General features: G+C 43.0%; 41 protein-coding genes, 1 pseudogene and 1 riboswitch (2 of these 43 cut by a window edge). Of the genes and pseudogenes, 13 read left to right on the top strand and 29 right to left on the bottom strand.

Features of this window, described 5'->3' with window-relative positions; translation table 11 throughout:
• The 3 genes from F9Y84_RS01715 to F9Y84_RS01705 all read left to right on the top strand — a co-directional run.
• Positions 1 to 112, top strand: partial view of a S9 family peptidase gene (locus F9Y84_RS01715; protein WP_147390368.1) — the 3' portion only. Its footprint begins 2,120 nt before the window's first position; the window shows 112 of its 2,232 coding nt (coding positions 2,121-2,232); the start codon falls outside the window, past its left edge; it ends in the stop codon at positions 110 to 112.
• Between the two features lie 415 nt (positions 113 to 527).
• Positions 528 to 2,168: a methyl-accepting chemotaxis protein gene (locus F9Y84_RS01710; protein WP_147390369.1), complete on the top strand. Its 1,641-nt coding sequence runs from the start codon at positions 528 to 530 to the stop codon at positions 2,166 to 2,168.
• A 310-nt stretch (positions 2,169 to 2,478) separates the two neighbouring features.
• Positions 2,479 to 3,264 carry a hypothetical protein gene (locus F9Y84_RS01705; RefSeq protein WP_147390370.1) on the top strand — a complete coding sequence of 262 codons (786 nt, stop codon included), beginning with the start codon at positions 2,479 to 2,481 and terminating at the stop codon, positions 3,262 to 3,264.
• Positions 3,265 to 3,360: 96 nt separating this feature from the next.
• Here F9Y84_RS01705 and F9Y84_RS01700 read toward each other — a convergent pair whose 3' ends face one another.
• Entirely contained in the window at positions 3,361 to 3,639 is a 279-nt protein-coding gene (locus F9Y84_RS01700; protein ID WP_125250915.1) for a hypothetical protein, read from the bottom strand.
• Positions 3,636 to 4,412, bottom strand: a complete 777-nt coding sequence (gene yaaA, locus F9Y84_RS01695) for a peroxide stress protein YaaA (RefSeq protein WP_125250916.1) — start codon at positions 4,410 to 4,412, stop codon at positions 3,636 to 3,638. Before yaaA ends, F9Y84_RS01700 begins: the two co-directional genes overlap by 4 nt.
• A gap of 262 nt (positions 4,413 to 4,674) precedes the next feature.
• Here yaaA and tal point away from each other — a divergent pair, with 262 nt between their 5' ends.
• Positions 4,675 to 5,625: a transaldolase gene (tal, locus tag F9Y84_RS01690; RefSeq protein WP_125250917.1), complete on the top strand. Its 951-nt coding sequence runs from the start codon at positions 4,675 to 4,677 to the stop codon at positions 5,623 to 5,625.
• A gap of 139 nt (positions 5,626 to 5,764) precedes the next feature.
• On the opposite strand, the gene F9Y84_RS01685 is transcribed toward tal, so the two are convergent.
• Complete coding sequence (locus tag F9Y84_RS01685; RefSeq protein ID WP_147390371.1) at positions 5,765 to 6,562, bottom strand: formyltransferase family protein; 798 nt, start codon at positions 6,560 to 6,562, stop codon at positions 5,765 to 5,767.
• On the bottom strand, positions 6,559 to 7,896 hold the full coding sequence (locus F9Y84_RS01680; RefSeq protein WP_147390372.1) for a DUF4910 domain-containing protein: 1,338 nt from the start codon (positions 7,894 to 7,896) through the stop codon (positions 6,559 to 6,561). The genes F9Y84_RS01685 and F9Y84_RS01680 overlap by 4 nt, the downstream gene beginning before the upstream one ends.
• Positions 7,897 to 8,402: 506 nt before the next feature.
• On the opposite strand from F9Y84_RS01680, the gene F9Y84_RS01675 reads away from it, so the two are divergent.
• Positions 8,403 to 8,594 carry a DUF3545 family protein gene (locus F9Y84_RS01675; RefSeq protein ID WP_125250918.1) on the top strand — a complete coding sequence of 64 codons (192 nt, stop codon included), beginning with the start codon at positions 8,403 to 8,405 and terminating at the stop codon, positions 8,592 to 8,594.
• 39 nt (positions 8,595 to 8,633) lie between these two features.
• On the opposite strand, the gene ung is transcribed toward F9Y84_RS01675, so the two are convergent.
• From ung to F9Y84_RS01565, 22 genes and pseudogenes are all read right to left on the bottom strand, one after another.
• A complete protein-coding gene (gene ung / locus F9Y84_RS01670) occupies positions 8,634 to 9,302 on the bottom strand; it encodes a uracil-DNA glycosylase (RefSeq protein ID WP_147390373.1) in 669 nt (222 codons plus the stop codon).
• Positions 9,286 to 10,146: a cobalamin-binding protein gene (locus F9Y84_RS01665; protein WP_147390374.1), complete on the bottom strand. Its 861-nt coding sequence runs from the start codon at positions 10,144 to 10,146 to the stop codon at positions 9,286 to 9,288. The genes ung and F9Y84_RS01665 overlap by 17 nt, the downstream gene beginning before the upstream one ends.
• A complete protein-coding gene (cobO, locus tag F9Y84_RS01660) occupies positions 10,146 to 10,742 on the bottom strand; it encodes a cob(I)yrinic acid a,c-diamide adenosyltransferase (RefSeq protein WP_147390375.1) in 597 nt (198 codons plus the stop codon). Before cobO ends, F9Y84_RS01665 begins: the two co-directional genes overlap by 1 nt.
• A gap of 1 nt (position 10,743) precedes the next feature.
• Entirely contained in the window at positions 10,744 to 12,216 is a 1,473-nt protein-coding gene (locus F9Y84_RS01655) for a cobyric acid synthase (RefSeq protein WP_147390376.1), read from the bottom strand.
• On the bottom strand, positions 12,213 to 12,440 hold the full coding sequence (locus F9Y84_RS01650) for a hypothetical protein (protein WP_147390377.1): 228 nt from the start codon (positions 12,438 to 12,440) through the stop codon (positions 12,213 to 12,215). The genes F9Y84_RS01655 and F9Y84_RS01650 overlap by 4 nt, the downstream gene beginning before the upstream one ends.
• Positions 12,433 to 13,458: a FecCD family ABC transporter permease gene (locus F9Y84_RS01645; RefSeq protein WP_147390378.1), complete on the bottom strand. Its 1,026-nt coding sequence runs from the start codon at positions 13,456 to 13,458 to the stop codon at positions 12,433 to 12,435. Before F9Y84_RS01645 ends, F9Y84_RS01650 begins: the two co-directional genes overlap by 8 nt.
• Positions 13,455 to 14,252, bottom strand: a complete 798-nt coding sequence (locus F9Y84_RS01640; protein WP_147390380.1) for an ABC transporter ATP-binding protein — start codon at positions 14,250 to 14,252, stop codon at positions 13,455 to 13,457. The genes F9Y84_RS01645 and F9Y84_RS01640 overlap by 4 nt, the downstream gene beginning before the upstream one ends.
• 120 nt (positions 14,253 to 14,372) lie before the next feature.
• Positions 14,373 to 14,508: riboswitch (cobalamin riboswitch) on the bottom strand.
• 381 nt (positions 14,509 to 14,889) lie between these two features.
• Positions 14,890 to 15,102, bottom strand: coding sequence for a (Na+)-NQR maturation NqrM (nqrM, locus tag F9Y84_RS01635; RefSeq protein WP_010372193.1), 213 nt, complete (start codon positions 15,100 to 15,102; stop codon positions 14,890 to 14,892).
• Between the two features lie 177 nt (positions 15,103 to 15,279).
• Positions 15,280 to 15,390: pseudogene (locus tag F9Y84_RS22605) on the bottom strand (DUF1496 domain-containing protein); the annotation flags it as partial.
• Between the two features lie 468 nt (positions 15,391 to 15,858).
• Positions 15,859 to 16,890, bottom strand: coding sequence for an FAD:protein FMN transferase (locus F9Y84_RS01625; protein WP_168756738.1), 1,032 nt, complete (start codon positions 16,888 to 16,890; stop codon positions 15,859 to 15,861).
• A gap of 96 nt (positions 16,891 to 16,986) precedes the next feature.
• Positions 16,987 to 18,213: an NADH:ubiquinone reductase (Na(+)-transporting) subunit F gene (gene nqrF / locus F9Y84_RS01620; protein WP_128729715.1), complete on the bottom strand. Its 1,227-nt coding sequence runs from the start codon at positions 18,211 to 18,213 to the stop codon at positions 16,987 to 16,989.
• A gap of 21 nt (positions 18,214 to 18,234) precedes the next feature.
• The gene (gene nqrE, locus F9Y84_RS01615) at positions 18,235 to 18,843 is read right to left on the bottom strand and encodes an NADH:ubiquinone reductase (Na(+)-transporting) subunit E (protein ID WP_088529916.1); all 609 of its coding nucleotides are present in this window, start codon (positions 18,841 to 18,843) and stop codon (positions 18,235 to 18,237) included.
• 10 nt (positions 18,844 to 18,853) lie between these two features.
• Positions 18,854 to 19,486 carry an NADH:ubiquinone reductase (Na(+)-transporting) subunit D gene (locus F9Y84_RS01610; RefSeq protein ID WP_125250928.1) on the bottom strand — a complete coding sequence of 211 codons (633 nt, stop codon included), beginning with the start codon at positions 19,484 to 19,486 and terminating at the stop codon, positions 18,854 to 18,856.
• Positions 19,486 to 20,235, bottom strand: a complete 750-nt coding sequence (locus F9Y84_RS01605; RefSeq protein WP_125250929.1) for a Na(+)-translocating NADH-quinone reductase subunit C — start codon at positions 20,233 to 20,235, stop codon at positions 19,486 to 19,488. The genes F9Y84_RS01610 and F9Y84_RS01605 overlap by 1 nt, the downstream gene beginning before the upstream one ends.
• Entirely contained in the window at positions 20,225 to 21,427 is a 1,203-nt protein-coding gene (locus F9Y84_RS01600; RefSeq protein ID WP_125250930.1) for an NADH:ubiquinone reductase (Na(+)-transporting) subunit B, read from the bottom strand. Before F9Y84_RS01600 ends, F9Y84_RS01605 begins: the two co-directional genes overlap by 11 nt.
• A gap of 2 nt (positions 21,428 to 21,429) precedes the next feature.
• Positions 21,430 to 22,773 carry a Na(+)-translocating NADH-quinone reductase subunit A gene (locus F9Y84_RS01595; RefSeq protein ID WP_147388991.1) on the bottom strand — a complete coding sequence of 448 codons (1,344 nt, stop codon included), beginning with the start codon at positions 22,771 to 22,773 and terminating at the stop codon, positions 21,430 to 21,432.
• A gap of 494 nt (positions 22,774 to 23,267) precedes the next feature.
• The gene (locus F9Y84_RS01590) at positions 23,268 to 24,275 is read right to left on the bottom strand and encodes a fatty acid desaturase family protein (protein WP_128729717.1); all 1,008 of its coding nucleotides are present in this window, start codon (positions 24,273 to 24,275) and stop codon (positions 23,268 to 23,270) included.
• Between the two features lie 93 nt (positions 24,276 to 24,368).
• Positions 24,369 to 28,505 carry a non-ribosomal peptide synthetase gene (locus F9Y84_RS01585; protein ID WP_147388992.1) on the bottom strand — a complete coding sequence of 1,379 codons (4,137 nt, stop codon included), beginning with the start codon at positions 28,503 to 28,505 and terminating at the stop codon, positions 24,369 to 24,371.
• Positions 28,505 to 32,809, bottom strand: coding sequence for a type I polyketide synthase (locus F9Y84_RS01580; RefSeq protein WP_167508213.1), 4,305 nt, complete (start codon positions 32,807 to 32,809; stop codon positions 28,505 to 28,507). Before F9Y84_RS01580 ends, F9Y84_RS01585 begins: the two co-directional genes overlap by 1 nt.
• Positions 32,810 to 32,818: 9 nt before the next feature.
• Entirely contained in the window at positions 32,819 to 38,278 is a 5,460-nt protein-coding gene (locus F9Y84_RS01575; protein WP_147388994.1) for a type I polyketide synthase, read from the bottom strand.
• 2 nt (positions 38,279 to 38,280) lie between these two features.
• Positions 38,281 to 42,732 (bottom strand): type I polyketide synthase, encoded by a 4,452-nt coding sequence (locus F9Y84_RS01570; protein WP_147388995.1) that lies wholly within the window; start codon positions 42,730 to 42,732, stop codon positions 38,281 to 38,283.
• Between the two features lie 59 nt (positions 42,733 to 42,791).
• On the bottom strand, positions 42,792 to 46,559 hold the full coding sequence (locus tag F9Y84_RS01565; RefSeq protein WP_147388996.1) for an AMP-binding protein: 3,768 nt from the start codon (positions 46,557 to 46,559) through the stop codon (positions 42,792 to 42,794).
• A 591-nt stretch (positions 46,560 to 47,150) separates the two neighbouring features.
• Between F9Y84_RS01565 and F9Y84_RS01560 the strand changes: the two genes are divergently transcribed.
• The 6 genes from F9Y84_RS01560 to leuD all read left to right on the top strand — a co-directional run bounded on the left by F9Y84_RS01560 (position 47,151) and on the right by leuD (position 54,097).
• Positions 47,151 to 48,692, top strand: coding sequence for a 2-isopropylmalate synthase (locus tag F9Y84_RS01560; RefSeq protein WP_125250938.1), 1,542 nt, complete (start codon positions 47,151 to 47,153; stop codon positions 48,690 to 48,692).
• 68 nt (positions 48,693 to 48,760) lie between these two features.
• Positions 48,761 to 50,170 (top strand): 3-isopropylmalate dehydratase large subunit, encoded by a 1,410-nt coding sequence (leuC, locus tag F9Y84_RS01555; protein ID WP_147388997.1) that lies wholly within the window; start codon positions 48,761 to 48,763, stop codon positions 50,168 to 50,170.
• 28 nt (positions 50,171 to 50,198) lie between these two features.
• Positions 50,199 to 50,831, top strand: coding sequence for a 2OG-Fe dioxygenase family protein (locus F9Y84_RS01550; protein ID WP_125250940.1), 633 nt, complete (start codon positions 50,199 to 50,201; stop codon positions 50,829 to 50,831).
• Positions 50,832 to 50,967: 136 nt separating this feature from the next.
• On the top strand, positions 50,968 to 52,068 hold the full coding sequence (gene leuB, locus F9Y84_RS01545) for a 3-isopropylmalate dehydrogenase (protein ID WP_128729725.1): 1,101 nt from the start codon (positions 50,968 to 50,970) through the stop codon (positions 52,066 to 52,068).
• A gap of 2 nt (positions 52,069 to 52,070) precedes the next feature.
• Positions 52,071 to 53,474, top strand: coding sequence for a 3-isopropylmalate dehydratase large subunit (leuC, locus tag F9Y84_RS01540; protein WP_147388998.1), 1,404 nt, complete (start codon positions 52,071 to 52,073; stop codon positions 53,472 to 53,474).
• A 2-nt stretch (positions 53,475 to 53,476) separates the two neighbouring features.
• The gene (gene leuD, locus F9Y84_RS01535; protein WP_147388999.1) at positions 53,477 to 54,097 is read left to right on the top strand and encodes a 3-isopropylmalate dehydratase small subunit; all 621 of its coding nucleotides are present in this window, start codon (positions 53,477 to 53,479) and stop codon (positions 54,095 to 54,097) included.
• Positions 54,098 to 54,163: 66 nt separating this feature from the next.
• Here leuD and fabV read toward each other — a convergent pair whose 3' ends face one another.
• The 3 genes from fabV to F9Y84_RS01520 all read right to left on the bottom strand — a co-directional run bounded on the left by fabV (position 54,164) and on the right by F9Y84_RS01520 (position 56,415).
• Positions 54,164 to 55,354 carry an enoyl-ACP reductase FabV gene (gene fabV / locus F9Y84_RS01530; RefSeq protein ID WP_147389000.1) on the bottom strand — a complete coding sequence of 397 codons (1,191 nt, stop codon included), beginning with the start codon at positions 55,352 to 55,354 and terminating at the stop codon, positions 54,164 to 54,166.
• Positions 55,355 to 55,461: 107 nt separating this feature from the next.
• Positions 55,462 to 55,776, bottom strand: a complete 315-nt coding sequence (locus tag F9Y84_RS01525) for a BolA family protein (RefSeq protein ID WP_125250945.1) — start codon at positions 55,774 to 55,776, stop codon at positions 55,462 to 55,464.
• Positions 55,777 to 55,821: 45 nt separating this feature from the next.
• Positions 55,822 to 56,415, bottom strand: coding sequence for an alpha-ketoglutarate-dependent dioxygenase AlkB family protein (locus tag F9Y84_RS01520; protein ID WP_147389001.1), 594 nt, complete (start codon positions 56,413 to 56,415; stop codon positions 55,822 to 55,824).
• Positions 56,416 to 56,453: 38 nt separating this feature from the next.
• Between F9Y84_RS01520 and F9Y84_RS01515 the strand changes: the two genes are divergently transcribed.
• Positions 56,454 to 57,584: a methyltransferase gene (locus F9Y84_RS01515; RefSeq protein WP_147389002.1), complete on the top strand. Its 1,131-nt coding sequence runs from the start codon at positions 56,454 to 56,456 to the stop codon at positions 57,582 to 57,584.
• 4 nt (positions 57,585 to 57,588) lie between these two features.
• A protein-coding gene (locus tag F9Y84_RS01510; protein ID WP_125250948.1) for a YajG family lipoprotein crosses the window boundary here: on the top strand, positions 57,589 to 57,671 show its 5' end (the start). It continues 475 nt past the right edge of the window; only the first 83 of its 558 coding nucleotides appear in the window; the start codon lies at positions 57,589 to 57,591; its stop codon lies beyond the right edge, outside the window.

The raw sequence follows: 57,671 nt of genomic DNA, 5'->3' as shown, positions 1-57,671 counted from the left end.
GATGACTTACCCGGGCTCTAAACACAGTTTACGAGGCAAAAAAGTACAAACCCACTTACACCAAACCATTACTGACTTCTTCAACCGTCACTTTGACGTTGACCCTAAGTAAACACTTAATCACGCCCAGCCTCGCTGGCTGGCTGGGCGTGATGACACTCTCAAAGTAATTTGTCTCTACTCCTTTAGTCTAATTGTTTATTCTTATGGACTAAGAAAAACTACAATTATTATGCAAGCGCGATTTACGCCAGTTAGCTTGCTTATTGCCTGTGCAACCAAAGCCTAGACAAGGAATGACTAGCCAACTTTTTAGGCTACTTTTACATTATTCTTTTATCTAGTTACAAGCCATTGGGATATCCAGGCTAAGCAATTTTACTGTTTTGAAGTAAGTAACTTTTAACATAGCGAGCATCAGGTTTGCACTCTTGGAGTATTTGAGCTGTAAGCCCCACGCACGTTTTGTTACTTACGTATTCGCGCCTAGATTCTTTCGACAATAAGAACGACATAAGGATCACATTATGTCCAAGCAGTTTTTAAGACATCTCACCATTTTTCAGCGGCTCGCATTATTAATCATTGTGGTTATTATCGGTGTTATTTTGCAAAGTGTTGTCAGTTTAACCCAGCAGTATGAAGCGTTGGAAAAACAACAATATAACAAAACCCAAAGTCTCGTAGAAAACGCGTACAGCTTAGTTGCTTACTTTCATCAACAGTACGCTTCAGGTGCGATAACCGAAACGCAGGCTAAACTAAATGCACTGGATGCCGTTGCAGCATTGCGCTATGAGGGAGACAACTATTTTTGGATTAATGATTACCAACCCAAAATGGTGATGCACCCGTTTAAACCCGAGCTTAATGGCAAAGACTTAAGCCAATCTAAAGACCCTAATGGTAAGCGTCTTTTTGTTGAAATGGTGAATGTTGCAAAAGCCAGTGGTTCAGGATTTGTGCCTTATTTATGGCCAAAACCAGGCAAACAAGCTCCGGTAGAAAAGATCTCGTATGTTAAAGCATTTACACCATGGGGGTGGATCGTAGGCTCCGGCGTATACCTTGATACCATAGATGCAGAGTTTGCAAATATTCGAAATCTCCTGTTAATTGAGTTAGCGCTCCTCATCATTTTATTATTCCCTTTCAGCGCCATAATTAGCAAAAGTATTATTGACCCTATCAATCAAGCAAAGGACATGATGAAAGATATCGCTCAAGGAGAGGGAGACCTTACCCGAACATTAAATGAAAGTGGTAAGGATGAAATAACCGCTTTGGCAAAATATTTTAACCTTTATACCGAAAAAATGCGCCACTCCATTGCCACAGTAGCGCACAATGCAAAAGAAGTAGAAACACTTGCCAACCAAGTAAAGTCAGCAGGTGAAGAAAACTTAGCGTTCATTGAGTCACAAAATGACAACAGCCGACAAGTTGCTACCGCTGCTGAGCAAATGACCATGCAAGTACGAGAAATTAGTAACAATGCAGACACAGCTGAGCACTCAGCAACCGATGCCCGCAATTATAGTCAAAAAGGTAAGCATACAATTTCTCAAACCATTGCCGCCATTAAAAAACTATCAGAGCAGATCCAATCCGTTAGTATGACAACCTCTAGCTTAGATCAAGAAAGTCAGCATATTGGCTCTGTACTGGATGTGATCCGAGGCATTGCCGAGCAAACCAATTTACTTGCATTAAATGCTGCAATAGAAGCCGCACGAGCTGGCGAACAAGGGCGCGGATTTGCTGTTGTCGCTGATGAAGTACGCACGCTGGCCAGTCGTACAGGACAGAGCACGGATGAGATCCACAACATGATTGAACGTCTGCAAAAAGAAGCACAGCAAGCCGTTGCAGCGGTAAAAATTAGTCAGCAGATCTCAGAGCAAACCGTAGAGCAAGTGCAATTAGCCGATACCGCCTTAACGGAAATTGAAAAACTTATTGATGATATTTCTGATATGAATACGCATATTGCCAAAGCCACTGATGAACAAAGCCTTGCAGCACAAGAGGTCAATGAGCGAATTGCACAACTTTCAGACTCAACTCATCACTCTCTTGATACCACTCATTCGTTGAATAAAACCAGTGAGCAATTAACCCGTGCCAGTCATGAGCTCAGTGACATCGTTGAGCGCTTTAAAGTATAAGGCCAAGCAGGCAGAGCATCATCAGCACGCTCTGCCTCATACCATCTATAGATGATTAATACTATTTATCTTGTCGATAAAAATAATCCGTGCGTCGGATAATTAACGCCTTTCTAACTACCAGGTTTAGTACTAACTGCGCGGAATTCTCTTCCAATAGCCAGCTATTGGAAGAGAATTCGCCTTATTATCACCAAAATACTCCAAAGAACAAAAGCTAGACCACAAAGGTTAACAGACCTTAGTTTGTAGTAAATGGTTTCATTATGGTTATACTTGTATTATCTGTAATAACCATAAAGGCGTTCTCTTGGATCAACAGGATATTGAGATACTCACCGATACATTAGCAAATTTAAGACTTCAAGCAGACATTAATCTGGCACCTAAATTTCCCCATTTTGCTGGTAAACCTTATCCACTAGGGCGTTGCCTAGAGATCCGCGATGAAATGTTTACACTCATTACAGCTGAGTTTAAGTCAAACACTCAACGTTTAGCCATACTCAAAAATTATATGCGCACAAAACGTACTGAACTAAAAAAAGTGTGGGGGTCATTACGCGATGAATATTTCCAAAATGCCATACTAGTTGGTGATTGGTATATTGACACTGCAAATGATACTGTAAATGCCAATAAGCCAAGGGTAGAAATTAAGCCAATTTCTCAGTCAGGTTTTACTGCCATCTCGCACTTTGAACAGTTTGTAAAAATTGCCAGGTCTTACTGGCAAGTTGATATATATAGAAACACTGCTTTTCCTGCTATTGCCCCATATTTACCGCTGATTTGTGTAAATGAACAAGGTGCTACATGGTTAGCAGCTGCCAATGATGACATGATAAAGGTCGCAACCGAGAGCCAGTTTTTGTTATCTGAAGATATTCTTAAGCAGCTACCAGAGCCCACTGAATCCATAGTCTCTCGCTGGCAAAACACCCTACTCACGCTGCATGAACCCGACGAGTTGCTATTAAAAACGGGAAGTCCGCAAGCATACTGCAAAAAGTACAGAGATACCGAGAAAGCAGCGGATATTGTTTTTAGAGATAAGGTTGTTCGCGCTTACATGAGCTTACCAAAAGGGGCATAATTAGCCTTGCTCTATTCTAGTCAAACTGACGTTAACTAGGTTAAGCGCTTTGAGGGTCACCCTGAATGTCAGGGGGACTCTCATACGATAGGACTTTTAGAATGACACTGGATAAGTAGGGTTTTCGCTCGAAATCTCCCATGTATCCTCATTAGGCCTATCAACATTGCACTGGTTTTGTTGTACAAAACAACGATCTTGGCAGGCTTGGACTTGCATAGGATCAGAGTAGTCTTGATGACAACGTTGGGCGCACGAACGTGAGTCACTGTCGCAATCAACAGGGACATTACTCACTTTGGTTGTAAAATTGCCACTGCATCCACTAATAAAAACCGCAGTAAACACGGTTGCTAACATCATTTTTATTGTCATTGTTCAGCCCTCAAAAATACCGGCTCTTGTACTTTTTGCGTCGCTTCTTCGCTAAAATAGTACCCTGCATGATTAAACGCTTTTAAGCTGTCCAAGTCCGACACCTTATTTTCAATCATGTACCTAGCCATCATGCCTCGTGCTTTCTTCGCATAAAAACTAATGACTTTGTATTGACCATTTTTACAGTCTTTAAAGACAGGAGTAATAATCTCTCCATTAAAGGCTTTTTTATCAACTGCTTTAAAGTACTCATTAGAAGCTAAGTTCACCAAGTAGCGTGTTTGTGCTGATGCCAATACCTCATTTAACTGCTCAGCAATAACACTACCCCAAAATTCATAGAGATTTTTGCCACGAGAATTACTTAACTTTGTCCCCATTTCTAAACGATAAGCTTGCATCAAGTCAAGTGGTTTTAAAATGCCGTATAACCCCGACAAAATACGTAAATGACTTTGCGCGTAATCTAAATCGGCTTCATTTAAGCTTTGTGCTTCTAAACCAACGTACACATCACCATTAAAGGCAAAGATAGCTTGCTTAGCATTACTCTCATTAAAAGGAGGTGACCACTCGGCAAACCTCGCTGCATTTAGTCCCGCTAGCTTATCACTGATTTTCATCAAGCTTGAGATCTGCTGCGGTGTCAGGTCACGACAAACATCGATTAATAGTTCACTATGCGCTAGCAACTCTGGCTGCGTATATGTGTTAATTGGAGCGGGAGTTTCGTAGTCAAGGTTTTTCGCTGGAGAGATAACGGTGATCATAGTTTGCCTATTGACTTAGCTATTAATTAATGTCAATTTCAACACTATCCCTACGTAACTTCAAGTGTTTGTCCACTTTGTACGAGGGCTTAAGCTATTCGTGGCTTCGCTTTACAACTCGACCTTATATAACAATAACCTTAAATCATAAGAGTGATATGTCACCTAATACGGACATATGACCTATCCAGCTATTTAATGGTGTTGCAACATAAGGCGTCTAATATCACTTCGCTGTTATCAAAATTGGAATGAGGAACACATGACTTCAGCATTAGATAGGCTAAAACAACATTCATCAATCGTCGCTGACACCGGTGACATTGAAGCTATCCGCAAGCTACAGCCTGAGGATGCAACAACAAACCCTTCTCTTTTACTTAAAGCGGCTGAGACGCCTGCTTATCAGCCTTATCTAACAGAAGCTTGGGATTATGCCAAAGCCAATGAAAGTGATGCTGACAAGCAGCTAGAGCTTGCTTGTGACTATTTTGCTGTGGTGATTGGTAAAGAAATCGCCAACTCTGTGCCAGGCTATATCTCAACCGAAGTAGACGCACGTTTATCTTTTGATACCGAAGCGACTATCGCAAAAGCCAAAACACTACTAAGCCTGTATGAAGCACAAGGCGTGAGCAAAGACAAAATCTTGATCAAAATAGCGTCAACTTGGGAAGGCATCAAAGCTGCTGAAGCCCTTGAAAAAGAAGGGATTAAGTGCAACTTGACACTATTATTTAGTGAAGCACAAGCGCGTGCATGTGCCGATGCTAATGTGTTCTTAATCTCACCATTTGTCGGTCGCATTTTGGATTGGCACGTTGCCAATGGCCTAGAAAAGCCAACAGACCCACTACAAGATCCTGGCGTACAATCTGTTCGTAGTATTTTTGAGTTTTATAAGCAACATGGTTATAAAACCGTAGTTATGGGCGCAAGCTTCAGAAATACTGGAGAAATCTTAGCCCTAACGGGTTGTGATAAGTTAACGATTAGCCCAGCTTTACTAGAAGAGCTTGCTGCAATGCCGGCAAACGACGAGTACTTGCTTGCAGCTGACTTTGAACCACAGGAAAAACCAGCCGCACTGACAGAAAATGAATTCCGCTGGTTGCATAATCAAGATGCAATGGCGACTGAAAAGCTCGCTGAAGGCATTCGCTCATTTGCAGATGCGCAAGAAACCCTTGTAGCTCGCTTTAAGGCTCTATAACGCATTTAGCAAACTAAATTCAGCACCAAAACGCCGCATCATGCGGCGTTTTTTATTGACCCAAAAATATAGGCACAATTTTACTTAACAGCCGGGCGACACTTATTGCTCGAAAGTAATTAGCGTAGCCGGATATTAATTAGAACTGACGATGTAATTTGGGTTCACTTTTTCCAAGTTTGCCATCTAAATAGTAATCCACTACTCGGTTTTCATAAAATTGATAGATGACTCTTAGGTGCTCTGGTCGCCATTGACTACCTAGCCATAACTTACCTGTAGTAGTATGGGCAACCTTTGTTATTTTATCAGCCCCTTGTTGATATAAAAGCTGCAGCAAATCAGGCAGCTCTTTACCTAATTTATGCACTGCTCTTGCTGCTACATGGTGGACTCCATCACCTCTTACCATCGGAGCTACACACTGATGCACAACATCACCAGCATCTAATTGCTGCGTTAATTCATGCACTGTCATCCCCGTTTTCTGAGGTTCTAACATATAACTTGGCCAGAAATGTGTAATCGCTCCACGATACCAAGGCGATAAACCACCATGTATATTCCACTTTTCTCCACTAGCGCATGCTAGTGTACTGCGATTTAGCATATGGCAACCATATGTAAGTAGTAAATCTGGGTTTGATGCCCGAATATGCTCTTGTACTTCTGCACCGTTGAGGCCTTCAACATCTGTGGTTATAATCTCTATATCTGGCCAATGAGCTGGTCCAAAGAATTCTAGTTCAACCTCACTGCGTTGTGTAAAGTGTTGCCGAAAAAGATCTTTTAATTCGGGTTCAAGGTCTGCGGGGGGTTCTGGTATATGCCCTTCCCTTTGCTCAATGATCAGCTTTTTTAATTTTCCAGTTTCAGCCAAACAGCGGGCAATAAACGCATGTCGAGGATGATTACCAGTGATAAAAACGACACTCACAAAACTTCTCCTGTATTAAACTTAATAAGCCCATGTTGTTCTAATTCTTTAATAATGGGTACCATTTGAAATAAGGTTAGATTTAGCGACTCAGCTATTTGTACCATTGACTTAGTGCCATCTGAGTCACTTAGTATGGTTAATATTGCATTCAATTTAGTCCTGCCATCAACTAAATTGTCGCTTGACTTGTTGGTGTGCTCGAGAGTGTTCATATTCGGGTAAAGACCGCGCTTTCCTAGCTGAGGTTCACCGAAAGGACTTTGATTCACCGCAACCCCAGCAACCTCGCCCAGCTGCAGAAGTTTTTCAAGTTCATCGATTGATTGAATAATACGTGCCATATTCATTGACTCTTTATTGTCTAACGAAGTGTGATAAGGCACCTTAGCAATATTAAGTGACCGACTTACCTGCGCAACGGGTAAATTAAAACCAGGAGCACAATATTGGCGCTCATCAGAGCCATGTAGAGGGGTAAAATCAACATAACGAAGTTGCTTATGTGATGCCAAATGATTAGCTAGTTGATCATAAGTAGTGTTACCTTTTCGACTAGCTTTATAACGTAGCGTATCAACATCCCCTCCCAAGCAAGTCAAGATTAGTCCTGCCTCTAAGTTATCAGACAATGATTGATAATTCTTATACAAAAAGCACAGCGACCCAATGGTTTCAGGGTTAAGTAAAAAGCGATAACTGTAATGTCTTGTAGGCCATTTACTTAATCGATTATATAATCCTAATAATACCAAAGGACCACTCAATTCATTGTTTGCTAATGATGGGTGGCAAAGATAACTGCTTAATAAAATCTCTTTAGAATTCTCACCTTCAAGAGTGGTTTGAGCGAACGGAACCCCCCCTTCTGGATCGAACTCCGATTCAATTAGAACCCGATAACGTCCAGGTTGTAACATTTGTTTATCTGAATGTTTAAGACAAAACCCCCATGTTCTTTTGTAATAACTAGTAACATAGGGGATTGCCTCAGGCATATCTGGCAAACTATGTAAATGTGGCAGTAGCTCATCTAAAGTTAAAAATTGATCTACAGGCTCAGAGTAGCTCACAACGTGTAAGTTATTTATATTTGTATCACAAACTACATTTCCATTGGGATCCCAAAGGCGAGCTCGGCAAAAGTTCCACTGCGGTGGCACTTGCCAATCAAACACTTGAGTTCCACTTTTTACTCTATCAAATTGCAATGGCATATATCTGCTGATTATCTCCATAGATGCTTCAATTCCATAACCTGTAATTGAGCGGCAAAGTGGAAATAATTCATCAAATAGGCTATCCAAAAGCTTGTATTCGTTCTCCCGATCCATTGTAATCCTTAATATAAAGTTTTAACTTTCTGATTATAAGTAATATAACATTAATAAAATATCATTTTGAATGACTCCCCTAAAAGTTGGCCCGATATATAATTGAAACAGCTTATGTAAAAAGTAACGATGTTTTCGCCCAACAACACCGTAATTTTCGTCTCAGTTGTTTTACTCTCTAAATCAAACTAATACGCCTTTTTGACTTTCATCAAACTGTCACTTGCTTTTAACCCAAAAGACACAATTGTGTTTTATTTTTGTTCCGACTGTGGTATATCAATATCACTTGAAGTGAAAATTGATACCGCTACATTCTGGTTTTGGTATAAAAAGCGAGCAACATGGGGTTGCTTGTAGCGTACTTTAACTATCAGACTTTTAACGGTTCCTCCTCTGAGGCTTACCATATAGTGTGAAAAATCAACGGTGTCATTGCAGTTGTCGTGCTCATCGAAGCCAAAACAAGTGCCACTTTAGGTTGTTTTTATCAATAGGAGATTTTCATGGATACCCTAGACGAGTTATTAGAATTATTAGAAAGTCCAGAGGCTAAGAAAAAAACTTCATCTAAGGGCAAAAAACGAAAATGGCGCGAGATTGAAGCGCTTAAAGATAAACAGCGACTACGCAAAGAACTACAGGAACTAGATATTTTCGCAGACAGTGTTGATTTAGACGAATTTGATTTAAGCTAAAAAGAGCGCCCTTCATGGCGCTCTTTTTGGTTTTTATTATTATAGTTCAGCCAGTCGCCAATCGATTGGCTGCTTCCCCATTTGTGTCAGCAGTTGATTTGTTTTACTGAAGTGGCCACAGCCAAAAAAACCACGATGTGCAGAGAGCGGTGAGGGATGAGGTGCGTGTAAAACATGGTGACGATTTTTGTCTATGTTTTTACCTTTTTTTTGTGCATGTGAGCCCCAAAGTAAAAAAATGATCCCTTCACTGTTAGCATTGAGTTTCTCGATCACTACATCAGTAAAGCGCTCCCACCCGAGGTTTTTGTGCGAGTGAGCTTGTCCTTGCTCTACTGTCAAAACCGTATTTAACAGCAGTACCCCCTGTTTCGCCCAGTCAATTAGATAACCATGATTGGGGACGGTAAAACCCTCAATATCTTGCAGCAACTCTTTATACATATTATTTAATGACGGTGGTGGCTTGATACCCGGCAGTACAGAAAAACATAAACCGTGAGCTTGGTTGGGGCCATGGTAAGGATCTTGCCCAAGAATTACCACTTTAACTTGGTCAAATGGAGTGACTTTAAACGCCTCAAATACTTGCTCTTGTGGCGGAAATACGTTGACACCTTGTGCCCGACGCTCTGCCACGTACTCCATGGTTTGTTTAAAGTAATCTTGTTGTTTTTCTTGACCTAGTACGTCACTCCACGTTGTCATGTTCTACCTTCATCGTTTTATAATGCGCTCGAGAGACGTTAAGTTTACCACATAAATCCGATATTCCCTCGAGCATACGATAGCTATAACGATGGAGCAGATCAGCATCAACAGATATGTATTGCTTGTGCTTTACCGCAGGGACAGAAGGCCATTGCTGCCATTTAATCGACTCTCTGTCTTGCTCACTCTTTTCCTCAGAGATCACAATCACTTGTGGTGATTTCAACAAAACGTTCTCAATGCTAATTTGCGGATAGTCTGTGGTGGCGTCGGCAAAAACATTTTTCACATTACACACGTTAAAGACTTGCTGTAACCAACTTTCCCCCCCCACGGTCATCAGCGGTGATGGCCACAATTGATAAAATACAGCTAAGCTAGCGCTTTGTTCATACTGAGCTTTTAGTTCATCTAAACGCTTAGTAAACAAATCAGCCTGTTGTTGTGCTTGAGATCCAAGCCCTGTAATTTTACCAAGGCGTAGCAACTCATCGGGTAATTTATCTAAATATTTTGCTTCACTATAGATCACATCAACGCCAAAACTCTCGAGCTTTTCAAGCATGGGAGCGTGACTTGCGTTTTTCCATGCAATGATAAGATCAGGCTTAAGTGCCAAAATTTTTTCAACCGAAATGCCCTGATAATCGCCTATCTGAGGCAGTTGCTTGGCTGCTTCTGGATAATCCGCATAGGCGACCGTGCCTACAATCCGCTCCCCAGCGCCTATTGCATAAAGATTTTCGACAATATGAGGGGCAAGGGCGATGATCCGCTCTGCAGGCTTAGCGCTAACACTAAAGGCAAAAGCTAAAACAATAGAAAAAGTGAGCTTTAGCATCAGTAGTCAAACCCCTTTTGCGCTTTAATACCTGCGTCAAAGGCATGCTTCACGTTGCGCACTTCACTCACAGTATCTGCAAGCTCGGTCAGACGTCGATGTGCTCCGCGTCCAGTTACAATCACTGACTGCATAGTTGGGCGATTTTCTAGCACCGTTATGACTTCATCCAAATCTAGATAGTCATAGCTCAACATATAGGTAATTTCATCGAGCAATACCAAGTCGATGCTTTCATCTTGTAGCCATACTTTTGCTTGCTGCCATGTCGCCTGCGCGGCAGCAGTATCGGTTTCACGGTTTTGCGTTTCCCATGTGAAGCCCGTTTTCATGACCGCAAATGGCACACCGACTTTTTCGAGCAAGTTGCGCTCTCCACACTCCCAAGTTCCTTTGATAAACTGCACAACCGCAGCATTCATACCATGACCGACACAACGCGCAACGGTGCCAAAACCAGATGTTGACTTACCTTTACCGTTACCTGTGATCACTTGCAAAATGCCCTGCTCTTGCTGGGCAGCAGCGATTTTTTCATCGACTTGTTGTTTTACTTTTTGCTGTCGTTGCTGATGCTTATCTTGTTGTCCGCTCATGTTATTCCTCAATTATTTTCATCAATTTTTGCCAATCTAAATGTGCTTCACAGCTGTCGGCAAGACGCGTAATTTGCAGTTCTCTGTGCTTCGCTAAATCAATCGCGGCAGTACCTGCTTGCTTACTACCTACCCAAGACAAGATAGCCTGTGTCGCGGCAACCGTATCAAATAAACCATGTAAATAGGTGCCTGCAATTTGATTATCTCGAGAGATAAAACCATCTTTCACACTGTTATTTGGATGTGTGTTAAATAGTAGGAATGGCATCTCTAGCGCCGCTCCAGAAGAAATCCCGGCATGGATCTCGTAACCACACATTTCAGCACTTTGCTCATCTAATTGGCAAATGCCAGACACTTGCGTCAGTACTTTTTGCTCTGAGAGTGTAGTCTCAAAGTCAGCCAGACCAAGCCCAGCGACTTCACCAAGTGTAGATTCCACCGCATTTGGATCTCTAATGAACTTACCTAACATTTGCAAACCGCCGCACACACCTAGTACCTTACCACCGTACCTCAGGTGCCGTTTGATTTCTTCCGCCCAACCTTGTTTGCGTAAGAAAGCTAAATCACTCAACACATTTTTACTACCAGGCAGTATGATTAAATCACAAGGGCCGATAGATTCTTGATAGCGCACATAACGCAAATCCACTTCAGGGTTTAAGCGCAAGGTGTCAAAGTCGGTGTGATTGCTAATATGAGGAAATAGTAAAACCCTAACGCTTAACGATCCCCGTTCACAGATATTGTCTACCGTCACCGCATCTTCTGCATCGAGCGCTAAGCCATGCAAATAGGGCAATACCCCAAGTACAGGCTTACCCGTTTTTTGCTCAAGCCAGTCAAGTCCTGATTGCAATAACGCAATATCACCACGGAAGCGATTGATCACAAACCCTTTAACCAAGCTTTGTTCATAGTCACTTAATAGCGCAAGTGTGCCAACCAAATGTGCGAATACCCCGCCTTTGTCGATATCAGCGATAATGATCACGGGGCACGCCACCTCACAGGCAAACCCCATATTGGCAATGTCATTTTCACGCAGATTGATCTCAGCAGGGCTCCCCGCCCCTTCCACTATGCACAGCTCAAATTGGTCGCTGAGGCGCTGATGTGAGGAAAGTACAGCCTCCATCGCTACCTTTTTGTAATCATGATAAGCAGCTGCTTCCATATTACTAATGGCTTTCCCGTGAATAATAACTTGTGCACCAGTGTCTGAATTTGGCTTAAGTAAAATAGGATTAAAGTCTGTGGATAGTGGGACTTTTGCAGCCTCAGCTTGGAGTGCTTGTGCCCGACCAATTTCACCGCCGCAAGGTGTGACAGCACTATTTAGTGCCATATTTTGCGGCTTAAAAGGCGTAACCGATAACCCCTTACGCTGTAGCACACGGCAAAGTCCTGCAACCAGTGTACTTTTACCCGCATCCGACGTAGTGCCCTGCACCATTAAGGTCTTCATGCTCCTTCACCTCTTAAGCATTGTGATACGCCTGCAATAATAAACAGAGCTGGGAGTGTTATCGCTAAGTGCGTCAACTGTAACTGGGTTTGCCTTTGTGACAGGATCTGCACTAGCTGCACAGTCAAGGATTTAAGTTTACCAAAGGCGCCTAACGGTTTGGCTTTTAAGTCAATAAGCTTTTGAATATGCACATTTTTAAGAGTGGCTAACGGTTTAACCACGACTTCCTCCTATTCCAGCAGAGCGGCGATTTTTGACAATAAGCAATGCTAAAAAGAACACGCTGCCAATGGCTGCGGTGATCACTCCAACGGGAAGTTCCTGATTGTCAATAAGTGTGCGTGACAACACGTCCACCCAGAGCATTAAAAGTGCGCCACAAAGCGCGGTGGCAACCACTCCACTGACCTTTGCCTGCGAGATAAAAAAGCGCACGATGTGTGGGATCATTAAACCAACAAATCCGACTCCGCCACACGCAGCGACAAGTACTGCGGTGAGCAAAGAACTTAACAACAACATACCTATTCGTACTCGTCCTACGTTCACACCAAGCGTAGTGGCACTCTCATCTCCGAGTAACAGCGCATTGAGCGGGCGGCGCATGATTAAAAGCGTAATAAAACTCAGTATTACCACCAAGCACACAAACCAGAGCCATTGCCAGCTAGCCCTTGCAAACGAGCCAAGATTCCAAAATAAGATTGCACTAATCGCTTGTGGGTCACTCCAATAAAGCAGTAAACTGGTAAATGCACTGAATAGAAAAGAAAGTGCAACGCCGGCTAACAACATGGTTTCCACTTGCTGCAGTGCATTACGCTTTGCCACGAATAACAGCAACAAAATTGATAGCACGCTTCCAATAAATGCAGCCCCAGACATTGCGAAGCCAGACTGCGCACCGAACAACGTGATAAGTACCACTACACCAAACGATGCACCTGAAGAAATCCCAAATAAATAAGGATCGGCAAGTGGATTGCGCGTTACGGTTTGCAATATAAGCCCAGCGATTGCCAATCCCGCTCCCGCACTCATTGCCAAAAGCGTTCTTGGTAAGCGAAGTTCAACCACTACACGCTGTTGAATTACATTGGGATCAAAATTAATAATCGCTTGAATAACAAGATGCCAAGATAAATCAATTGCACCTATCTTTAGTGCCATCAGCATACTGAAGCAACACAAACTCAACAGTAACAGTGAGCTCAACCAGACTCGCTTTGCTGCTATCATAGCTGATACCCATAATGAAAGCGTATATGCGGGATCTCACTATTATTTGGCGGGTGGCGGACAGTAGAAACCTCCGCACACACTCCAAAAACTTGGCTTAATAGCGCTTCATTAATGACTTCAAGTGGCGCACCATCTGCAACAAGCTCGCCATTGCTCAATATTAATAACCGATCACACAAGGCGCTGGCTAAATTTAAATCATGAAAAGACGCGATGATAGTTACACCAAGCTGTTTAGCTAGCTCCATAATTTGAATTTGATATTTAATATCCAAATGGCTAGTAGGTTCATCCATTATCAATACTTGCGGCGCCTGAACCATAGCACGAGCGATCATCGCCCTTTGCTTCTCCCCACCTGATAACGAACTGTAACATTGCTCACACTTGTGACTTAATCCAACCTGCTCTATGGCCCGGAATATAGTTTGCTTTTCAGCAGCAGTGATGGTTGCTAGCAATGATTTGTTAGGGGTTAATCCCATCAACACCATATCAAATAGTGGTAGATTAAACTCAACGGGAATATCTTGTAGCACCACCGCGACATTTCTTGCGTAGGCCTTGCGCCCATAGCCGTCAAGAGGATTGCCATTGAAGAGTAACTGCCCTGAGCTTGGCGATATGTATTGATATAATGTGCGCAGCAAGGTCGACTTTCCAGCTCCATTCGGCCCGAGCAAACCAATAAATTCGCCTGGATTAATCGTGAAGCTAAGCGCTTTCAAGATAGCTTTGCCACCAAGCTGTACGCTAAGTTTATCAACTTGAAACTGCGGTGTGACTGCCATAGCACCTCTGATTGGGCATGGCAAAGCAGTCGCTTGTAGCATAGGCGACTGCTTTGACTTAAGTCTGCCCGCTTAAGTAAACAACCTGAACTTTGGATAATCTTGCTCTTATCCAACCCTCAGATTAAATAAATAGACCTTGGTATCTGACTTATGCAAGAGATACACTCCAGCACTTACAGTTGCGGGGACAGTTGAGGACTCACACCTCATTCCCAATATCTGCCTATTACGAAATGTGCATTATTATGAAGTCTAGACGTCTAAAATACAACTTTTGCCCGAGCGCTTTAATTGATGTTGTAAAATACATCGACTTTAATGACACCTACATAAGGAACACCTATCCTCGACTGATACTTATTACCTTAATTAAGTGGTCTATGTTGAGGCGAGAAAATATTATCGATAACACCGCTCCCGCGTGGTGCTCACGCCGACGTATCAGCACCCTTTAGGCAAGGCGAATTTACGCTCCTATAGCTGGCTATTGGAAATGAATGCAACGCAGTTAGCGTCAGATTTACTCCTTCAAATTGAGCAAGTATTAAGGCTAATTGGTATTAAAATGAATCTGTTGCCCAAAATGCAAAAACGCAAGCTAGGCCTGCGTTTTTAGTGAATATCATTCTGTGGCTCAAAGGATCTGGTTTTCTTTCCACATTTCTTCTTTTGCCAACCGCTTTTTGCGTTTATCACATGGATCGTCGCAATCACAGATTTTGTCAATGCCCATTGAACCTAAACCACCACAGCTACTAGCCATTGATTTTTTTTGTACGATAACGCCTACTGCCATCGCAACAGCGATAAGCATGAGTAAACCGAAAGTAAGGAGGAATAAAGACATTATCTAGCCCCTTTTTATTGCTACATGATATGAGTGACGACGCGCAAATTATACGCTTTCACGACGCCACTAACAATTAAATTATGGATATTAGGGCAAGTTTATAGCTATCGCTTTTACATCAAAGCAGGTATTCAGGCACTAAAAAGCCGCTTGCGCGGCTTTTACTTTTATCAATTATTGATCTATCCAAATCAAATTGCCTTCAGGGCCAACTGCACACACTTTCATGGTCGAGTCTTGTTCCATAACCGCACCTTTCGAATATTCTAAGTCAGCATAATAGCAGTATTGTTTACTATCATAAGTTTTTAAGACATCTTTTTGCTGCTGTCTGGATCAACATGTGTACCTTCATTTGCCAACGCGAAACTTGGCATGGCAATCAGTGTAGCCCCCAGTAATACTATTTTCATCACTGCAATGTACCTCCTTGATACAGTGTAAAGTTTTAAAGGGTGTTCGATAATTATACTACACCCTTTTTATCGATTTAACACCTGAAGTTAACCCTTTCATATAAAGCAGTAAATCACCCCAGAATAATTATTATACCAATTTCATTAAGTGGTCTATTTTGAGGCGAGAAAATCTTGTCGATAACACCGCTTCCGCGTCCTGCTATCGCCAAGGTACCTACATCCGTGTAGGCAAGGCAAAAATTTTGCTATTTAGTTGTTCTAAATAAAAAATTTTAAAAGCTGTTAGCGTCAGATTTACTCCTTCAAATTGAGCAAGTATTAAGTCAAATTGGTATTAGTTCAGGTAAGGTTTGAACTCGTCACTTGCATACGTCTTTATCCCCTCTGCACTCTTATACATAAGATAAACAGGCAACTGATGTTGCTGAGCATAAGCTTTCGCACGCTCAGTTCCCATCACCGTTAACGCTGTCGCGAGACCATCAGCAACCATTGCAGAAGGATGTAGCACTGTCACCGATACCAGCTCATGCTTTACAGGGCGACCATTCATAGGATCAATTAAGTGAGTGAAAGTTTCGCCATCCATTTCATAAAAAATACGATAATCTCCCGAGGTCGCAATACCATTTTTGCCAGGTTCGATTACACGATGAATTTGACGTTGACCAACAGGCGCATCTGGCTTTTCTATCGCAATACGCCAATTACCGTCCGGCTTCTTACCTGATACACGCAGCTCTCCACCAATTTCCACCATATAATCGTGAATATCGTGACTTTCAATGACTGTCGCGACTTTATCAATGCCATAACCCTTAGCCGTGGCAGAAAAAGATAGTTCTAGTCCAGGGATAGTCTTTGCTAACCCAGCATCGGTAAGGGCAAGCTTATCTATACCGATGCGTGAGCGCATATCATCAAGTGCCAGCTGTGATGGACGTTTAGTTGGCCTTTTATCGGGCCCAAATCCCCATAAGTCAATCAAGGGCCCCATAGTTACATCTAATGTTTCCGTGGATTGTCCTAACCGAATTGATTCTTCGATCACAGTGCGGAAGTCTTCGCTAATTGGCATCACAGTATTAGCTGGTAACGCATTAAATTGATTTATCTCGGAGTCAGGAATATAAGTCGACATAGACTGATTTACCGCTTTTAGCGCTTGCTCTACTTCATCGTGCAGCTGTGCTTGAGAAAGGCTGTTTTGGCCCGGAAATACCTTGATATTATAGGTAGTTCCCATTGTTTTACCCGATAACACGATTTCAGTTGGCGGTTGCTGTTTTTCTTGGCAGGCGCTTAGAAAAAAGAAAAAAAACGAAACTATAAAAATTTTAGAGATTAAATTACCACTTATCTTCATCACAATTCCCTGAGTTTAATAAAAAAGCCCTCAAACAAAATAGGTTGTTTGAGGGCTTATATTTTATCTTAAGTTCATTATCAGACTAAAACCTAATTAACCACCGAAGTCATCAAGTAGGATGTTCTCGTCTTCAACACCTAAGTCTTTAAGCATGTTGATAACCGCCGCATTCATCATCGGAGGACCACACATATAGAACTCACAATCTTCTGGTGCTTCATGATCTTTCAAGTAGTTTTCAAGAAGTACATTGTGGATGAAGCCTGTATAGCCGTCCCAGTTATCTTCTGGTTGAGGATCTGAAAGTGCTACATGCCATTCAAAGTTGTCGTTGTCAGCAGCTAAGCCGTCAAAGTCTTCTACGTAGAACATTTCACGCTTAGAACGCGCACCGTACCAGAAAGAAATCTTACGCTTAGAGTTGATACGCTTAAGCTGGTCGAAGATATGTGAACGCATTGGCGCCATACCAGCACCACCACCTACGAATACCATTTCTGCATCAGTTTCTTTTGCAAAGAACTCACCGAATGGGCCAGAAATCATAACCTTATCACCTTCTTTAAGTGACCAAATGTACGAAGACATTTTACCACATGGTAGCGTAAGGTTATTTGGTGGCGGAGTAGCGATACGCACGTTAAGCATAATAATACCAAACTCTTCTGGGTAGTTTGCCATTGAGTATGCACGGATCGTTTCTTCGTCAACTTTAGATTCTAGATTGAAAAAGCCAAAACGCTCCCAATCTGAACGGTATTCTTCTGGAATATCGTAGTCTGCATATTTAACGTGGTGAGCAGGGGCTTCAATTTGGATATAACCGCCCGCACGGAAAGGTACAACTTCACCTTCAGGAATAGCTAGCTTTAGCTCCTTGATGAAAGTTGCTTTGTTATCATTAGAGATAACAGTACATTCCCACTTTTTAACACCGAAGATTGAGTCTTCAACTTCGATTTCCATGTCAGTTTTAACATTAACCTGACACGCTAATCGGCAACCTTCACGCGCTTCACCTTTAGAAATATGGTCAAGCTCGGTAGGTAGGATATCGCCACCACCTTCTTTAATGTGTACTCGACATTGGCCACATGAGCCACCGCCACCACATGCAGATGATACGAAAATCCCCGCGTTTGCAAGCGCACCTAGAAGCTTACCGCCCGCTGGGGTTTTAATCGCTTTTTCAGGATCGCCGTTTATATCAATTGTCACGTCACCGCTTGCTACAAGCTTAGACTTCGCTGCAATGATGATAAGCACCAACATCACAACGATAGCGATGAACATGCTTACGCCTAATACAATAGTTTCCATCGTATAGTTTCCTCGCTACCCTTACAGTGAAATACCAGAGAATGACATGAAGCCAAAGCCCATCAGACCTACAGTAACAAAGGTAATACCTAAGCCACGTAAACCATCTGGTACATCTGCGTATTTCATTTTCTCACGAATACCCGCTAACAACACGATAGCAAGCGCCCAACCCACACCAGAACCTAGACCATAAACTACTGATTCACCAAAGTTTAGGTTACGTTCAACCATGAATGATACTGCACCGAAAATCGCGCAGTTTACTGTGATCAATGGTAAGAAAATACCAAGCGCGTTGTATAGTGCAGGGAAAAACTTGTCCAGAGTCATTTCTAGAATTTGAACAAGTGCTGCGATAACACCGATGAACGTCAAGAAGCGTAAGAAGCTTAGGTCTACCTCAGGGAAGCCTAACCATTCAAGAGCGCCTGGTGCTAGTACAGCGTGATAAACTAAGTTGTTCACTGGTACTGAAATACCAAGTACAACGATTACCGCGATGCCTAAGCCTAGTGACGTCGTTACTTTCTTAGATACCGCCAAGAAAGTACACATACCTAAGAAGAAAGATAAAGCTAAGTTTTCAATGAAAACCGCTTTTATGAATAAGTTGATATATTGTTCCATCTCTCTCCCCTTATGCCTTTGCTTCTACTTGCTCTTTCTTCCAAGTACGTAGTGCCCAAATGAAAGCACCTACGATGAAGAATGAGCTGAATGGCATAACTAGTAGACCCATAGGCTGGTACCAACCACCTTCAGAGATAAGTGGTAGGATTTCTACACCGAATAACGTACCAGAACCAAATAGTTCACGAATGAAGCCTACAGTTAATAGTACAACAGAGTAGCCTAAACCATTACCGATACCGTCAAGGAATGACATAGCCGGAGGTGACTTCATTGCATAAGCTTCTGCACGACCCATTACGATACAGTTAGTAATGATAAGGCCGATGAAGGTCGATAGCTCTTTTGCTGTGGTATACACAACCGCTTGTAGTACTTGGTCTACTACAATTACTAGCGATGCAATGATCGTCATTTGTACAATGATACGCACACTCGAAGGAATGTGATTACGGATCATCGAGATGAATAAACTTGAGAATGCACAAACTAATGTCAATGCAATTGACATGATAAGCGCATTTTTAAGGCTTGATGTAACTGCTAGTGCAGAACAAATACCCAAAACTTGCAGAGCAATCGGGTTGTTTGCAAAAACAGGACCAAACAAGACTTCCTTCATTTCTTTTGCATTAGCCATTAGTTCAATGCTCCATTACGTACTTTCGCAAGGAATGGACCAAACGCTTTGTCGCTCGTCCAAAAATCAACAGTATTATCAACACCGTTCGACGTTAGTGTCGCACCAGATAAACCATCTATCTTGTGCTCATTACCGCCAGCACTACCTTTCACTACATCGATAGGAAGCTCTTTATCATCCCAAAGTGCTGTCCACTTAGGATTTTGGATTTCCGCACCTAGGCCTGGAGTTTCCATATGCTTGTAGAAGTTAATAGACTTGATTGTCTCGCCATTCGGTTCTAAAGCTAAGAAACCATACATAATCCCCCACAGACCGTAGCCTTGGATTGGAAGAATAATAGTAGATAGCTGACCTTGGTCGTCTTTTGCAAAGTAAACTGGTGAGTTATAGGTAATACGCTGAATACCTGCAACGTCTTCTTCTTTAGACAGCTTGTAGCTACGCTTAGCGTCAAACTTGGTCGCTTCAAAGTCGAAAGACTCAGGTTGTACGTCTTCAACAAACTCACCGCTTTCAAGGTTAACAACACGTGCTTCGATGTTCTGATTAAATACTTCAGAAACATCTTTCACTTTGTCAAAACCTGCAACAGCAAGTATGTTGCGCTGAATATCTTCGTTTTTGTTAGCTTGCTGCATAGGGCGAAGCTGTACAGAAGCAAAAGATACAACGATTGCACACACTAGACATAAGCCAACAACTACGCCGAGCGTTTTGCCCATTGATTCATTATTAGTTGACACGTGCCAATCTCCTCTTCACATTAGATTGAACTACGAAGTGGTCGAACAGAGGCGCAAATAAGTTAGCGAATAGAATAGCTAACATCATGCCTTCTGGGTATGCAGGGTTAACAACACGGATAAGTACAACCATTACACCAATAAGTGCACCGTATAACCACTTACCTTTGTCTGTAAATGACGCAGATACTGGGTCTGTTGCCATAAAGAACATACCAAATGCAAAACCACCAAGTACAAGGTGCCAATGCCAAGGCATTGCAAATGCAGCGTTAGTTTCAGAACCAATTGCATTAAGAAGGAATGACATCACAACCATACCGATGAATGTGCCCAGAACGATACGCCATGACGCGATACGAACATAGATCAAGAACAAACCACCGATCATAATTGCAAGTGTAGATGTCTCACCCATTGAACCTTGAATGAAGCCATAAAACGCATTCCACCAAAGTTCCATGTTACTGTAATCTAGCGAACCTGCTACTGCTTGACCTAAGTATGTTGCGCCAGAGAACGAGTCAACTGCTGTCCATACAGTGTCACCTGAAATGTCTGCTGGATATGCAAAGAACAAGAAAGCACGACCTGCAAGCGCTGGGTTTAAGAAGTTACGACCCGTGCCACCAAAGATTTCTTTTGCAACTACAACACCAAATGTAATACCTAGTGCAGCTTGCCACAACGGAATCGTAGCTGGCAGGATGAGTGCAAATAAAACAGATGTAACGAAGAAACCTTCGTTAACTTCGTGCTTACGAACCGATGCAAATAGGATCTCCCAAAAAGCACCGACAGCAAAGACAGTACCATATATGGGTAAGAAGAAACATGCACCATAAAACATCTTGGCACCCCAACCTGCATCAGCAGTGAGTACACCGCCAAGTGATTGGAAAATAGTAACCTGCCATGTATTTGCAAGTTCAAAACCGTTACCTAGCGCTACTGCTGCTTGGTGACCGATGTTAAACATACCAAAGAACATCGCTGGGAATGTCGCCATCCACACTAAAATCATAATACGTTTTAGGTCGATGTTATCACGGACGTGAGTTCCGCCTTTGTTTACGTAACCTGGCGTATAGAAAATTGTTGCCACCGCTTCATACAGGGCATACCACTTTTCGTGTTTACCACCAGGTTCAAAGTGAGGTTCAATGTCTTCTAAAAATTTCTTTAAGGCCATTTTTAACCTTCCTTCTCGATAGTAGTAAGGCAATCACGCAGGATTGAACCGTACTCATATTTGCCCGGACATACAAATGTACATAGCGCTAAATCTTCTTCATCTAGCTCTAATGCACCTAATGCAATCGCGCCATCTAAATCACGTGCAACCAAATCACGTAGCAATAGTGTTGGCAAAATATCGAGTGGCATAATACGCTCATAGTTACCGATTGGTACCATCGCACGCTTAGAGCCACCTGTAGACGTTGTCATTTTAAACAAACGGCTAGGCGCCAAATGCGCGATAAAAGTACGTGTTACAGAGAACTTGTTACTGCCTGGAGCAATCCAGCCAAATAGTTCCTTTTCACGACCTTCAAGTAGTACCGATACTTGGTTATGATAGCGGCCAAGGTAAGCATGAGGGCCGATTGCTGTTTTACCAGCTAACACAGAGCCAGAAATGACTCGGTTATCACCGTCTTCAAGCTCGCCTGCAACTAAATCTGTTAGCGACGCACCAATTTGAGTTTTTACTAAGCGAGGATTTTTAACACGAGGTCCTGCCAGCGCAACCACTCTATCTGTATAGATTTCACCTGTCAGGAACAACTTACCAAACGCGATGACGTCTTGGTAACCAAGATGCCAAACTTGCTTGTTTGCGCCTACAGAATCTAAGAAGTGAATGTGAGTACCCACGTTACCTGCTGGGTGAGCACCTGAAAACTCGTGAACTTCTACTTGTGAGATAGAAGAGCTTGGCACGTTGGCACCGGCTTTCTTACACACAAATACTTTGCCTTCAGTCAGACGAGACACTACCGCTAGACCGGCTTCAAACGCTTCCACGTTTTCAGCGATAATAACAGCAGGATCTGCTGCTAACGGGTTAGTATCTGTCGCTGTCACAAAGATCGAGCTAGGTGTTGCACTCGGCACAGCGACACGGCTGAATGGACGCGCTCTAAGTGCTGGCCATTGACCAGACTCGATTAGCACTTCCTTCACTTTTTCAGAGTCTAAGTTGCTTAATTCAGCAGCTGAAAACTTCTCAAAAGTGATTTGCTCGTCGCCTTGAACTTCAATAACAACTGATTGAAGAACACGCTTAGCACCACGGTTGATTTCTTTAACTACACCAGAAGCTGGCGCAGTAAACTTGACGCCTGGGTTCTTTTTGTCTTCAAAAAGAACTTGGCCTTTTTTGACTTGGTCATCCACACGAATTTGCATGGTAGGACGCATACCAATGAACTCTTCACCTAGCACAGCCACTCGTTTGACGGCAGAGCCATCATGAATAACTTGCTGAGGTGCGCCCTCTATTGGTAAATCCAGACCTTTTTTTATGTTGATCATACGCACTTGCATTACATTAACGGAAAGAAACTGAAAATATCTTTAGTCATCACTGCGCCACCTCGTTTGTACCAAGTTTTGGGTATATAAAGAGCAGAAAGTTATGAGTCCGGTTAGGGTTCTCAAAAGCCCCTTAAAACACCGCTCAACGCGAACAAAAAAGCAGCGTCGTGATAAAAGTCCTCACATATTTCTCTGATTTTAACATTAATCGTACTGAGTATGCGAGTGGAATTATGAAATTAATACGACTTTAACGTGGATTTAGATTAGTTGAAAAGCGTCAAACTTCAAGTCACGGAGCTAGGCGATTTGGCAATTATTCTTTAGTCGAAGAATAAGCTAACTAACCTGAACGCTGGATAAGAAGTTAGTTAATCAAAGGACGAGGTGAAGATTAAACAAACTCATTGGGTCAAACTTAATCACTTATCACAACATAGCGCATGGCCTGTACCATGCGCTACAATATCAGTGAACTCTGTTACTTTTACCTACCTTGCATCCTCCTCTTTAAAAGGAGGGAGCGTATCGATAAATGTCCTTGCTGGATGCTTTTTCCTGAGTTTAGCCATAAACCCAAGCATAGGTACATCCACATACTCAGAATCGTCCTCTTGTAAAATACGCTGTCTCACTTTTGATAACCGATAAAATGGCACAGATGGGTATAAGTGATGCTCGACATGTAAATTAAAATTGAACATCGAATACAAAGATAACCAACCGGGTTTCATCGAACTTGAGCGAGAAACAGAATCCTGTTCATATACACGTAGCGGCTTAGTTCGCGTCGCCATACTATGCACATATAAACCGGAATGTGGTGGTGCAGTTACAGCTTCATAAAAGAAGAAGTGGATTAGCGCCGCAATCGTAATGAAAGTAAAATAAGTCTGAACACCAACATACATGCACACCAATACGTGGGGTGTTAGCATCACGATGACTGAAAACAGTGCCTTCAGTGCCAGTTTGTAATTTTTGTTCATAAATTCTACCAATGGATTAAGCCACAGAACCGCAAAGAAGAACTGAATAGTAGGAAACGGCAACCATAGACGCCACACCACATTAAACATCTGTAATGTAACGGCTGAAACACTCTTAATTTTTCGCAACTGAGTTGACGATGGATCTTTATCCGCAAACCCAGTCCAACGATGATGGCCCTGATGAATATGCACCCACGACGTATATGGGATTAAGGCCAATGGACTGACAGCAAAACCAAAAAAGTCATTTACACGTTTGTTTGTAAACACGGTGCGATGTCCAAACTCATGAATAAGCACCGAAGATCTAAACATTAGCCAACCGAGTAATAGCTGCAGCACAAAAAAGCCAAACGAAAACGCTTCAACCTTTGTCAGTCCCCACAGCACGGCGGCAATAAAAACCGCTTCGACAAGGACAGTGATCAAACCAACTTTGTTGGATATTTTAAATGCCCCTTCATCATTCAGCCGCTTTTTTATTATCTTATAACTTTCCACTTTCATTGTTTTTTCCTTAAATACTGGATACAGATGATATGCCTTATCTTATTTTTCTAACAAATAAGGTATCGATTGCTTGCCACCAAAAGGCTCTTATTAAGACCCATGGCTCAATAACTCCTTAAGCTTTTTCACTAATACCACGATATTAGGTGGCTGTATCAAAGAGAAATGATTGCCAGGAATATGTGCGCATTGAACCTTGGATACACACTCTTTCCAATGAGCCTCAAGCGGTACCGTTAGGCTCAACACACTTCCCTCTTCAGCCATAAGTAGGTCGACGTTACCGTGGTAGCGTGACGGCTTATGAGTGGCAAAAAGCTGTAGATTTTTTGCAAAAATATCAAAGCGCTCTTGCACTATTGACTCAGGAATATGCTGAAACATATGCCCCTTATCTTTCGCTAGTTGTAATAGGCTTCTGGGCAAATCCTCAAACTTAGCACCGCTGATATACTGAGTTACTTCGTGCTGCTCAATTACAATGTCCAGCTCGCGAGCAAAAAAGTACAGTAGCCACTCTGGGTCGCGATAAATCTCGATATTATGCTGTTCAAACACAGGGTTTCGGCTATCAATTAAAATAGTTTTATCTATTTTCACATCAAACTCATCACCAAGTGCAGCCATTTCCACTGCCACTGTACCACCTAGTGACCAACCAGCTACAACATATTGCTGGGCACCAATATGTTGATTGAGAAGCGCTAAATACGAGCGAGCTAAGTCGCTGAGTGAGTCTGTCGGATTTTTCTCGTAGTGCTTTAAATCCGAAGCAATAGCGTAGATTGCACGATCTGAGGACAATAGTTGAGCTAGTGGAACATAACTTAAAATACTCCCACCAACAGGGTGGATGAGTACCACTGGTGGTAAGTCTGAAGCGTGCTTATTCAAACACACGAGAGGTGATTCAGCGCCATTTTCTTCATTAGATTGAATAAACTCAGCAATGTCTATGATGGTATCGTAGCGTAGCAAGTCCACAACATTGATGGGTTTGTTCACCAAAGCGGAAATCATATTGGCAGCTTTTACCGCATTAAGTGAGTTAGCGCCTTGATTCCATAAACTCTCGGCAGCACTCAACTGAACCTGCCCAAGCACTGTTGTCCAAATATCAAAGATGCTTTGCTCAAGTGTGTTTAATGTTCTGTTTTGCCGAGCTTCCTCTGCTTCCATCGAGACAACAGGCAACCTCTTGGTATCAATTTTACCATTTTTATTTAATGGCATTTCAGGTAGTTGTATTACCTGCTTTGGCAGCATAGCCGGAGATAGGCGACTTTTAAGTAACACAACGATGTCTTGTCGCAACTGATAATCCGTTGTAAGTGCATTATCACTTGTACAGTAAGCTACTAGGCGCTTATCGCCGTTGTCTGTAGTGTATACATGAACGAATACCTCTCTTACTCCTGGACACTGATGTATCGCCGCTGTCACTTCACCCAACTCAATTGTGAAGCCATTGATTTTGACCATGTCATCGCGACGACCGATAAACTCTATTTCACCAACATTGTTGTATCGAACAAAGTCTCCCGTTGCATATAAAGTTTGACCATCGGCCAAATGAGGTAATACACGGAACTTAGCCTCTGACAGTGCTTTGTTGTTTATATAGCCTTGCGATAGCCCTACTCCACCTAGGAAGAGTTCACCACCAACACCTATACCAGACATCTCTCCGTGCTTATCAACAACATACATTTGTGTGCCACTAACCGCTTTGCCGATTGGGATCGTTGTTGCACTCAAATCTTTTTCAGACACGATATGATAAGTTGCAACCGTGGTGCACTCTGTCGGACCATAGCCATGGATCAGTTTGCCACTAAAGCGGCTTTCTAAAGCCCTTGCTACAGCTGCCATATTGACTTTTTCGCCACCAAATATAATTTGCTTTACAGATGCCAGAGGGAAATGCTGCGTATCTGCCAAACGATTAAGTAAAGCGGTCGTCACCAGAATGATCGTCACTTCATGATAATCAATGGTTGATGCCAGTAACTCAGGGTTTAGCAGAACATTTTTACTGATGCACACCACTGCCGCACCATTGAGCAGTCCGCCCCACAGCTCAAACGAAGAAGGGTCAAAGCTAAGGCTAGAGACATGAGCCACTCTATCTTTTGGCTTAATATCGATGTAGTTTGCATCAACAACACGGCTGATGATTGCCTGATGAGAAACTGGCACTCCTTTTGGATTTCCGGTTGACCCTGAGGTATAAAAGATACATGCGGTGTCAGCAGCAAAAGTATGAATTGGCATATTTGACTTGCTGTAATCTTTTGTCACCTCAGCCAAGTGGCTTAGTGCTATCACCTTAGCCTCAACATCTAATTGTTCGGCCAAAGTGTCTGCCGCGACCAGCAAACTTAACTGTGCGCCCTCAACAATAGTTTTTACTCGTTCAATCGCATCTTCAGCACTAATCGGTACGTAAACACCACTACATTTTGCAATTGCCAATATAACCGTGATCACTTGTACACTTGATGGCGCGTAAAAACCAACCCTGACTCCTGGTGCAACTCCTTGAGATTTTAGATAGTGTGCAATTTGGTTTGCTGACTCATTTAATTCGGCAAAGCTAACGGTTTCGTCTTGTGCAATAAGTGCTGCGCTTTGTGGTGTTTTAGCAGCTTGAGCCTCAAAAAGTAGTGCCAAGTTTGACATTTCATGTGGCAATGAAACGGGATCAGGGCTTTGTCCCCAAGCGACTATTTTTGCGCGTTCAGCGTCATCCAGCATGTTGAGCTTAGAGATTTGTGTTGTGCTGTTGCAAAGCACCGACTCAATCATATTTTGTAGATGGCTCAGCATATACTCAATCGTCGCTTGTTCAAATAGCGCCGTATCAAAGTGCATACTCAACTTATATTGTTCATTTGTGCCAAAGACAGCCAAGCCTAAATCGTCAAACGAGCCTCTTTGCCCTGATAGCGGATGAATTTCTTCAAAGATCCCCGTACCATTTTTTCTCATCAGCTCGCCGACCTTCGTTAAGGTCATAGAGGTTTGGAACACTGGTGAGCGGCTCACTTCCCGAGATTTATACAGCTCATTCACTATCTGAGTGAATGGGAATGTTTTGTGCTCAAAAGCGTTGATTAGGGCGTGTTTACAAATCTCTGCCAGTTCATCAAAACTAATCTCATCTGAAGCTTGAACGCGGGTTGCCAGTGGATTAACAAAATTGCCGACCGCAAAGTCATTGTCTACTAATTCTCTGCCCGCATTTGAAATACCTATCACAATATCATCTTGACCGGTATACCTATTCAATAGTGCAAAGTACACACTCTGGAAAAAGACAAATGGCGTGATCCCTTTGCGCTTGCTAAATTCATCAATCCTACTTGATAGACCAGCTGGCAAAGCAACATTGACCCTCCCCCCTTTATACTGCTTAACTGCTGGCCTAACTTTATTTGGTGTCAGCTCCAACACCGGCAAACTATCAGTTACTAATGTTTGCCAGTACTGTTTGTCTTTTTCCGCTTGAGGGCTTGCTAAATAGGTCTTTTCATTTAGCACATAATCAGCAATATCATAGGGCTTCGCAAGCGTCAGTTCACGCCCTTCAGCCGCATTTAGATATAGTGCTTCAAGCTGCTCCATCAAAATTGCGATTGAGTAAATCTCAGTAACAATATGATGGGTGAGAAGTACAAACCATGATTGCTGGCTTTGACCGTCATTTAGCGACACGATATAAGCACGAAAAGGGCGTTCCAAGGATAAGTTAAAAGGTTGATCGGCAATCCACTCAAGTTTGTGGTTGAACTCATCTGAGCCACCCTGTAGCTGAATGTGTTCTATCTCGTAGTCTTCATTCGGATTGCGTAATTGGTAAAATCCTTCCTCACATTCATGGAATGTTGAAGACATTACATCTTGGTGCTTCAACACGGCATTAAATGCGTGTTGTAGCTTTGTATGGCAAGTACTGTGACTTAATTTATACGCAGTGATCAGATTGTACGCTGAGCTATGCGGATGCAATTTAAAATCAGCCCAATAACCCAGCTGATTGGCCGACATTCCAGACACACGTTTGCCTGTACTTAAAAAGTCAACCAACTCTGCCTTTTGCGCTTTTAGCTCAGCCAGCTCCTGTTCGCTCAATGCCCCACTGGCACTGCGATATTTAAGCTTGTCTCCATCAAGCCAAAGTTTTACACCACTTTTTTCAAATCTTAAAATTGTTTCGATAGCCATTAAATTTCTCCTTCAACCAGCGATGACTGCTCAACGTCAGCGGTATGCGCCTGACGATCCGATGACTGGTGCTCCATGTCTTCCAGAATTAATACAGCAAGTTCCTGAATAGACGCTCCTTTTAAGATTTCTGAAATAGGCAGTTCACGATTGAGCTGCTTTTTGATACCGGTATTGACCTCAAATGCCGTAAGTGAGTCCAAGCCCAAGTTCATCAATGGCGTGTCGGTTTGTATTTTTTCAATGCCAGTGCCAAGTGACTCAGAGACAAACTGTCGTAATAACTCCATCAACATCTGCTTTTTGTCATCCTCACTCACTGTGGGCTGTAGTAATGCTGCGATTAAATCCGATTTACCATCATCGCTTGTGGTTTGCTCAGTAGCAGCTCGAAGCTGCTCAAAAATGGCTAATGGGCGACGAAACTCCATGACATCCAAGAATTTAGAAATATTAATATTTGCAATCACTGGGTTGAGCATTCGATTTTCAATGACACTGCCCATTGCTTGTAGTGCCTCATTGTGTGACATTAATTGGAGCCCTACTTTTTCAGCTAACTGAGCATTGTCTCCGGCGACTGCCATACCAGAGTCAGCCCATGGTCCCCAGTTTATCGACGTAGCCGGTAACGCTAACGCATTACGGTAATAAGCAAGACTATCTAAGAAACGGTTACCCGCTGCATAGGCGGCCATGCCTCCAGATCCCCATACCGACGCCACTGAAGAAAACAACACAAAATACCGAGCTTGAGAAGCTAGTTGGTGTAAGTGCCAAGCACCTTGTACTTTTGCAGCTAGCACATTTAACATCTCAGACTCTGACAACGACTCGAATGCTGTCACTTGGTTAACACCTGCAGTATGGAAAACACCATCAATGGCACCATATCGGTTTGAAACATCAGACAAGACTGACTCAAGCTCAGTGTAGTTAGTAACATCGACAGAGATGTAGTCGGCCACGGTAACATGCGTGCGAAGACGCTGTAGTGCTGCGGCAATATTTCCACTCTCATCTCGCGCAATAGCCTGCTGCTCAGTGCTTCTACCAAGTAATATGATATGTTGCGCACCTTGCTCTGCTAGCCACTTGGCAGTACTCAAGCCAAGTGCTCCAAGACCACCGGTGACAACATACGCTTTGTCTTTTGCGACGCGTAAATGTGAAAGCGTTGGCGCATTCAACTCAGACACTCTAGGGGCATAAGATACACAGCCACGAACCGCAAGCTGGGTCTCATTATTTGCGGCAAACAGTGCAGATGATAAGCCAGCCAACGCTGCGCTATCAGATAATTCATCACAATCTACCTGCCTTTGCCATACTTCGGGGGCTTCAAGAGCGATGGATTTACACAACCCAGCAATTGCCCCTTGTAAAGGATCGTAACGATATTGCGTACCAGCAATAGATGCAGCAAACTGGGTAATAACTGCCAGTGATACTCCAGCTTTGAGTGTGCAAATATCACGTAATTGACCAAATAAAGACGTTAACCGAGTTAATACGTCTGATGTTGGCTGTTCGCCACACAGATCCAGCCCCCAGCCAAATACGATGCGTGTTACCGCACTATTACGATGAATAAGTGACTCATCCAGTGCAGCCACGTCGCTAATAACCTGGTAACTTTGCGCACTCAAATCACCGTAGCCTGTTGGTATCGTCTTATCGAATATTAAGGTATAGGTGTAACCTTGACTGCTTAGCCATTTTGTCCAAGGTGCAAGCTTGCCGTGTTGATCAGCAAAAATGAGTATATTATCGACGGCTCCGGGTTCAACCAAGGTATCGGTTGGGCGTGTTTGCCATTGTAGCTGATAAAATTTATCTGGATTATTCAGCGCCACATCCGAGTGAAGATGCGGTTGTACTTTAGGCAAAGGGTAATGCTTTGGCTCCATTGGATAAGCCGGTGTGTCAAGGCGCACATGGCGACTATCTTGATAATATCTCTGCCAGTCTATGTCAGCGCCCGATTGATAAGCACTGTGTAGCGCTTTTACCAGCGCATGATGCAATGTTTGCGCATCTGACACTTCAATACTCCACGCGCCAAATTCATTAGCACTGGACAACATCATTGTGCGGTATTTCAGCGCACCTTCCCCAGCTTCAAACGTGGCATTGGCATGCTCCATTAGTTGCCTTGCTAACTCGGTATTCGCCAATTTGAATATACTCGGTAACACACCAAGCACTTTGCCCCCTGCGCTAGATTGCAAGCAATTGACTATGGCTGACTGCGCTTGGGCTTGTTCTATCTGACCACAGCTTAAGCGCGCAGATACATACATCAGGTCAAGTGACGCTTTAAACGGTAAGCGCTGAGTCGCCAAACTCAGCATTGGTAGATCACCCGCTTCTGCGTTAATTTCGCTGAGCATAACGCCAAGCGAAGCCACATGCGATAACCACAGCCCTGATAGTAATGAGTTTGCCAACAGACATTGCAGCGGATCTGTCCACTCTATTTTTTCCGGCCAGTGGGCAAATGTATGCTGCTCCTGAACGCGATAGTATTCACTCGCCTTACTCAACATTTGTTTGGCTTTGTTATTGTTGAGCACCCATGTGTGTAAAACAGGTAAAAAGTGATGGTCGCGCTCGGTGAGTGTGCAGCTAATCACAGGCTCTGCTGTCCCCTGTGCCACACGGTTATTCAAAGCAGGTGTAAACTCTGTAAGTTGCGCTAGTAAGTCGGCAGTGCTGCTAGCCATAAAGCACGCTCGCATAGGCCAATGCTCACTGCTAGTATTGGCAGAGAAGCACACCGAATGAAGGTCAAGCGCGCCTTGCGTAATATAGTCTTGAAATTGCTCAATCCGAGCTGCTAGCTGGACTTCAGATTTAGCCGATAACGCCAATATCACGCTACCCTTTTGCTCAGGTTCAGTCGCAGGCTGTTGTGATGAATTAAACTCATCTGACACAATCAGGTGCGCGTTCGAGCCACAAAATCCAAATGCGCTCAACCCCACATATTTAACTGGGTCATCATCCCATGCCGCGAGTGTTTTCGGTAAGGTGATTGACGTTTTTTCTAATTCTAGCTTCGGATTGGGTGTATCTAAATTAACGTTAGCTGGAATTTGTTGGTGCTTAAACATCAGCAACACTTTTATCATAGAAGCGATGCCTGCGGCACTTTCTAAATGACCAATATTTGGTTTTACCGAGCCAACCAGTAACTTTTTGCTACTTGGTGTATCGCGTTTGTAGGCTTTAGAAATCGCCTCAATTTCTATGGGATCGCCCAGTGGCGTTCCGGTTCCATGAGATTCTACATAGCAGACTTGCTCTGGAGTTAATGCACTTTTTTGTAACGCAGCCTGAATCACCTCAACCTGCGCTTTACCGTTAGGTACTGGTAATGCGCTACTTCGGCCATCATGATTAATCGCAGAAGCCTGAATAACACCAATAATATTGTCGTTATTTTCGAGCGCATCACTTAGGCGTTTTAGCACTACAATTCCAGCACCTTCGCCGCGTACATAACCATCTGCCTTTTCATCAAAAGTACTACACACTCCAGAGGGGGACAGCGCTTTTGCTTTACACATAATCATGGTCATGGCAGGGGTAAGCATCATATTGACACCACCAGCTAGTGCCAAATTACACTCACCATTAAGCAGCCCTTGCGCTGCCATATGAATACTAGTAAGTGAGGATGAACAGTTTGTATCTACTGATAATGAAGGCCCATGTAACCCTAAGGCATGAGATAATCGCCCAGAGGCAATCCCAATCCCATTGCCAGCTGCGGTATACATATCTATGGAAGCAGGATTTTCGACACTAAATTGGCCATTATCCTGATTCATAATACCTATATATACCCCACTAGCGCTGCCTTTAAGCTTACTGGCCGGAATACCCGCATTACCAAGCGCTTGCCAACAGACTTCCAATAACAGGCGGTGTTGTGGATCCATATACTGCGCTTCTCGAGGCACAATACCAAAAAAGTCATTGTCAAATTGGTCGATGTCAGTTAAAAACCCACCGGCATTGGTATACACCTTTCCATCGGCATCCTGATCCGCATCAAAGTATTGCTCAGCATCCCAGCGCTCACTTGGCACATCAGTAATATGGCATTCGCCATTTTTAAGTAGCTGCCAAAATGCCTGAGGATCATTCGCACCAGGGAAGCGGCAGCCCATACCTATTACCGCTATTTTTTCTTCATTTTTCGCTTGTAGCGTACTAATTTGTGCCTTCTGCTTTTGAATGGTATTCAGGGCATTGGCCATTAACTTCTGATAATTATTTGGCTTTGTTTTATCCATCATTGTCCCTTAATTCAGTTCCAGTTCTTGCTCAAGCAGTGCCGCTAAGTCATCCAGCTCCATATCTTGCAACTCGTCTGTTGGTGACTCGATTTCTATCTCACTTGAATACTCAACTTCAGCCACCCCGGTGTCCAATTGCAGGACATCGTTGACAATATGGTCAACCAGCAAGTTAAGGTTCGAGTAGTTGAAAATCACTGTTGAAGGCAATGAGATCCCAAGCTCAGCATCAATGTCCTTTTTGAGATCCATCGCGGCTATTGAGTCGGTTCCCATTTCAAAGAAACCTTTCTCTGGGTCTATCGTAGCTGGCGAGTCAATTTTTAATACTTTAGCCAGTGTCTCTCTCACAAACTCAAAGATTTTTTCGTACCTGAGCTCTGGCGACATATCGCAAATTTCTTCAATGAAGCGGATCTGACCGGCTCTTGAACTAGTCGGTGCCAACTCATCATATAAGTGGTCATGCTGTGCACCTGGGAAATTCTCTCTAAATACACGCCAATCTGCTTTTAGAGCCACGACTGAGTGTAACTCTGAACGTGCAATCTGCTCGAATAAAGCCATTCCCTGATTAAGGGTAAATGGCTTCATACCAACGGCCTCAAACAAATCAGATTGACTATGGCTTTCAGCCGCCATACCCACCGAGCCCCACGGTCCCCATTGGACGGCAAGCGCAGGCAACCCTGAATGCTTTCTATGCTCAACGATATAATCAATAAAGCTGTTCGCGGCGGCATAAATGGCTTGCCCTGGTGTACCCAATACAGCTGATGCCGATGAAAAACAGTAAAAATGATCTAAATCGATGTCTTTGGTCAATTGATGTAGATTCCAAGTACCTTCAACTTTCGAGCGGCTGACCTGCGTCACGGATCCCATATCAAACTTGTGTAATGGTGAGTCTTGAACAACGCCCGCAGCATGTATAACACTACCAAGGGATGGTAAATCATCACCAAAACGTTGGAATAACTGCTCCATACTGGATTGATCGGCAATATCTACCGCAACCACCTCGACACCAACCTGTTGTGCTCGTATCGCTTGTAAAGTGTGCTCCACCTCATCTGACCAAGTCGTTCTTCGCGACAACAACGTTAGATGCTTGGCTCCTTTACCAACCAGCCATTGACTGAGCTGAAGTCCCAATCCGCCTAAACCTCCAGTGATGAGTGTGGTCTTCTCACCAGCCACAGTATACTTATCAAGCTCAGACGTTGGCCGTGTTTTAGTCAGCCTCATGACCTTACGCATACCATTGTCAAGCAGTACTCTCGGTTCTTTGTCTTGATAGCGGCTATGCTCAATCACACCTGCAACAAGGTCTGATAGGTTTTCAGCATTGAGATCAAGAGTTTGACAACTGAACTCAGGATGCTCGGTTCTGACGACTTCAGCAATTCCCCAATGTGGTTTAGGTGCCCCAAGTAATGCCACATCACTTGTGCCATAATTAACAAACAGCAAGCGGCTATAAAGCTCCTGACCAATTAGGTTTTTGACCAGTGTGATAATGCTATTCACACTGTCGTAGTAGTTTGTTACGCAAACGCCTTGCTCTGCATTTTTTAAAGCGAAGATTATCTGATCTGGTTTCGTCGTTAACTGAGTCAGTGCTTCACTTAATTCATGCTGATCCAATAAATTGAGTCGACGTACTCCAGCTACCACTCCTTTGTCTTTGTTTGCATGCTTGAAAACCTGACATTCACCGAGGGTGTGAGATGCAAATGTTTGATGTGAGATAATATCTTGGTCATCGTCAAGTATAAGCCACAAGCGCGCTAAGTCCTGCTCTGTATATGCCGTATCGTCGCTGTGGGCCTGTGTACTTTCTATCCACTCTCGCTGGAACAAAAAGCTTCCTTCTTCAGACTTTGACAAGAAAGTACTGGCATTGGTTTTATGTACCGAGAAAGAATCGATGGTAGCAACTGGCTCGCCTGAATCTGAAAATAGTGCAATATCTCCTTTGAGTATCGCCTTATCCTCAGCAATATCATCATCTAACTTGGCAAAACACCAAAGGGTTTGTGGCGCGCTTAATTGCTCACTGTGTGTATGAAGTTTATTAAAGCCAAATGGTACCGCGGTGATTTCTTTATTGTCGCCCATCTGGTTGACTGCCAATGCACCAAATACCTGGAAACATGAGTCAACTAGCCCTGGGTGCATACAATATCGCTCAGGTGCAATTATCGCTTTTGGTGTGTTTAATTTGGCAATGATATAGCCATCACCAAACCAACAGCTTTCCACCCACCTAAATGTGTCTCCATGGGCAATTTTTGTCATCTGCTCGATGCGCTCATAAAACTCAGGCATTTCCCACTGTTTTGTCGCGGCTGTAACCAAAGCGCTGGGGTCTATAGCAGCATTGGAGACAGACTCTGATGAAGTGAAGTAGCGTCCATGGGCATGAGTTAAAGCCCCCTGTTCAGACTGCGTTGAATTGACGGCAAAATCAGCATGGTTTAACGTTGTTGTTAACTGTGTACTCTCATTACCATCCGCAAGTAGAATTGGTGCACCAAAAAAGACATTTTCAAGTACCAGCTGTGACTCAGTACTGTGATTTGCCAAGGCATTGAGTACCAGAGAAACGTGGTAACCGCCAGGTACCACTACTTCGTCATAGACTAAATGGTCTTTAAGCAGTGGCTGACTTTGTACGTTACACTGGGTTTTAAATGATGATGAGTGCGATCCCTTTTGAACATCCACAAAAAATGGGTCTTGCACTGACGCGTGGCGCGCATGTACTCGTTTTTCACCTAACCAAAAAGACTCTCTCGTAAATGGATAACTAGGTATTGCTGTTGCTGCGACCACTTGGTGATTAAAAACGCTCAGCCAGTTTATATCATGCCCTGTGCGATATAACGTGGCTAGCGTATTAGTGATATAGGTGGCTTGAGGTTGCTCTTTATCTTGTGAGCACAACCATTGATAGTGCACGAAGTCGAGAGTAGACTGGAGTGCTAATTTCGTCAGTACTAGATGCGGACCGACTTCTATTACATCTACTTTTTTATTCGCCGCTAACGTGCGCAAACCCTCAACAAAATTAACGGGTAACTCAACATGCTGTACCCAGTATTCTGGATCTGTTAGCTTTTGATATTCTTGCTTTCCTGTACAGGTAGAAATGAAATCGAGCTTTGGTGTACTGTAGTTAACTTGCTGTGCTATGACTCTAAATTCTGCCAACATTGGTCGCATTAAAGGCGAATGGAAGGCGTGTGAGACATCGAGCATCACACATGTGATGCCTTTTTCCTTTCCTCGTTCAGCCACAACTTTAATGAGGGATTTATCTCCTGATAACACCGTTTGCCTTACTGAATTGTAAGAGGCAACGGCAATCTTCTCTGCTGGTAAGTCCGCCATCAATTCCTTGACGACATTACCATTTGCAACAACAGCCAGCATGGCACCATCACTAGGTAACTTTTGCATTAAACGGCCACGCGCAAGCACCATTTTCAGTGCATCTTGCAATGAAAATACACCTGCGATACACGCCGCTGCATATTCACCAATGCTGTGCCCCATCACGATTGAAGGCTGTACGCCCCAAGATTGCCACATTTTTGCTAGTGCATATTCAAGCACAAATAAACTCGGTTGCGTAAATTCAGTATGTGACAAACGTTTGGCATCTGCTCCCCACATTACCGCTTTGATAGAAAAGCCTGCTGCTTTTTCGATGAATGCTTCACATTCGTCCACAGTACTTTTAAATACGCGGTTTATGCCATAAAGGGCTTGTCCCATACCTTTGTACTGTGACCCTTGCCCTGTAAACATAAAGGCAATCTGCTCACTTTTTACTGGTAATTTTGATGCTGCTAGTGGCTTAGTTATCTGCGCTTGAAGCGCATCACAGAGCGCTTGTTTATTCGCTCCGGTAACCGCTAACCTATAAGGATAATGAGCCCGCCTCATCGCTGCATTTGCAACAACCTGTTCAAGGTTATCACTGCGTTCCAGTAACGATAAATAGCGTTGTGCTAATACCGCGAGTTGTTGCTCAGACTTCGCTGAAATAGGTAACAATAAGGCATCATTATTGATCTCAGTGTTGCTTTGCTCAGACGGCGTATGAGAGGCCAAGATCAGGTGTACATTCGTACCAGAAAACCCAAAAGCACTGACCGCGGTATGTATTTGAGTCTGCTCAGATAAATCGACAGTTTGTTTCGTAACCTGTATTTGCTGCTCATCGATTTCGATAAACTGATTTAGCGTATCGTAATGTACTTGTGGTGGCAGTTGTTTGTTTGCGGCGATCAACGCAGCTTTAATCACAGAAGCGACACCAGATGCTGCTTCTGTATGTCCTAAATTTGCTTTCACTGATCCCACATAAAGAGGATTATCCGCATCACGAGCAGGTGTATATACCGCTTTAAGGGCGTGCATTTCAATCGGATCACCAAGAGGTGTCCCAGTTCCATGAGCTTCTACATAATGTAATGCCTGCGGCGTCACTTTGGCATTTTTCAATGCTTGCTTGATCACCTGTTGCTGCGAATTGCCATTTGGTGCGGTAAGGCTTGAGCTGTGGCCATCATGGTTCATAGCGCCACCTTTGATCACAGCCAAGATCGTATCTTGATCTCTAATGGCGTCACGTAAACGCTTCAACGCAATAACACCGCAGCCTTCACTGCGTACATAACCATCCGCACGATTATCAAATGCCTGACATAGCCCTGAAGGCGACAACATCTGTGCTTTTTGTAACGGTACGAAAGTATCGGTTGTCAGCATTAGGTTTACACCACCTGCAAGCGCCACATCGACCTCATGATTTTGCAAAGTTCGCATGGCTTGATATATCGCTGTCGCCGCTGAAGAACATGCTGTATCAAATGTCATCGCAGGCCCATGCAGCCCTAAACAGTATGCAACTCGCCCTGCGATCGTATTAACTGCATTTCCCGTAGCCCAATATGCTGAATCAGCAATATCACCGTACTGATAACACAGATCAGCGTATTCATTAGCCGCTGAGCCAATAAATACACCAATAGCAGCTGTATTTTTTGTTTCGCCAGCATAGCCTGACTGCTCCAGCGCTTGATACGCAGTTTCAAGTACCAGTCGCTGCTGCGGATCCATGGATTCTGCTTCTCGTTTTGAGATATTAAAAAACGCGGCATCGAATAAGTCGACATCACTAATAAGTCCGCCATGTAATTTGGCATGGCTTTGGCCTTTTAATGTTTCGTGAATTGTTTCAAGCGATCCTTCAATATTTTGCTCTACGACAGATTTACCGGCCATCAAAGCTTGCCAGTAATCATCTAGCGAATTGATGTTACCAGGGAACTTACAACCCGCACCGATAATCGCAATCTGATCTGCGCCTTGCTCTAATTCTTCGACGCGAGATTGCAGCTTTTCTATGGCTTTGTATGCAAGCTTTAATGTTGAATTTGTTTTACTTTCCATTTTTACAACTCTACTTCTAAAGTTTCTAACTTATTCCGTAATAGCGACTCTAACTCTGCTTCATTAAGGTCATCCCACTCAGGCTCTTGTTCACCTTCTGACACCGAATGTGCCGACGTTTCAATATCAACTAGAGTGACATGCTCAATATCGAATAACTCGTCATATAAGAAATTGCTTAATAGGTTGGCACTGGGGTAGTCAAAGGATGCCGACACTGGAATGTTGATATGAAATATTGCCTCTAACCCTTCTTTGAACTCGATTGCTTTTAAGCTATTCATGCCCAAATCGATAAAACCATCATCAGCTGAAATAGTCGCGCTGGCGACATTCAGTGTTGCAGCAAGCTGCTCCATTACTCGTTCTACAATCTCTTTGCGACGTGAGGTCTCGGGAAGCGCTAATAGCGTCTCTTTAAGCGGTGAACTTGAACGTGAATTTGCTTGTTGGTGTGACCCAAAAACAGACTCTGAAATGGTAGCAAATAGGCGATTTTCACCATGTAGCTCAATCAGCGGCAGAAACTTCGACCAGTCCATACAAGTAATCGTGAATTGTGTTTGTTCACTCGCCATAGCCTGCTGCATTTGTGCAAACATCTGCTCAGCTGGTGCTGGCAAAATACCACTTTGCAATAGCGTCTCTTGTTCATGAGCAGACGCTGCCATACCGGTGTTTAGCCAAGGGCCCCAGTTTAAGCATTGGGCATTGATTTTTACTGTATTTAAGTAATGACAGTAAGATTCCAAGAACCCATTGGCAAGTGCGTAACTTGCTTGATATGACGCCCCCCAAGTTGCAGCGATTGAGGAGAAGGCAACGAATTGAGGAATGTTGTAAGCTTGAACCTGCTCACCAACATATAACGTCCCTTGTATTTTTACATTCAAGGTCGCCAGCACAGCATCATCGTGACATTCTGAGAAGTGTTGGATCTCACCTTTTACCCCCGCTAAGTGATAAACACCATCAACACGGCCTTCACGGTAGGTTTCAGCAAAAAGTTGCTGGACACTGTTTTTATCTGTGAAATCACATTGCTGTATGAGAACCTTGCAGCCTAGTGCTCTGAGTGACTCTACAACATTGCTATCTTGCTCACTAAAGCGTGTATCTCTGCAAGCTAATATCAACTGGCTTGCACCTTGCTGAGCCAAAAAGCTTGCCAGTTTGAGCGCAATACTGCCCCTGCCTCCAGTGATAAGATACTTACCCGTCAACACCGGTGGATTTACCGCAACAGCCTCTTCAACCTGTACCAAGCGCGGAACGCGAAGAGTATTATCACGCGTTGCGACCCAGCGCTCCTGACCATAACCATGCAAAACAAAATCCGTCATTGTTTGCAATTCACGGTCGTTGACATCAACCGAGTTTATATCCAGCAAGCTACAGTGTAGTGATGGACATTCCATATCTATGGACTTAAGTAGCGACCACATTCCACCTTGACTGAGATTGACAGTGTCATCTGAATCCACGCAAAGTGCACCTGTCGTAATCGCCTTTAAGCGCATGTGCGAATTAGCACTCAGCACTTTGATACATGCCTTTAACATTAGTGCTTGCTGTGATATGGCGGAAAATACCGACACTTCTTCAAGACCTTGTGGTGCTATGAATATGACCTGACCTTTATCAGCAACTTGCTCTACCCAACACTGGAGCGCTTGCTCAAATGCAGCACTGTTCATCTCTGGGTGAACGAAGGATCTAAGGTCAATATGGGTTACCCTTATTGTATTGTGAGTTTCATTCAGCTTGGTACTTAACAAGTGTGGTAGTAAAGTATCAAAGCCGAGCAACAATACATCATCAATCACTGTGGTAGCGTTTTGCTCTTCTGTGTCTATATACTGCTCCCAAGCGTAATTAAGCAGCTCCACCACCGACTCAGAATCATTCGCCGAATCACCTTCAAGGAAGCTAAAAATTTCAGGTAAGCTGGCTTTTGCAGCATCAGATAAATCAGCATCATTGAGCAAGTTTTTAAATACATCAGCAGAGCTCTGCGCCTTTGTTAAAGGCGATACTTGCTCACGTAATGGGTTATGGCGCTCAAAATGTGTTCTTTGGAACGGATAGAGAGGAAGCCTTACTTTATTGGTTGGAATTGAATGTAAAACGGCGTCAAAGTGAATCGACTCCCCAACTTCATACAATGACGCTAGACACGCATACAGGGTGTTAATCTGCTCATTAATCACGATGTAGTGCGTCTCTGTTTGCTCACTGCGAGGTACTGATAACATCGCGTTTTGCATCCCAACAACCAACACATTGGCATCTTGTAATTCCTGTAGCATAGCCGTTTGTGGTCGCGCTACAGTCGCATCAACGGAAGTTAATGACTCTTCGCTTAGCAACACAAACTCAACTTGTGCTTTGTCAAAGCTAAGTACGTTGTTAAGTATTTCGTTACTGGCAGCGAGACTTGCGGGCTCACCTAATAATGACCTTATCACTTCTTGAATTGTCAAAAGGCCGACAAAATGCGCAGCGAGCACATGTGCCAAATCAGAGTCTCCGCCTACCCCTTTTAGGGTCACTCCATAATAATCTAGACATCTGGCTAAAGCATAAAAGTGACACGCAGTGAGGACTTGATGTACTTGCGGTGATAATTCACTTTGCGCAACATACCATGCTAGTGGCTGTGTTAAATCTGATGCAACCCAAGCTGAAACTTGATTAAAGTGAGTAGCATAAACAGGAAGCTGTGTCTGCATTGCTGCGATAACGGCTTGTAGGTCAGCTAAAGCGTGAAATTCAGTTAGCTGTATGTAATTTTCACGCTTTCCTAAAGTACTTGGTGCTGTCGGCGCTTTCTCTTTTAAGCGCGCAAGTAGACTTTCTCGACTATGAGCAAAGGTCGCAAAACGATATTTATAATGATTATTTGCCCGTACCGTGGATGCGCAAATACCAGCAAAGCTATCAAAGTCCCTGGAAATAACATCAATATAATCTGCTCGAAGTTGCTGTAATGCGCCCTCACACTTGGCGGATAAAATAAACGGATGCACAGTCCTGTCAGTATTGTCAGGTTGCGCTGCTACCTCTGATGATTGATACTCTGAAAGAATACAGTGTACGTTGGTGCCGCTCATCCCAAAGCCGCTTACTCCGGCAGATTTGTTAGTGCATGCTGGCCATGCCATGCCTTCACTCACCACAGATAGCGGGTAACGTTGCCAATTAATATACGGGTTTGCAGACTCAAAGTGTAAACTTGGTGGTAGATAATGATGATGGATCGCAAGTGCGGTTTTAAAAAATGAAGAAATACCCGCTGCGGCCTCTAAATGCCCCATGTTTGTTTTTACAGCGCCGATGTAAAGTGGATTTTCTGCTGATTTGGCTGACTTAAAAATAGTACCGAGCGCATTTACTTCAATTGGATCACCCAATGAAGTGCCTGTACCATGTGCTTCAATGTATTGAATATCTTCAGCTGTTTTATTTGCGTTGTGTAGCGCACTTTTAATCAAAGCCGCTTGTGCTGAACCGTTGGGCGCTGTTAAACCGTTACTTCTACCATCATGATTGACCGCGGAACCTGAAATCACGCAGATGATGTTATCCTTGTCTTTGATTGCATCACTCAAGCGTTTAAACACCGCAACACCACCGCCTTCCCCTCTAACATAGCCATCAGCAGACTGATCGAAAGTATGGCACTTACCGCTGGTTGAAAGCGCACCAATCTGGCTAAATCCGATGTAGCCATTAGGTGCTAGCATGAGGTTGACCCCAGCAGCTAAGCCAATATCACACTCTCGACTGCGTAGACTTTGACATGCTAAGTGGATGGCAAGCAAAGAAGAAGAGCAGGAAGTGTCGAGTTGCATCACAGGACCGTGCACATTGAGAAAGTGCGCCAGCCTACCTGCTGCAATCGCACGGTTTGTGCCTAAGCCAATTTGCGAATCTATTGTATCAGCAGCGGAAAGGTGCAATAACTCATAATCCGCCGAACCTATACCGACAAAAATACCCGCCGCGGCACCTGATATTTGTTTAAATGAAATGCCAGCATGTTCAAGGGCATGAACACTTAGCTCCAGTAACAAGCGCTGTTGTGGGTCAAGATTTTCAGCTTCAGCTGCTGACATGCCAAAAAAGCGCTCATCAAACCCGAAAACATCATCAACAAAGCCACCATAATCAGTATTATAGTGGCCAGTTTTAAACGGTGTTGAATCATAAAAACGCTCAGTATTCCAACGGTTTCGAGGCACTTTTGAGATGACATCTTTGCCATCTTTGAGTAATGTCCAAAACTCATCTAAGCTGCTTACACCACCTGGTAATCGACAACTGCCACCAATCAAGGCTATCGGCTCATGTTTGGCTGCCCGCTCAAGTGCTAATTCCTGCTTTAGGCTCGATATTTTCTCTAACGACTTTTTTAAGACGCCATTTATTTTTTCGTCATTGATATTCGACATCAAACAATATCCTTGCTGTCAGCTAAAACTTGTATTAATCCTTCTGTTAGAAAGCGTGCTTAAAGCTCGCTTTCTAACATAGCTAGTAGTTCTTCATTAGATAATTCTGAAGTACTTGCCGGTTGCTCCTGAACTTGTTTTGCAAAGCCCTGCGGCGCGCTGCCAGCTCCCGTGCTCGCCACAGGTTCCGGAGGCGTCGTTATGTATTGTTTGATGTAATTTGCTAAAGTTTGAATGGTTGGATAAGACCACGCAGCAGTGGCATCTATATCTAATTGATACTGGTTCTCAATCGCTTCAATTAGTTCAACGGCATCAACCGAGTCCAACCCATATGCCGCAAACTGCTCATGCTCATCTATCTCACTCAGTGGCTTTTTCGCTTTATTCGCAATCCACTTTTTCAAGAAACTCGCAATCTCAGCGCTGTTGCTTTGAGTACTAAGTTGCTCATCAATAGTATTTTGCTGCGTTTGCTCCATGTGAGACACGTTAGCATCTGACAATATTTGTTTAGCGCTTGGCGTATCCGACGATCTTAACAACACATCCAAAGTATAATCGCCACCCGGTGCGCTTTGCTCTGAGTCTAAGGTTTGACTTTGCGCTTTTTTGAGTAGCTGAGTGACAACAGCCATCTCGCTCTTTTCATACACAGTCGCTATATTTTTCTGTAGCACAAAAATCTCTTTTTCTATCTGCATATCGAGCCAATTGGCCACAAGCGCTTTGGCACTGTCATCGACTTGAGTCGACACGCTCAGCGCCGCTTTTGCACAGTACAACCCTGCCAACCACCCTATAGTGTGATTCAATAACAGCTCTTTTTTCTTAGCGGGAACACTGGTGTTTTGTAGTGCACGTTCAACTTCTAAAATGTGAGCCTTAAAAGCAGACTGTAATTTATCGGAGCCATCAGCATCAGCAATAAAGACACTTAAGTTATCAGGGTTTGCAAGGTAACTTGCACCAACAAACACTTGTAATGTTTCTGTGGGGCCCTCAAAGACTCTTAGTAGTCGAGTGTCACGGTATACTTGAGCAAAACCATTACTCTCGATATATCCTCGACCACCTAGCATCTGCATCGCATCGTCAACACAATGCCAAGCAAACTCAGTGACAATATATTTAACAATAGCGAACATCTCATCAGGTACATTTTGCTGCAAATCTGTCAGCATTGAGACTCTTTCTAACAGTGCTTCTGATGCCGATAATGCAAAAGCATGAGCGGTTATCTTTTTCTGAGTTTCAGGGTTATCTGACAAGCGACCAGTAGAAATAATACGTTTGCTAGCATACCTCTGCATCACCGCAAGACTTCGACGCATAGTACCTATTGCCATCGCAGCGATACCTGCACGGCCAAGCATCATCGCGTCTTTTGCGACATCAAATCCTTTACCTAATGTGCCAAGCATGCGTTCATCAGGTACAAACACATCATTGAAGTAAATTTTATTTTGTACCATGCCACGGAAACCCATGGTTAATGCTTCTGGGCCTTGCTGTATACCGACAGAATTACTATCAACAACAAACCCTGTCATCCCCAGAGCTTGCTCATTATCAAAAGCAAGGGCGAACACATTAATGAGGTTTGACCAAGCGGCATTTCCTGACCAAATTTTCTCACCTGATAAGCGCCAACCGCCGTCTACTTTTTTCGCAGTAAGCTTAATCTGGCGAGGATCAGAACCTGCACTGGGCTCGGTGAGGGCAAAAGCGGCAAGCATGCGGCCTTGCGCCAACTCTGAGACGAATTGTGAGCGGATAGCTGGTTTTGCAGACATTAATATTGGACGGATCCCCAATACTTGGTGTAGTCCTACAAATAATGCCAAGGTAAGGTCTACTGATGCTAATGCAGAGACCACTTTAAATGTATCTGTGGTACTTAGACCAACCCCGCCTTGCTCTGGTGGCACAAGCAATCCTAGTATTCCTTGAGTGCTAAAATCCATGACAACATAAGGCGGAATACAGCGACGCTCATCAATCAATTGCGAGTTAATACGGCGGCTTGAATAATCTTGCAACCATTCAATTAATTCATTTGCTTTGTGCTGACTTTGCTGTAAATCGATGGCTGTTGCCGGGCGCTGTTGCACCTCAGCAGTCGCGGTTTCATTTACAAGACAAATAATATCAAGCTCATTTGCTTCATACATTTGTCTGATTTTTGTGCGTTGAATTTTACCACTGGTGGTTTTCGGGATGCGTTTAACAATCACAAGTTCAGCCACTTGAAGACCATGGTGCACAGATAGCGCCACCGATATTTTTTTCAACAAGGCATGTGCTTCAGCTTCACTGACTTTAACTGTATTTAATTTTTGAACGACAACCACTTTTTCTTCATCTTGATGAGATGAACTAAACACGGCACATTCATTCACTTTACAAAGCGCATCAACTTTAGTGACCGACGCTTCAATATCGTGAGGATAGAAGTTTTTGCCTCGTATAATAATGGTTTCTTTGATCCTGCCGGTGATATAAAGCTTAGCTTCGGACTTAAATCCAAGATCACCGGTTCTAAAAAACTGGTTGCTATTGCCCGCTACTGTGTTATTAAAAACGGCGTTTATTGTCTCTGACTTTTTATAGTATCCAGAGCAAACCGAAGGACCTGCAATCCAAATTTCGCCGATATTACCATCGCCACATACTTCGTGTGTTTCAGGGTCAACAATGAGAATTTCATGCTGGTCTTGAGAAATACCACAACTCACCCTGCCAATCCCTTGATATGGTACCGATTGACCAGTGTATCGCTCAGCTGATGTAAATAACACACACTCTGCCATACCATAACTGGCATAAAACACATCACTTCTCAGCCCTAATGGCTTAAATACCTCAATAAATCGATTTAGTGTTTCTGCTTTAACAGGCTCTGCACCATTAATCATTTTGTCTAACGTCGATAGATTGATATGGCTGAGATCTTTTCCGGCAGCTTTACGAACACAATAATCAAAAGAGAAGTTTGGACCGGCCAGATAAGTGCCTTTAAATTTTGAAATAGCCTCTAACCACATCAACGGGCGTTTTAAGAAGTTAGTACTAGAAAATACCACTGACTTCCCGCCATTATAAGTTGGGGTTAAATAACACCCTACGAGTCCCATATCATGGAAAGGTGGTAACCAAGAAACGCAAACAAGCGAGCTATCAAACCCATATGCCGATTTGATACTCTCCAAATTCGCGATCAGATTTTCATGCTTAATGATCACGCCCTTCGGTGATCCAGTTGAGCCTGATGTGTACTGAAGATAGGCGATGTCTTGTGGATGAATGATAGGAAGATCAAAGCTCTCATCAGATAGCCCTTCAAAGCTCAACTCATCAATAATCAATATTGAAAGTGCACCTGTAATAAGCTGCTGCTCAAATTGGGATTTAAGCTTATCTTCATGTTGACGCAGGCAAACAATAGTCGTCGCACCTGCATCTTCCACTACTTTTTCAAGATTCGTCAAATTAGCGGCTGAATCTGGTAACACTTGAGGAATGGCAATACGCTTGGAAATAAAACATCCCAGTAAACTCGTAATAAAGAATTTTCCGGTCGGCACAGCGATAACCACCGCACCTAGCTTTGGCTGTTTAAGCAGTACTGAACTTATCTGTTTTGAATACTGGAGTAATTGCAAGAAGCTCAATGATTCAACATCATCGATATCTTTAGATCGGATAAACTCAAAGGCTGTGTCGTGCGGTTTGTTTTTGGCATGCTCTTGTATAAGAGAGACGTAAGTTAAGGCTTTACTATCACCTACAAATTCATTCTCGTTACTACGATTATTATAATTCATAACTTATACTACTTTATAATTCCTTGCCTAATTAGCAATAATACATATAGAGCCGAAATACTTAATACATAAAAATGTAAAAATGATAATTACGACCATCCCTCCTTCTCCAACACTTTAATCAGAAAAAACTAAGAAAATATAGCTAATTCATCACCCTTTTTAGTGTCTCGAGAATTATGAAAAATTAAGCTAACCGATAGGTAAAAAAGTGTCAACAAAAACAAAACAAACCAAACACAAAAAAAATAAACCGTTGACTTAAAAAAAACCGAGTGCAATCATAAAACCATATAAAACACCAAGTAAACAAACAAACTATTGCAAATAGCAAAATAAAACAAAACAAATTAAAACGAAATTGATCAAAAATTTAAAATAAAATAAAAGCGTAAAAAGGCTCACTCATAAAGCTAATTAACGGGTTCCATATATAAGTATTGGAAACAACAAGGAAGAATGTGGTTTGTGGGAAGGAAGTTATTTAGTTGCGGCTTCATCAACAGTAACTACCACCCCTTATAAATCAATCAACCTCCCCTTGCTGTGGCGAATTATCATAAATAATACAATCACATATGAGGTTTAAGTTTGAAATCAAATAATAGAGTTCGTATTTTTGATACAACATTGCGAGACGGTGAACAGGCACTGCGAAGAAGCTTATCAAAAGATGAAAAATTACAACTTGCAAAGGCAATTGCGAAGCTAAATGTTGATGTAATGGAGGTTGGGTTTCCCGCTTCTTCTCCTGGGGACTTTGCCTCTGTAGAGTTAATTGCAAAAGAGATTCAAGGACCTACGATCTGTGCACTGGCCAGAGCCGTGCCTGAAGATGTTATCGCATGTGGTGAAGCATTAAAGCCCGCGCAACATAAACGTATTCATATTTTTATTGCCACTTCACCTATACATCTTGAGAAAAAGTTAAATATCAATTTACAAGCGGCCACGGATAAAGCTGTAGAGGCGATTTCCATCGCTAAAGAATATACTGATGATATTGAATTTGGGTGTGAAGATGCCACTCGCACCCCACCTGAAGACCTTTGCTATATCATCGAAAAAGCCATTGCAGCTGGGGCTACAACCGTTAACTTAGCTGATACAGTAGGTTATACCACTCCGAAAGAATTTCATCAGCTCCTCAGCCACATAAAAGCCAATGTTTCTAATATTGATCAAGCTATTTTATCGGTTCACTGCCACAATGATTTAGGCCTAGCAGTAGCAAATAGTGCTGAATCATTGTTAGCCGGAGTAAGGCAAATTGAGTGCACGGTCAATGGTATTGGAGAGCGTGCCGGAAACTGCGCATTAGAAGAAATCACCATGCTACTCAGTGCTCGCAAAGACCTGTTCGGCCTTTACACCAATATTAAAACTGAGCTTATCAAACCAACTTCAGAGCTTGTCAGCTCTGTAGCTAGAATGCCTGTACAGTTGAATAAAGCGGTTGTGGGAGGTAACGCATTTGCACATTCATCAGGAATACATCAAGACGGCGTTATCAAATCCAGTATTACTTATGAAATATTTCACCCAGAACAAGTTGGCATAAGTAAAAACGAACTTTACTTCACAGCTCGTTCTGGTCGAAAAGCTATTGCACATTTTTTAACACAAACAGGCTGCCCATGCGAAGATCAAGAAATTAACAATATTTACAATCAATTCCTACAACTTGCTGACAAAAAAGGGCAGGTTTATTGGTACGATTTAACATCTTTGTATTACAAGAATAAAGTAAATCTCTGTGACAAAAGATATAGCTTAGTGAGTGCTATCACCAAGTGCGCTTCTGAACGCGCTATTTCGGTTAATTTAGTCCTGCAAAACAATCAAAAATTACAGAGTTTTGAATCAGATAGCACAAATCTAATTGAAGCATTACAGAATCTAAAAATAACGAATGAGGCCATCATTATTCGAGATCTATCTTTAGAATTCGCTCCTGAAAACTTTATTTATAATGCAAAACTTAGCATTACCTTAAATAACAAGCCCATTTATGGAGAAGGCTATGATGAAGATCCAAATATAGCAATAATAAAATCATATATTTCTATATTGAACATCATTAATATGCTTAACCAGATAAGGGAACATCAGCATTCTTTGCAATCAGCCTAAATAAAATAAAAATGCAAAATAATAAACAACAAACAAAATCTTAATGAAATTGAAGAAATGCAATACAAATGGGAAAGATTGTGAAAGCAAAAACACTTTACGATAAAATTTGGGAAAGCCACCTAGTGAAGGAAATGCCCAACGGATTTTCTTTATTATATGTTGACCGACATCTCATTCATGAAGTGACATCTGCACAGGCATTTTCTGGTTTGTCAGAAAAGCAGCACAGTGTTCGGCAACCGCTGCTTGCCATAGGCACCATGGATCACGTAGTGCCAACAGCAAAAGATCTTATCGACGTCATGTCCGCTGAGCAACGTAATCTTCTAGCATTAATGCACAGTAACTGTGAAACCCATGGTATTCCTCTGTTTGATTTAGGTCACACTCGTCAAGGGATAGTGCATGTCATCGGCCCAGAACTTGGTTTTATTCTTCCTGGAACAATTGTAGTGTGTGGAGATTCGCACGCTTCTACACATGGCGCATTTGGCGCACTTGCATTTGGTATTGGCGCTTCTGAAATCGAACATGTCCTTGTCACTCAGACGCTTGTACAAAAGAAACAAAAAACATTTCGGATCACCGTTGAAGGTCGACCTAATGATGCTATTTCCGCAAAAGATATTATTTTGAAAACCATCCAAACTCTTGGTGTAAGTTCAGGCAACGGCTATGTAGTCGAGTTTTGTGGGTCGGTAATTGAAAACTTATCCATGGAACAAAGAATGACGCTTTGTAATATGTCAGTTGAACTAGGCGCAAAAGCAGGGCTAATAGCCCCGGATCAGAAAACCATTGATTACATTAAAGGTCGGCAATTGGCTCCAAAAGGCGATGCTTGGCTAGAAGCTTTGGCAGATTGGACAGCATTACGTAGCGATAATGATGCCATCTTTGACAAAGAAGCAAGTATCAATGTCGACGATACTCACTCTTTTGTAACTTGGGGAACCAGTCCAGAACATGCGATTGACGTTACTAGTCTCTTACCTTTCCCAGAGCAAGAACAAGACGAGAACAGAGCGCAAGGAATGAGCAGAGCCTACTCGTATATGCAGTTAACGCCGGGTATGCGCTTAGATGAAGTAAAAATAGATGTTGCTTTTGTTGGCTCATGCACGAATAGCAGAATCGAAGACTTACGAGCAGCGGCTACGCAAATAAACAAACGTCGTGTTAGCCCAAAAGTTAAAGCGATCATTGTTCCAGGCTCAATGGAAGTCAAAAAGCAGGCTGAAGCTGAAGGGCTTCATACGCTTTTCGAACAAGCCGGATTTGAGTGGCGTCTCCCGGGTTGTTCTTTATGCGTTGCAATCAACAACGACACTTTATCCGCAGGCACTAGGTGTATTTCTACTAGCAACAGGAACTTTGAAAACCGCCAAGGTAAAGGCGTACTTACCCACCTTGCTAGCCCTAGAACCGTGGTGGAATCAGCAATCAAAGGACATATTGCTAACCCAGCATTATGAAATAATTAAATTAATTAGGAGTTTAATCATGTCTTTCAGCTTAGTATGTAATGCTGACAAAATTAATAATGACTTATTAAAAAGCTATGATGCGTTGCCAGCCGATCCTTACATCAAAGATGGCATGAAACGTTTTAGAACTTTTTCTTATGGTGAAGTAAAAAATGGTAAAGTCGATTGGAATGCGACTAAGCCTTTTTTTCAATCTAATGAAGCTAACTCATACGCTGGTGGAATTAAAAGATCGTTCCAACATACGGGTGAGGAGGCCAAAAAATTTGCGCAAGCGATTGTTACTGACGCATTAGAAAAAGAGTGGGTCAATGCCGATCACTTTTTTATTGGTTGCCATCAAATACGCGTTACCGCAGATGCTAAGATTGTCGGCTACCCTGCCCCTGAAGGTTTTCACCATGATGAAACCGACTTTATCGCTATCAACCTAATCAATGAGCATAATGTGAACGGTGCAATCTCTTTTATTAGCGACTTCAACGACACCAGCAACATTTTATTTGAGAAAAAGCTAGAGCCTGGACAAAGCCTTTATGTTGAAGATCTCAAGCACAAACATTATGTGTCTCCGTTCACACCCAAATTACCCAATATTGAAACGTATCGAGATATTATTGGCATCGCCTTTTATATGAACGATAGATAACTTAGCCAAGCGCGGGAAAATAGGTTATACCGCACCGGCGTGAGCTTTGAGTTGCAGTTAGGTAGCAAAAAATACGATACATTTGCTAGTAATGCTATCTGGCTGCACATTGTATGTAGGGATATTGAATAAACCAATGAACAAAATTTATAAAGTAGCTGTATTGCCTGGAGACGGAATTGGTCCAGAGGTCATGGCTGAAGCACTGAAAGTACTAGATATAATTGCAGATAAATTTGCATTAACATTCGACTTTCAACATTACGATGTTGGCGGTATCGCCATTGATAAACATAATCATGCGTTACCACAAGAGACACTTGCAGGTTGTGAGTGCGCCGATGCAATCTTATTTGGCTCTATTGGTGGACCGAAATGGGATAGTTTACCACTCGATCAGCGCCCAGAGCGAGCCGCATTGCTAAAGCTTAGGTCACACTTCGATCTCTTTTGTAACCTTCGCCCAGCGACAATATATCAAGGGCTGCAACATCTATCACCATTACGCAGCGACATTGCACAGCAGCAGGTTGATATGATGGTTGTTCGAGAGCTCACAAGTGGTATTTATTTTGGCCAACCAAAGGGACGTGAGTTGAATAACGACCAAGAAGTCGCGTTTGATACCATGCGTTACTCAAAGTCAGAGATAACTCGTATTGCTCACCTTGCTTTCTTAGCTGCTCAAAAAAGAAATAAAAAAGTAACCTCTGTCGATAAGGCAAATGTGCTTGAGTGCAGTCGGCTATGGCGTGAAACGGTAGATGAAGTAGCTACAAGCTACCCAGATGTACAACTTGAACACATGTATATTGACAATGCAGCAATGCAGTTAATTCGTAAACCTAGCGATTTTGATGTCATTTTGTCCTCTAATCTATTTGGGGATATTTTATCCGACGAGTGCGCTATGATCACAGGTTCCATGGGTTTACTCGCATCGGCAAGTATTAACCAATCCGGTTTTGGGTTATTTGAACCAGCTGGAGGCTCAGCTCCAGATATTGCCAACTTAGGCATCGCGAACCCTGTTGCACAGATCCTTTCAGCTGCAATGTTACTGCGCTATAGCCTAGATCAAAATGCTGCTGCGGATGCCATTGAACAAGGTGTCGTGCATGCACTTCAACAAGGGGTATTAACCAAAGAGCTTGTTCCTAGTGATGAGCAACATCTTGCTAAGTCAACTTCAGAAGTAGGCGATTACATCAGAGACTACATTGCAAGGAGCTACTAATAATGCCTAAAACCTTGTATGAAAAAGTGTGGGATGCGCATGTCATTACGCAAGACGGTCATGAAGCATTGCTTTATATTGACAGGCATTTAATACATGAAGTCACCTCTCCTCAAGCGTTTGATGGGTTAAAGCAAAAGCAGCGCAAATTACGCAGCCCAGATAAAACATTTGGCACCATGGATCACAGTATCTCTACTCGCTCATTAGCCATAGATGCGTGTGGCGATAATAACCGCAGACAACTACAAGCCTTGATTGAAAATTGCGAGGAGTTTGGCGTTCAGCTATACCCTGTAGGTAACGTGAAACAAGGGATCATACATGTTATGGCACCAGAGCGTGGACTCATTCTACCGGGTATGACAGTCGTATGTGGAGATTCACACACCGCAACACACGGCGCATTTGGCGCACTGGCATTTGGGATTGGTACCTCTCAAGTCGAGCACGTTATGGCCACCACAAGTCTAAAGCAGCATAAAGCCAAGACGATGAAAGTTGAAGTCAACGGCACTTTACCTTTTGGGGTGACGGCAAAAGATTTGATCCTCGCTATTATAGCCAAAATTGGGCATGCAGGGGCGACCGGACATGTTATCGAGTATTGTGGTAGTGCAATAGCAAGTCTCTCTATGGAGGCTCGAATGACTATCTGCAATATGTCTATCGAAGCTGGAGCCAAAGCCGGAATGATCGCACCAGATGAGGTTACACTTGCCTATTTGAAAGATAAAGAGTTTGCACCAAAGGGCGAACTGTGGGAGCTTGCTTGTCAAGACTGGAGCCAACTCACAGCAGATCCCAACGCACTCTACGACACGGTTGTAACCCTCAATGCCAACGACATTCAACCGCAAGTGACATGGGGCACTAACCCTGGGCATGTCTTGGGTATTAATGACATAGTACCAGATCCAAGTAGCTTCACGGATCCTGCCGATCAAGAAGCTGCCAAAAAAGCATTACACTACATGGATCTCACGCCGGGCTCTAAAATTTCAGACATTGAGATAAATCATGTATTTATTGGCTCATGCACCAATGGTCGCATCGAAGATCTCCGTGCCGCTGCAAGGGTAGTCGAAAATAATAAGATTGCATCTGGTGTGTCAGCAATTGTGGTACCTGGCTCTGGTGAAGTGAAAAAACAAGCCGAAGTGGAAGGGCTTGATAAGATTTTCACTCAGGCTGGATTTGAGTGGCGCTTACCTGGTTGCTCGATGTGCCTAGGTATGAATGATGATTTGTTGCTTCAAGGAGACAGGTGCGCTTCTACCAGCAACCGAAATTTTGAAGGACGACAAGGTCGCGGTTCACGAACCCACTTAGTCAGCCCTGCGATGGCCGCATTGGCAGCCATAAAAGGCAGATTTACCGATATTAGAGAATTTATTAAGGAATAGCTATGAGTTGTGGTATTACAACGGTAACAAGCAAAGCCGCGCCGCTCGATCAGGTTAATGTGGATACAGATCAGATAATCCCCAAACAGTTTTTAACTTCGGTCTCTAAGCAAGGCTTTGGTCGGCACTTATTTCATGACTGGCGTTACTTAGATAGCGCTGGCACGCAGCCTAATCTTGAGTTCGTGTTAAACCAGCCTCAACACCAAGGCGCGGAGATCCTGCTCAGTAGAGAAAATTTTGGGTGTGGTTCTAGTCGAGAACATGCGCCTTGGGCATTAGCAGATTACGGTTTCAAGGTGGTGATCGCCACCAGTTTTGCTGATATTTTCTATGGCAACTGCATCAACAATCAACTGTTACCCGTTTCGTTGTCTAAATCAGAGATGGATACTTTATTTGACGCGGTACAAAGCGCCGCCGACACGGCTATCACCGTTGATTTGGTTAATCAGACGGTAAGCTGTAATGGTGATAACTATTCATTTACCATCAGTCCTCTTCACAAAGAGACGCTCATTAAAGGACTTGATGCAATTGGACAAACCCTTGAACAAGAAGCGTTTATTCAAGCGTATGAAAAGAAAATCCCACAGTGGCGATGCGCACCACACTACGAATGAAGTCCGGAGTTAGCCGCAACGTAAAATGAGGCTAGGTGTAGCCCTAGCCTCAAATCATATAGCTTGTTAGATTAGATGATTAATCGCTACTGCTGCTTCTACATCAGCATCATAATCAACTGTTTCTAGACCAAACCCAAATAATTTTAAAAACTCATTATGATAGCCAACATAATCTGTTAGCTCATCAATTGTGTCTGTATCTACTGTATCCCAAATTGTTTGCACGCGAGCCTGTACGCCCTCTTCTAGCTCTTTATAGTTTTGGAATAAATGACCGCCTTCGTCAAAGCGCGGAGATTGTCCATATAAGTTTTCGCGGAACAAACCATCTATCTGCTCAATAGTTCCTTCATAGGTACCATCCCCTTTCATGACTTTAAACAGCGCAGAAATATATAAAGGCATAATAGGAATCGCCGAGCTTGCCTGTGTCACAACCGCATTTAACGAAGAAACATAAGCCTCACCATTAATATCAGATGTCGTCTCGCGGATAGCAAGCGTCGCGCGGTCTAAATCTTCTTTCGCTTTACCAATTGTCGCATGTCCATAAATTGGCCAAGTTAGCTCTTTACCGATATACGTATAGGCAGTCGTCTTAAAGCCATCGGCGAGTACATCCGCTTGTTTAAGCGCATCAATCCAAAGCTCCCAATCTTCACCACCCATTACTTTAACTGTATTTGCAATTTCTTCTTCATTTGCTGCCTCAACAGTCACTTCGTCGATAATACGCTTTGATGTATTTAGGTTTTTAGTAGTAATAGCAGAGCCAATTGGCTTAAGCGTCGAAGAGTAAACCTCTTCAGACTTAGGGTCTTTGCGGCGAGGGGAAGCAAGGCTGTAGATGACAAGATCGACTTTTCCAAGCTCAGTCTTAATGGTGTCGATGGTTTTTTGCTTTAACTCATCAGAAAATGCGTCACCGTTAATATTCTTTGACCATAAACCGGCTTCTTCAGCTACTTGCTGGAATGCAGCGGTGTTGTACCAACCCGCAGAGGCTGTTTTTTTCTCTGTGCCTTCTTTTTCAAAAAAGATACCAAGGGTTTTCGCGCCAGCACCAAATGCCGCGGTAATACGAGAAGCCAAACCATATCCTGTTGACGCACCGATCACTAAAACATTTTTAGGGCCATTTTCAATTTGACCTTGTTGCTTTACGTACTCAATTTGCTCTTTTACATGTTCGGCGCAGCCTACAGGGTGCGCGTTCGTACAAATGAATCCACGAATTTTTGGTTTAATGACCATAAGTGATCCTATCCATTAATTTGATACAAAAAATAAAAGTGAGTCTACGCCCACCTTATTAAAATTACTGCGTAGTGTACTGGTAGAAATGCAAAACACACATCTGATCAGCTATCAAACTTTGAGCCACCTAAACATGTTGGTGATACTGGTGCTTGGCCTTCTTTTTCTGAAAACTCTTCCGGCGTGTAGGCATGTATTGCTAAAGCATGGATGTGATTTTGTAATTCATCCTTCAGTACTTCGTTAATTTTTCTGTGACGCTGAAGTAAGCGCTGCCCTATAAACTGCTCACTCACAACGATAACCTTAAAGTGAGAGTCTTCGCCACGGCTGTGCATGTGACTTTCATTAATAACATTAAGATGTTTGCAGGCAACTGCTTGCGCGATTTTGTCGTAAATTTGTGATTGCATTGACATTAAACTTTGTCTCCCATAGCAATTCGTGGCCTTACTATACGCCTATCACTCAGCATTTCCAACACTTCGAAAAGTCAGATTAATACGCCCTTGCGTGACTTTTGCTTGCTTGGGTAAGGCATGCTGGTAATCTCGCTGGCTGTTGCCTTGCATCATTAACAGGCTCCCGGTTTCGAGGAAAATATCGGTCACCTCATGAGTGTTTTTGTGACGTATTTTAAATTTCCGTGTTGCCCCAAGTGACAAGGATGCAATCACAGGTGTAGCCCCTAGTTCAGGCTCATCATCACTATGCCAACCCATACTATCTTGACCATCGCGGTAATAGTTTGCCAATAACGCATTGAATGAGACGTCAAAACGCCGCTCAAGTGTTTTTCTAATACCTTGCAATATCCCTGGCCAAGGCGCACTGTCGAGTAGTTTTCCTGAATAGCTGTAGCGCATACCAGGATCGGCAATAAATCGCTCAAGCCTGGGGATTTTATGGGTCTTACCAAATAATGTAATGGTATTTTGCTGCCAAGGAATAGTGCTACAAAGCGCATCATATAGGGCTAAACTTTTCTCAAAGCTAATGGCACTTGGCTGATAGCTAAAACCGCTTGGCAAGTTCCGTGCGTTGTCTACTGCTCTCATGTTAAACTATCCGCTGCTTTTATTTACAGAAACGACTCATGACGACTGATGCAACTCTAGCCGGAAAACCATTTACGCTACATAGGTTTCCACTCGATCAAAAAAATCGTAGCTTACAAGCTTGGGATTCAGCCGACGAATACCTGTTAGATTATGTCTTTGAACACCACATTGACGCAAATCGTATCTTAATCATTAATGACGCATTCGGGGCATTATGTTGCGCACTTGCCGACAAACATTGCACCCTAGTGACTGATTCTTTTGTCAGTACCTTAGCTTACCAACACAACCTAGAAGTCAATGAACTGGAGCACGCCCAAGTTGAGGTACTCAGTAGTATGGACACATACCCTGAAGATATTGATTTGGTTGTGCTTAAGCTGCCGAAAAACGCTGGCTTATTACAGTCACAATTGGCGAAGCTGAGTAAACTTGACGCTGATATTCCGGTGATTGCGGCAGGCAAAGCGAAAGAAATCCACACCTCAACACTAAAAAGCTTTACTCACTTTCTAACCGAGCCTACCACAAGCTTAGCAGTTAAAAAGTCACGCCTAATATTCAGCAAGACGTCAGCCAAAGCGATTGATAGTAAATTTCCTGTGTCCTGGCCTTTGGAAAAAACAGACTTCGTACTGTCTAATGAGGCCAATGTATTTTCAAGAGACTCTTTGGATATTGGCGCTCGATTTTTTATCAATTATTTACCTATGGGGAAAAAGCCTCTCAAGGTTATCGACTTGGGATGTGGTAATGGGGTAATTGGATTAATGACGTTAGCGAAAATGCCTAATGCCACTGTGACTTTTATTGATGAATCTGCAATGGCTGTACATAGTGCGCAGCAAAATATTAGTCACAATTTGCCAGAACGAGTCAAAGACTGTCGTTTTATACAAAATGATTGCTTGACTGGTTTTGAAAATGAAGGGGCTGATCTGATACTGTGTAATCCGCCATTTCATCAAGCAAATGCAATAACCGACCATATCGCTTGGCAAATGTTTATGCAGGCAAAGGCCGCACTTCGTCACGGTGGAGAGTTGAGAATAATTGGCAACCGCCACCTTGAATATGACGATAAACTGAAACGCCTGTTCGGAAATTGTAAAACACTCGGGAACAACAAAAAGTTCACTGTATTAAGTGCAACTAAAAGGAGCTAAATAAATGCGTGTTATATTGTTAATTGCTGTGCTCTCTTTTCTTTTAGCTGGGTGTAGTAGTACACCTCGCAGCGTAATTTTGCACCC

The organism is Pseudoalteromonas peptidolytica, from assembly GCF_012641745.1.
Classification (GTDB): Bacteria; Pseudomonadota; Gammaproteobacteria; order Enterobacterales; family Alteromonadaceae; genus Pseudoalteromonas; species Pseudoalteromonas peptidolytica.
The sequence above is the reverse complement of the archived record's forward strand: the minus strand, read 5'-3'. Positions and strand labels throughout refer to the sequence as shown.

Excerpts from the sequence above, each read along its gene's own strand:
- F9Y84_RS01710 (WP_147390369.1), top strand. The coding sequence starts at position 528 with ATGTCCAAGCAGTTTTTAAGACATCTCACCATTTTTCAGCGGCTCGCA.
- F9Y84_RS01700 (WP_125250915.1), bottom strand. The coding sequence starts at position 3,639 with ATGACAATAAAAATGATGTTAGCAACCGTGTTTACTGCGGTTTTTATT.
- yaaA (WP_125250916.1), bottom strand. The coding sequence starts at position 4,412 with ATGATCACCGTTATCTCTCCAGCGAAAAACCTTGACTACGAAACTCCC.
- tal (WP_125250917.1), top strand. The coding sequence starts at position 4,675 with ATGACTTCAGCATTAGATAGGCTAAAACAACATTCATCAATCGTCGCT.
- F9Y84_RS01680 (WP_147390372.1), bottom strand. The coding sequence starts at position 7,896 with ATGGATCGGGAGAACGAATACAAGCTTTTGGATAGCCTATTTGATGAA.
- F9Y84_RS01675 (WP_125250918.1), top strand. The coding sequence starts at position 8,403 with ATGGATACCCTAGACGAGTTATTAGAATTATTAGAAAGTCCAGAGGCT.
- ung (WP_147390373.1), bottom strand. The coding sequence starts at position 9,302 with ATGACAACGTGGAGTGACGTACTAGGTCAAGAAAAACAACAAGATTAC.
- F9Y84_RS01665 (WP_147390374.1), bottom strand. The coding sequence starts at position 10,146 with ATGCTAAAGCTCACTTTTTCTATTGTTTTAGCTTTTGCCTTTAGTGTT.
- cobO (WP_147390375.1), bottom strand. The coding sequence starts at position 10,742 with ATGAGCGGACAACAAGATAAGCATCAGCAACGACAGCAAAAAGTAAAA.
- F9Y84_RS01655 (WP_147390376.1), bottom strand. The coding sequence starts at position 12,216 with ATGAAGACCTTAATGGTGCAGGGCACTACGTCGGATGCGGGTAAAAGT.
- F9Y84_RS01645 (WP_147390378.1), bottom strand. The coding sequence starts at position 13,458 with ATGATAGCAGCAAAGCGAGTCTGGTTGAGCTCACTGTTACTGTTGAGT.
- F9Y84_RS01640 (WP_147390380.1), bottom strand. The coding sequence starts at position 14,252 with ATGGCAGTCACACCGCAGTTTCAAGTTGATAAACTTAGCGTACAGCTT.
- nqrM (WP_010372193.1), bottom strand. The coding sequence starts at position 15,102 with ATGTCTTTATTCCTCCTTACTTTCGGTTTACTCATGCTTATCGCTGTT.
- F9Y84_RS01625 (WP_168756738.1), bottom strand. The coding sequence starts at position 16,890 with ATGAAGATAAGTGGTAATTTAATCTCTAAAATTTTTATAGTTTCGTTT.
- nqrF (WP_128729715.1), bottom strand. The coding sequence starts at position 18,213 with ATGGAAACTATTGTATTAGGCGTAAGCATGTTCATCGCTATCGTTGTG.
- nqrE (WP_088529916.1), bottom strand. The coding sequence starts at position 18,843 with ATGGAACAATATATCAACTTATTCATAAAAGCGGTTTTCATTGAAAAC.
- F9Y84_RS01610 (WP_125250928.1), bottom strand. The coding sequence starts at position 19,486 with ATGGCTAATGCAAAAGAAATGAAGGAAGTCTTGTTTGGTCCTGTTTTT.
- F9Y84_RS01600 (WP_125250930.1), bottom strand. The coding sequence starts at position 21,427 with ATGGCCTTAAAGAAATTTTTAGAAGACATTGAACCTCACTTTGAACCT.
- F9Y84_RS01595 (WP_147388991.1), bottom strand. The coding sequence starts at position 22,773 with ATGATCAACATAAAAAAAGGTCTGGATTTACCAATAGAGGGCGCACCT.
- F9Y84_RS01590 (WP_128729717.1), bottom strand. The coding sequence starts at position 24,275 with ATGAAAGTGGAAAGTTATAAGATAATAAAAAAGCGGCTGAATGATGAA.
- F9Y84_RS01585 (WP_147388992.1), bottom strand. The coding sequence starts at position 28,505 with ATGGCTATCGAAACAATTTTAAGATTTGAAAAAAGTGGTGTAAAACTT.
- F9Y84_RS01580 (WP_167508213.1), bottom strand. The coding sequence starts at position 32,809 with ATGGATAAAACAAAGCCAAATAATTATCAGAAGTTAATGGCCAATGCC.
- F9Y84_RS01575 (WP_147388994.1), bottom strand. The coding sequence starts at position 38,278 with ATGGAAAGTAAAACAAATTCAACATTAAAGCTTGCATACAAAGCCATA.
- F9Y84_RS01570 (WP_147388995.1), bottom strand. The coding sequence starts at position 42,732 with ATGTCGAATATCAATGACGAAAAAATAAATGGCGTCTTAAAAAAGTCG.
- F9Y84_RS01565 (WP_147388996.1), bottom strand. The coding sequence starts at position 46,559 with ATGAATTATAATAATCGTAGTAACGAGAATGAATTTGTAGGTGATAGT.
- leuC (WP_147388997.1), top strand. The coding sequence starts at position 48,761 with ATGGGAAAGATTGTGAAAGCAAAAACACTTTACGATAAAATTTGGGAA.
- F9Y84_RS01550 (WP_125250940.1), top strand. The coding sequence starts at position 50,199 with ATGTCTTTCAGCTTAGTATGTAATGCTGACAAAATTAATAATGACTTA.
- leuB (WP_128729725.1), top strand. The coding sequence starts at position 50,968 with ATGAACAAAATTTATAAAGTAGCTGTATTGCCTGGAGACGGAATTGGT.
- leuC (WP_147388998.1), top strand. The coding sequence starts at position 52,071 with ATGCCTAAAACCTTGTATGAAAAAGTGTGGGATGCGCATGTCATTACG.
- leuD (WP_147388999.1), top strand. The coding sequence starts at position 53,477 with ATGAGTTGTGGTATTACAACGGTAACAAGCAAAGCCGCGCCGCTCGAT.
- fabV (WP_147389000.1), bottom strand. The coding sequence starts at position 55,354 with ATGGTCATTAAACCAAAAATTCGTGGATTCATTTGTACGAACGCGCAC.
- F9Y84_RS01525 (WP_125250945.1), bottom strand. The coding sequence starts at position 55,776 with ATGTCAATGCAATCACAAATTTACGACAAAATCGCGCAAGCAGTTGCC.
- F9Y84_RS01520 (WP_147389001.1), bottom strand. The coding sequence starts at position 56,415 with ATGAGAGCAGTAGACAACGCACGGAACTTGCCAAGCGGTTTTAGCTAT.
- F9Y84_RS01515 (WP_147389002.1), top strand. The coding sequence starts at position 56,454 with ATGACGACTGATGCAACTCTAGCCGGAAAACCATTTACGCTACATAGG.